Source organism: Acinetobacter sp. WU_MDCI_Abxb74 (genome assembly GCF_025513915.1).
In the GTDB taxonomy this organism is placed as follows: Bacteria; Pseudomonadota; Gammaproteobacteria; order Pseudomonadales; family Moraxellaceae; genus Acinetobacter; species Acinetobacter calcoaceticus_C.
Genome location: NZ_JAHPRP010000004.1, coordinates 57,672 through 115,342 on the forward strand (window position 1 = coordinate 57,672; position 57,671 = coordinate 115,342).

The window sequence follows — 57,671 nt, forward strand, 5'->3', positions numbered from 1 at the left end:
GGAGAGTTAAATCAGCATAATTTGCGGTATCTTTTGAAAGATAAAGAAGGTATTCCGTTTGCTCGTCATAAATATATTGCTTTTATGGCAAATGGGAAAAAGCTGGAAGGTATTACTGATGAGAATGGATATACTCAGTTAATTAAAACTGTACGTCCAGAAGAAATATCTGTCCACTTGTATAACAATGAAGAAATTAATATAGATTAGCCATGACAAAATTCTATCCATATGTTGTATTAAAAACAAATGTTAGTACTAAGTTATTAAAATATAATATTTATATATACAACACCGTACGCAACCAAGCTGAGACAACTATTCTTTTTAAAGATGCTGCTTTTAAGAAAATAGGTAATGAGCTTTATCAGACTAAATCGGTCGAAATCGATAGTTCAAAAATAGGGTTAGAAAGACTGAGGGATTGTGTCATTATTCTTAATTTATATCGACTAAGTGCTTCAGGGCAAGAAAGTTTAGTAATTAGCCGTTATATTATTCCAGATAAAATTGAATCTTATCCTTACCAAAATCATGAAAAGAATAAAAATATTCCCGTAACAAAATACGTTGAGTCAACGGCTGTCACTAAAGTTGTTAAAGGTGATGTTTCTAAAAATAATTTTGAACTTGCTTTAAATCGAAATCGAATTTTTCAGTGTATTGACCCAGGATGTAAACCAGGAGAGGAAAAGGATCCTTTTTCTAAGGCTCAAATTGAAGCTGGTTTACAGTCGAGATTGAATGAACCTCTTCCAGATCAAGATAGAACATCATTATGTGGGCCAGCAGCTTACTTTTTTTGCTTAATTAATTTAAGTCCGTCTAAATATAAATTAGCAGTAAAACAACTATGGGAAACAGGTCAAACTAAAATTGGAGAGCTTGAAATTAAGCCTTCAATAAGTGGATGTCGAAGAGTTCGAAATTTTTATAAAAAAACAAATGGTGAACCCAATATTCCTCCGATTGATTGGATCACATTTGCAAGCTTGCGTGAATCTGAGAATTTGGCTCTTAAACTTAATGATCCTGAACAAGAAGTTGCAGGAATTACGCCTTGGCCAGAATTGAGTAGCTGGTTTAAAAAAACAGGTTTTAAGGGATTAAAAACTTACCCCTTTTATCTGAACGGTTACAATCCTAGTTTAATAAGTGAAATTAACCGATACGCTGGTGAAGGCTATTATGTAATTACCCTAATATCAGCAAGCCTTCTTAGTAGTGGTAGTAGTTCAGGTACCCAAAGTTTTCCGGATCATTGGATTGTTTGGACTGATAAATTAAGAGATACAAAAGGGCAGCCGATTACAAGTTCTTCAGATCCTTATAAAACTGAAGTTCGACTGAAAATGTTTACATGGGGGGAAAACACCCAAAGACTCGGTACAGGCATATCTCTATATAATTTCGAAAAGAAGGTATTTTTTGCTTTAATTGTTAAAAAGGAGAAATTCTAATGAAAACTAAACTTATCGCTATTTTCTCAGTATTATTGATACTTACTGGTTGTGGTAAAAAATATACGATTACACCTGACGAATTACCAGTTGCTCATGTCAATCAGAAATATAATCAAGTGATTCATATTTCAGGTGGTAAAGTTGTTGATAAAGATCAGCCATTGAACACAAATATTCCTGAAGATTTAGGAATAACAGTTAAACCTGCTAATGATTTAGATGGTTATAATATTATTGAGGTCAAAGGGACACCTAAGTATAAAGGTACATTTACAATTCATATTTGGGCTGGTTTTTATGCAGGTGGTAGTAATGAGATCAATAAAACCTATACTTTTACAGTTCAGTAGGAATTTTAAATATTAAATTAATCCATATGTCTATTATTGAGCCAGATTATCGATTATCTACATATAAAAATAGTGTCGATCAAAGATGTTATTAGATTATTCTTTATTTCTTTGTGATAGGAAACATAAGGACGAATGGGTAAGGAAAAATACCCTAAGTGCGTACTTTCCTTACCTTTAAAATAAATTAAATCTGAGCTTAACTCAGATAAATCTTACTTCTTTTGTTTAAAACGGTATTTACATTTTAGGCAGCGATAATCCTGAAAAATGTTCTTATCGATCATCACGCCCGCTTTTTTACCAAAAATATTACCCACCACACCGCCAGTAATGCCTGCACTAATTGCACCGACAAAAGTTCCTACAGTTCCGCCAACAATCACACCTAACGGACCAGCAACGGTACCAATAGCTGCTCCAACAGTAGCGCCAGTTGCTGCACCACCCACAGTGCCTGCTGTTGTACCAGCAGCTGTTAGTAAAACACCACCAGTTGTTCTAAGTAATTTGTCATGGTCACGTGCTTCAACTTCTGTAGAACCACACTTAGGACATTGCAGAGCTTTTTCCATAAAATTTCCTGTCTTTCATCATTGAGTGACGTAGTTGATTGAGCTGAATCAAAGAGTGGGTAAATCAATACTTATAACTAAGCGCTTTGCCTGATCGGTGATTGCAACAATAAACTTGTCAGCTTTGATTTTAGCTGAACATGAGTGCAAATATTTATAGATCATGTAAACACTTGTACTTTAATAATTATCTCATTAAAAACCAATCTTTAGAATGATGAAGGGTTACATATCAATGTGTCTAGCAGAGAACTATTCAATAATGATGAATAAAATAAGAACGTTTTGTAGAGTAGATTTGCTGAAGTTAAAGAGATTGTGCGAGCTGTTAAATGATTAAAGGCTTATCCTGTTTGAATAAGCCTTTTTTGAATATTAGAGTGCTTTTTTCCAACTTAAAAATTTATATAACCCAAACATGAAAGTGATCCAGATCGGAAGTAAAATCACCGATTTATCAAATCCTTGAGTCCACATGATATATAAAATCATGCCAATGAAAATTAAAACAATATAGTTACTCAAAGGCGAAAATAGCGCAGGGAATTTGACAACTTTATTTTCAAGTTTCATCGCACGTTTAAACTTCAAATGGGTAAAGCTAATAATTGCCCAGTTTAAAACCAAAGCGGCCACAGCCATGTACATGAGATAGCTTAAAGCTTCTTCTGGTACGAAATAGTTAAGTAATACACAACCAAAAATCAGAATAGAAGAGAAGATAACAGCAGCTTTGGGAACACCTTGTTTGCTTACTTTTGCAAAAACTTTTGGGGCATGGCCCTGTACTGCAAGCCCATATAACATACGGCTGTTGGCATACATACCGCTGTTATAGACAGAAAGTGCCGCAGTCAAAATAATAAAGTTAAGTAAATGCGCGGCCCAACCAATTCCAAGTTGGCTAAAAATCATGACAAATGGACTTTTATCTAGACCACCAAGGTCAAGCTGATTCCACGGAATAAGAGACATGATGATTGCAAGTGAAGCCACATAAAAAACCAAGATTCGAAAGATGACTTGATTGATTGCTTGCGGAATACTTTTTTCTGGATTTTCGGCTTCGGCAGCTGTCATCCCAATCAGTTCAATGCCGCCAAAGGCAAACATTAAAAAGGCGAGCATATAAAACAAGCCTGAAAACCCATGCGGGAAAAATCCACCATGCTGCCATAGGTTTGAAAAGCTAGCTAATGAGTCGTTACCCGCTGTAAGCAATAAATATAGACCAAACACAATCATTGAAATGACCGCAGCAACTTTAATAATGGCTAACCAAAATTCAGATTCACCATAAAATTTAACATTGCCCAAGTTTAAACATGTGACTAGAACAAAGAAAAATAAGGCTGATATCCAAGCGGGAATATGGGGCCACCAGTAATGCACATATTTAGCAACTGCTGTCAGCTCGGTCATTGCGACCAGAATATAGACAACCCAATAGTTCCAGCCTGATAAAAAACCGGGGAATCTTCCCCAATATTTTTGTGCAAAGTAACTAAAGGAACCGACCACTGGTTCTTCTACGATCATTTCACCCATTTGGCGCATAATTAAAAATGCGACCAAACCGACAATGGCATAACCTAAAATGATTGAAGGGCCAGCGGACTGGATCACTTGTGCAGAACCTAAAAATAGTCCTGTGCCGACAGCACCACCCATAGCGATTAACTGGATATGGCGATTTTTAAGTCCACGTTTTAATTGGGAAGATGAGTTGCTCAAAATATATGCGCTGAATAAAAAAGCTGATGCTATTGTAATGGATTGCGCATCATTAGCCTAATCAGAAAAATGGTGATGAATTGCAAGTATAGAAAACTACGAATATTTGAAATGATTGAAGACAATTATTAGATATACAAATAAAATAGAAGTTGATGAGTGAAATGACAAAGTTCTACGTAAGTCTTTTAAGAGAGTGACGCTGTAAAAATGATTGTTAAAACTGAATATACTTTTATCCATGAAGTTTGGTGAGATAGTGTATTTCTAACAGTATTAACAAGAGAAATTTATATTCGTAAAAGAGTAAAGTTGAATAAGGGAATAAAGGTTGTAGAAAATGCATTATAAAGAACTATATAAATATGAACACCTTATAAACTCTAATTGTACCAAACTCATAGTTGGTGAGATTTTTGGTATTATATTCCTTCTATTTGGTATGTTTATATTGGGGCCTGCTCCTTTTGATTCGGATAAATGGGCAATAGATTTATTTGGTATTAGCATATCATTGGATTATTTATATCCTGTTGCTATGGCTATATTGGGGCTATTTTATTTATTTGGAAAATTTTTTAAGTATTATCGTTATACTATTTTTAGATTCTATTTCAAAAAAGATTATTTGATATTAGAAATTTGTGGAATAAAAACTGTTAAATTTAATAAGTTTAATATTATTGTTGATCAATATCGTATTGGTCACTGGAATGGTTTTAAAAAGGAATATTTTAATTGTATAGGTATTACTAGTGACAGAAAAGTATATCTAATTCCAGTAGCTGACGGTAAGCAAGATGAGCTTATAGAAGTGTTAATGAATCATGTTGATAAACAAGTTGAACCCTAAATAAACCTATTCCTATTTAACTAAGCCTAATTAATATCTAAAAAAGGACCCGCACAAAACTGTACGAATCCTTTTTTAGAAAAATAGGTTTTTTAAAGATTAGAAAGAAACCATTTTGCCGGGATTCAGCATTGCACCAATGCCATACATGCTTTTTGCGAGTGGAATGACAACGGGTGCAAGTGTGCGGCCAAATATAATATTTTGATGGTCAATTTTAGATAACATTTCAAAGTCGTTAGATTGCCCAACAAAATCACTTGCGATGGCTTTACCAATACGCACGGTCTGAGCAACGCCGTGACCGCTCCAGCCATGAACCGCGTAAATCGGGAATTTATTGCCGAACTTACGGCTATCGACTGCACCATTTACGGTTAAATCAGTCGTTCCACTCCAGACAAAATCCATCTCTAGATTTTTAATTTGAGGGAACACCGTATGAAATCGATGCTCTAGATAATTTAAGGTTTTCTCTGGACCCCAGCATGTTCCTGTGCCTTGTCCACCGAACAATAAACGGTTATTAAACACAGGACGGTAATAATCAATCTGGAACTGAGTGTCATAAACCGGATGCCCAAATGGCAGAAGCTCTTTTGTATCAAGCTCTAACGGAGCGGTGGTCGCTACATAGGTATAAAATGGAATAGTCGTATTGTTTTGTTCTGATAAAAGTTTAAACGAAGCATGGTGAACAGCTAAAACTACAGATTTTTTAGCTTTCACGACGGCATTGGCTGTTTGAACATAAATACCATCTGGTTTTTCTTCTATCGAAATAACTTCTGTTTGCTCATAAACAGAACCGCCGTTTTGGCAAAAACCATAAATTAAGCCACGGTTTAAAGCTAAAGGATGGATTTGTCCACCCAACTCATCAATTAAACCGCCCGTATAATAATCAGACTTAATATAGTCCATGAGTTCGTGTTTACCCACAATGCGAGTATGGTCTTCACCTAAATATTTTCGTGCATCAGCGCCTTGGGTTAGACCCACTAAATGTCCTTCATGAACGGCGGCAGTGATATGACCTTGTTTTCGATCAAAGTTGAGCTGATATTTTTCCGAGATGTCATCAATGAGTTGCATGGCTTCTGTAGAGGTAAAATGCCACAGTTTTTTTGCATCTTCATAACCTAAGCGATCGGCCATTTCTTGAGCTTCCCAGCGTGCCAAACCGGGGGTAAGTTGTCCGCCATTTCTACCAGAAGCTGCACTACCAATACGATTTTTTTCTAATAAAACGGTATCTACGCCTTGTTCAGCTAAATGTAAGGCTGTCGATGAACCTAATAAACCGCCACCAATAACAACCACATCACATTCAATATCAGCTTTTAAACTGTCAAATGTATGCCAATCAGAAAGTGAGCTTTCATAGTAGTTCGCTGGGTTATCTACCGATGCGCTTTCAACTGTTGTTTCATCAAATTTTGCATGTTTTGGATTTAACCAGCTCCATTCTTTACCCACTTGTAAAGATTGACTTGGTTTATATTCCACGTCTTTTAAAAACTGGGGTTTAGAAATAATATTCATGATGAAGTTCCTTAAAAATTAATAAGCATTACTAATAGCAATACTTTGTTTTTTAATCGTTTTATAGATAAATAAAAGAATGCCTAAAGATAACCAGAAACATCCGAAAGTCAGTGAAGATGAGTCAAGGTTAAGCCAGAGGCAAATAATGCTGATGACTGATATAAGTGGCAAAAATAGGTTTAAGAATTTATTTTTAAACCCTGAGCGCTGTTTATCTTTAATATAAAATTTCATAAAAACCGAGAAGTTTACGGCTGTAAAAGCGACTAGAGCACCAAAGCTGATGAGGCTTACGACTTGTGCTAAATCTAGAAAAACCGCGGACATCGAAATAAGACCAACAAATAAAACCGAGAAAAATGGTGTACCTAAGGAGATATGAATTGTCCCAAAATACTTTTTAGGAAAAATATTGTCAGTGCCCATTATATACAGTAAACGTGACGCGCTGGCATGTGAGGCTAGGCCAGAGGCAACGGTGTTCATAATTTGCCCGCATAAGAATATGGACTGGAAAAAAGCCCCGCCGACATAAAGCACAATTTCAGGAAGCGCTTCAGTAGGGTGCTGAAAGCGAAGATTGTTTGGAAAATAAAGCTGAATAAACCAAGCGGCCGTGAAGAAAATAAGCCCGCCAGCAAGTGTTGTTAACATGACTGCTCGTGGGATATTTTTGGTGGGTTGTTTGGTTTCATTTGAAAGCGTTGTGACTGCGTCGAAACCTAAAAATGAAAAGCACAAAACAGAAGCGCCAGCAACAAGCGGTAAGATGGATTGATGCTCATGCCAAAGTGGGGCTAAAGTAAGTACATGATCATAGCCTTGCGCAGAACCAATGCCATGAATCACTAAATAGACAAAGATAACCATGAGTATAATGGGTGCAAACACAAACAATAGGCTTAAATTGGCCAGTAATCGAATGCGGAAACAGTTCACTAAGGTGACTAAGCTCGCCGATACAATCACCCAAAACCAGTAAGGCAGACTTGGTATGAGGGCAGTGAGGTAGATTGCGGCAAGCAAAACATTAATGAGTGGTAATAACAGATAGTCGAGTAGGGAGCACCAACCGACAAAAAAGCCACTTTTAGGGCCTAAACTTTCGGCAGTATAACTATATGCTGAGCCTGATTTTTCTGAATTTTTGCTGAATCTTGCATAGCTCCAAGCAGTGAGTAACATGGCGCCAAGTGCGAGTAAATATGCCAGTGGCACGTGACCATTGGTAATTCCAGAGACAATGCCGAAAGTATCAAATACTGTCATTGGCGTCATGTAGGCAATACCAATAATCGTGACTTGCCAAAGAGACAGTTTTTTTAAGGAAGACGTTTTATTTTCCATGTCATTTCAACCTCAAATTTCGTTGTTTTGCTTTTCATCCGGAAAAGCGATGCTATTTTTAGGCCAAAACTTCCCCTAGACCTGAATGAGCAAGTCCGTTTGAAGAAAGTTTGAACAAAAGCCAGAGGCTTCAGGTGCTGTTTCGCTTTGGTGATGCCCCTAAAGCAAGGTCAAATATTTAGTATTTTTGACTTTGCTCTAGATAACGACCAATTGAAAAGATTGACACGGTCGTGAGAGAACCTGCTCGGGGCTTTGTCCTCTAAATAATGTGCCTGTCCTGATCGTAACGTCATTTGAAGTAATGACTCGAGAAGAATCGTTGATCACGATTGCTTTTTGTTTAATATTCTTAAGCTTCGGCATGAGAAGTTTTTCGAGTGAGGAAACTAAAATATCGGTGGCAATCACACCAATAAATTGATCACGAATCATGACTGGGTGGGCAAGGGTGATGGTGTATGCACCATTACAAATATAATCGACATAAGGTCCATGGATGCACGGACTTTTATTTTGAGCAGGTTTATGGAACCACTCAAAAGAGCGAAAATCTAAAAATCGCTGAGCATTTTGATAGTTTTCAAGTTTGGCTTGCTGGAGCTGATCTTCTTTTTTATACCACCATTCGAGTGTCCAATAATCTTGTTCTTCTTGCGTTGCTGGGCTATAACTTGCAAAGCCGATACCTTGACTGTAATGGCTTTCTTGTAACGCTTTTTTAATTTCTTTTTGCAAAGCTGAACGTTCTGAACCTGAAAGCTTAACGTCTTTTGTTTTTTCAGGTTCATGTTTTGAGAGAATTTTGCTCGCTTTAGTTGCAAGCTTTTCTGTAATGGCTGTCGTTTCCTCAACCACCGTCTTTAACAAATTTTGAAGCTCTTCGATATCTAAATGTTGGGTCATTCCTATAACTCCTAAAATTCCGTATTTCTCACTCGATATTTGATAAGTGCTCTACTTTATTGTTTTTATTCGATAGATAACTTATATCGAAGCATTTGGTCTGTTAGCATCGAAATAATTTTTCGTGCTTGAATAACAGCATCATCTTCATTGCCTTGAACAAAAGATGATAAAAGTTGGTGGTATTGAGCGACGACTGATTGATGAAAATGGTCATCTTGGTAAAGCACTGCGATGAGCGGAGCCCATTCGGCTTGTATGGTTAACTCTTGATTTGCCAGTCGAGCTGATTGGGCAAAAGAGGTGAGAGTAAGCAAGCAACGTAAATCAAGTTGGGCACGTGTGTCTGCTTCAACGGCTTGTTCAAATTGCTCAATCAACTCTTTTATTTTGTTCAGTTCATATTCAGTGGTTCTTTGTGCTGCCAAATAGGCACCATGGCTTAAAATTGCACTATGAAACTCGCCTAGATCAGCAAGATATTCATTTGAAGCTTGACGCAAAGGATGTTTGTTTAAGAGTAAATCAGAAGGCAACTCACAAACAAAACTTCCACCGTTTCGACCGCGTCGTGTATCAATCAGACCTTTTACCCGTAAAGTATTTAACGCTTCACGAACGGTAATCGGTGACACTCCCATTAAGCGAGCTAAATCCGCCTCGTTAGGAAGTTGTTCATTGCTTTTGAGCAATCCAGAGATAATTGCATTTTCCAAGCGTTCAACAACTTGTTCCGAGCGAGTTGCCTGAGCGATAGGTGCAAAAATTATCGTATATGCTGACATGGCGAATTCTCTAAAAGCTAAGTCAGTGACTTAGCTTAATGAAACGGATAAATGATTAAAACACGCCATATTGATGGACTGCCTGTTCATCTTCAGGCACAGCTGGTATTGCATCCCAAAGTTCAACAATTTTGCCATTATCTACACGCCACAATTCAAAATAGGCATGTCGATTTCCAGCAATATTTCCTTCGGAATGTGTCAATACAAATTGACCATCAGCAATGGAGCGATGAGTTTTGGAGTATACCAAACCTTGTCCTTCATTACGGATATTGTTCAAAAAATCAATCACTGCCTTAACGCCATCCCCAATATCTGGACTATGCTGAATGAACTGATCACCATGGGTGTATTCTTTAAATGCTTCGTAATTGCCATCAATTAATGACTTCTTAAAGAAAGAGGTCACAATCTCACGATTTTCCTCTGGGTCATGGTGAGTTACGATTTCGGTTGGACCATCTAATTGTGTTCTGCCACTCACATTCGGAGCTGCTTCTGCTACCAGTCCATCCCAATGCTCTACAATTTTTCCATCTTTAACGCGGTAAATATCAAAGCCAACTAACGGGTTTTCATCTAATCCCTGAAAGCGCCCATGAATTGCAACCAAGTCGCCATCTGCCAATACGCGTACAGCTTCATGTTGCATGTTGGGGCAGTCTTCTACCAGTTGACGCAATCCTGAAATACCGTTGGCAACCAGTGGAGAGTGCTCAATAAAGTCTTCAGAAAAATAACGGTCTAGAGCATTGGTGTCATGTAAATTAAATAACTCGTGGTGCGCCTTACTCACAAAGTCTTTCATTTCTTGTTTATTCATTTTGAACTCCTTTCAAATCTGATTTTTATTATTCATTTGAACTCATTACATGTTTAACGCGAGTATATTCTTCAAAACCGTAACCTGATAAATCTTTACCATAACCTGATTTTTTGAAGCCGCCATGTGGCATTTCTGCGGTGAGTGGAATATGGGTGTTAATCCAAACCGTACCGAAATCGAGTTCACGAGACAGGCGAGTTGCACGTGCATGATCTTTGGTCCAGACACTTGAAGCCAAGCCATATTCAATATCGTTGGCTTTTTCAATGGCATCATTTTCATCTGTAAATTTTTGAACAGTAATCACTGGCCCAAAAATTTCATTTTGAATTGCTTCGTCATGTTGTTTTAAACCACTAATCACAGTCGGTTCAAAATAGAATCCTGGACGATCGGCTTGTTTGCCACCCGTTTCGACTTTGGCGTGAGCAGGTAAGTTGTCAATAAAGGCTTTAACATTCTTTAATTGATTAGCGTTGTTGAGTGGACCATAAAGTGCATCTTGATCATCTGGTTCACCAAAGCGTGTACTTTTTGCCGCTTCAATTAATTTACCTAAAAATTCATCGTGAACTGCTTCAGCAACAATCACGCGTGTTGCAGCAGTACAGTCTTGTCCTGCATTGAAGTAACCCGTTAAAGCAATCATTTCAACAGCTTTATCAATGTCGGCATCTTCAAAAACAACAACAGGTGCTTTACCGCCAAGCTCAAGGTGGGCTTTGGCTAAATTTGCTGCCGCAGAAGCTGCAACTTGTAAGCCTGCACGAACCGAACCTGTAATAGAAACGAGCGCAGGTGTTTTATGCGATACAACTTTTGAACCCACTTGAGCTTGGCCTAACACCACGTTAAATGCACCTTTAGGAAAAAATGGTGCGGCAATTTCTGCCAGTAAAAGTGTACTTTCTGGTGTTGTGTCACTTGGTTTAAGTACCACAGTGTTACCAGCTGCTAAAGCAGGCGCAATTTTCCAAACAGCCATCATGAGTGGATAGTTCCAAGGTGTTACTTGACCCACTACACCGACTGGTTCGCGGCGAATAGAAGAGGTTAAACCTTCTAAATATTCACCTGAAGCTGTGCCATTGAGTAAGCGGGCAGCACCAGCAAAGAAACGAACCTGATCTGCCGATGCGCCCACTTCTTCAGATGCAATTAAGTGTTTTAACTGACCCGTATTACGGCTTTGAGCTTCAATTAAACGCTCTGCATTTGCTTCGATAGCATCTGCCAAATTCAATAATGCTTTTTGACGAGTCGAAGGTGTACTGCGTCCCCAAATTTTAAAGGCTTCTTTTGCAGCAGCGTAAGCTGCATCAACTTCGGCCTCGGTTGCATTAGGCGATTGACCGTAAACTTCGCCAGTCACTGGGCTTACCAAGTCAAAATAATCATTTCCTTTGCTAGCAACATATTCGCCGTTAATAAAGTGTTTTAGTTGAGTTTTAGCCATTTTTTATACCTTGTCCTTAGGTTTTAACATATAACATATAAGACTATATGTATTATGTTTTAAATTTTCTGTCAAATGCTTTGATGAGGGGAATGAGTGAAAAAAGTTGGAATTTAGATCAAATTAGATTTTAAGTTTTTGATTTGATTATTTAAAAAAATTAAAAAATTTATTGAAGATTTTTAGGAGAGGTTCATCATCGTAATAGTTTTGTTGATTTGACGAATGACAATAGAAGAATTTTACTAGAAGAGAGCAGCTTGATGAGCCAAACCTTATGCTTAGCTCATCAATTTTTTGTTCTTATTCTTTGAAATTAAACTGAAATATCAAGTCTTATGGCTCGCCAGCAGAATACTGGTTTCACTGTTATAAATACCTGAAATGTTCCTGATTCTTTCTAAAACTTTGTCGAAGTTTTCTAAGGTGTCAGAACGTAGCTCGACCAAAATGTCCCATTTGCCATTGGTTTTATGCAAACATTCGACCGCACTTTCTAGGCGTAGTTCTTTAATCACAGACTGCGCTTTAGTCCCTTCGACCATAATGCTCATCCATGCGCGGATGACATTTCGTTCTGCATTGGGTTTAAACCGTACAGTGTATCCGGTAATGATGCCCGAAGACTCCAAATACTCGATTCTCTTTTTTACCGTTGCTCTTGAAACGTGAACTTTTTCGGCTAACTCGGTAACAGACATCCGTGCGTTATCTTTAAGCAAACCTAAAATAATTTGATCAATGTTATCCATATTGTAATTGTCAATTATCAGATTGGTAAAAAATAATTCATTTTTTACTGAATTACAAATTTTGTGAATCAATTTGATTTTGAATAATAGGGGAATCAGTTAAGCCTAATAATTCAATTTAATGGACTAGATAAGATGAATAATTTTGCAGTTTCTCGTAATGACTTTAACGACTGGATGGTTCCAGTTTTTGCACCGGCAAATTTCATTCCGGTACGTGGCGAAGGTTCACGTATCTGGGATCAAGAAAATAAAGAATATATTGATTTTGCAGGCGGGATTGCAGTAAACGCATTAGGTCATGCGCATCCAGTGGCAGTAAATGCTTTAACAGAACAAGCAACAAAACTTTGGCATGTGGGCAATGGTTATACCAATGAACCTGTTCTACGCCTTGCAAAACAACTCACTGAAAATACATTTGCAGACAAGGTATTCTTCTGTAACTCAGGTGCAGAAGCCAATGAAGCTGCACTAAAACTTGCACGTAAAGTGGGTCTAGACAGCGGTGTTGCTGGTAAAAGTGGCATCGTGGCATTTAAAAATGCTTTCCACGGTCGTACCTTATTTACCGTTTCAGCAGGTGGTCAGCCTAAATATTCACAAGACTTTGCTCCGCTTCCAAACGGAATTAACCATGTTGCCTTTAATGATTTAGACGCAGCAAAAGCGGTAATTAATGAGCAAACATGTGCAGTTATTGTTGAGCCAATACAAGGTGAAGGCGGCGTTATTCCGGCTGACATTGAATTTTTAAAAGGTTTACGCGAGCTGTGTGATCAGTTTGGTGCCTTACTTATTTTTGATGAAGTACAAACTGGTGTCGGCCGTACAGGTGCACTTTATGCCTATATGAACACTGGGGTTATTCCAGATGTGTTAACAACTGCAAAAGCACTAGGTGGTGGTTTCCCTGTCGGTGCAATGTTAACAACAGATAAATTTGCTCCGCATTTTTCAGTGGGTACACACGGTACGACTTACGGTGGTAACCCATTAGCAAGTGCAGTTGCAGGTGCAGTATTTGAATTTATTAATACGCCTGAAGTGCTTAACGGGGTTAAAGCGCGCCATGATTACTATAAAAAAGCTTTAAATAAATTAAACGAAAAACATGAAATCTTTGAAACAATTCGTGGTCAAGGTTTACTCATTGGCTGCGTCTTAAAATCAGAGTTCGCTGGAAAAGCAAAAGATATTAACAACCTTGCGGGTGAAGAAGGATTACTTAGCCTTATTGCTGGTCCAAATGTTGTACGTTTCACACCATCTCTGATTATTCCATTTGCTGATATTGATGAAGGCTTAAAACGCTTTGAACGTGCGCTTGCTCGCTTCGTAGCATTTCAAAAGGATGAACAAGCGGCATGATGATTATTCGCTACATCGAACCTAAAGATGTTAATGACCTTTACCTCTTGGCTCAAAAAGCAGGTTTTGGCTTGACGTCTTTACAGCCCAATATAGAAAAATTGGCAGCGCGCATCGACCGAGCTTGCAAGACAGTTGCAGGTGAGTTGCCAAAGGCAGATCAGGTTTATTTATTTGTTCTAGAAGATACTGAACTCAACAAAGTAGTAGGGGTCTGTGGTATTGAAGTCGCACTTGGTTTAAAAGAGCCTTGGTACAATTTTCATGTAGGGACCCAAGTTCATGCGTCAGAACCTCTAAGTGTTTATAAAGCTTTACCAACACTATATTTGAGTAATGACCACACCAACTGTAGTGAGCTTTGTACTTTATTTTTAGATCCGGACTATCGCTTAAATAAAAATGGCAAATTTTTATCTAAAGTTCGCTTCTTGTTTCTGTCGGCATTTCGCCAATATTTTGAAGAAACCATTGTGGCAGAAATGCGTGGTTATTCCGATGCAAATGGGCAATCACCATTTTGGAATGCAGTAGGTCATAAGTTTTTTGATATTGAATTTACCAAGGCCGATTATTTAAGTGGAGTGGGGCAGAAGGCTTTTATTGCTGAGCTGATGCCAAGACATCCACTCTATGTTGATATGTTGCCTGACGATGCTAAAGCCGCGATTGGCATTGTTCACCCAAACACTCGACCCGCCTACAATCTCTTACTCGAAGAAGGGCTGCGCTATAAAGGATATGTCGATATTTTTGATGGTGGGGCGACATTGCAAGCCGATATTGAAAATTTACGGGCGATTAAAGAAAGTCAATCTGTAGTGGTCCAAATTGAACAACCTGAAAATATTGCGGTAGCGGATGAACTTTACATTGTAGCCAATGATGACTATGAAAATTATCGCGCCATTCTTGTGTACAGCAAACCTTATCGAGAAAAGCTGCAATTAACTAAAGAACAGGCAGAACAATTGAATGCCGAAAATGGTTGTTTAGTTCGTGTGCTAAGTGTTCAAGCTAAACACGTTTCCAATTCAAAAGCGGTAAACAAACTCAAAGAGACTGATCATTTGCGAATGGCTGTTAATTAAGCAGAAATACTATACATTTCACCAAATTTAAGAAGGAATACTATATTATCGCTAACGCAAGATTGGTACATGGATAAACACAATCTTGCTCGCTGAGCTGGAATTCATTAGCCTGCCGCTATTCTATAAAAGACAGATAATTAAAATATTTAATTCATTCATATATTTTAATTATCTACCGAAATTATATTGATAGAGGTCAGGCTAATATAATAATGAAGGAAAGGGTTTATGATTAATTTTTATTGTTATAAGTAATAGCTTTTAAAAAGGAATTTATAAGGTTTTAAATGATTTAATAATATTATTAACATGATTTAATGGACTAAATTAATAATCATATAATTTATTTATTATTAAAGCATTTACGACGGTTGCTATAAATTGGAGTAAATATTACATGAGTAAGAATAACGGAAAGCAATTCCTGGAAGGAGATCTTCTTGGTAGTCAACACATGACTGGGCAAGAAGAAGAGAAATTGCAACGCTCATTAACCAATCGTCATATTCAGATGATTGCGATTGGCGGTGCAATCGGGACTGGATTATTTATGGGTTCCGGTAAAACATTAAGCATTTCAGGAACTTCAATTGTATTAACCTATTTAATTATTGGTTTCTTCTTTTTCTTCGTAATGCGAGCAATGGGCGAGTTGCTGCTGGCGAATACTAATTTTAAAACATTCGCAGATTTTGCAACGGCTTATTTAGGTCCGTGGGCAGGTTTTTTTCTGGGCTGGTCCTATTGGTGTAACTGGATTATTACTGCTATTGCAGACGTGATTGTGATCGGAGGGTACATGCAGTTTTGGTATCCCGATTTACCCGTCTGGATTCCTGCATTTACTTCATTGGCAATCTTAACCATACTCAATTTTGTGGCCGTTCGGCTATTTGGTGAACTCGAGTTTTGGTTTTCACTCATCAAAATTACAGCCATTATTCTGTTTATTCTTGCGGGTATCTATTTAATTAGTACTGGCTTTACTTCTCCTAATGGTGTTAAGGCATCGGTTAGCCATTTGTTTGAAACACAATCTATGTTTCCTTATGGTGTAACAGGTTTCTTAGCAGGCTTCCAAATTGCCATATTTGCGTTTGTGGGTATTGAGCTTGTGGGTACAACTGCTGCTGAGACCAAAGACCCGCATAAATCACTTCCAAAAGCCATTAACTCTATTCCTTTACGTATTTTATTATTCTATGTGGGTGCATTGGTTTGTATTATTGCGGTCACATCTTGGGCAAAAGTTTCACCAGAAAAAAGCCCATTTGTAGAAATGTTTACTTTGGTTGGATTGCCAATTGCGGCGGGTTTAATCAACTTTGTTGTAGCAACTTCAGCGCTATCTTCGGCCAATAGTGGAATCTTTGCGACCAGCCGTATGTTATATGGCCTAGCATTGGACAACGATGCACCTAAAAGCTTTAGCAAATTATCGAAAAGTAAGGTTCCAATTAGAGGGCTTGTGTTTTCTATGGCTTGTGTGACGGCGGGAACATCTATTTTATTTATTGTTCCAAATGTTATGACTGCGTTTACAATTATTTCAGCACTCACTTCAATTTTATGTATTTTTACATTCATGCTGATTGTGCTTTCTTATATTTCCTATCGTAAAAAATTCCCTGAATTACATATTCAATCTCAATATAAAATGCCGGGTGGATTATTTATGGCATGGTTTACGATGCTGTTTTTAGTTTTCACTATCGTAATTTTAGCTTTAGATCATGACACTTTAATTGCACTTGAGTGTTCACCAATCTGGTTTATTGGTTTGTTTATTGCCTATAAATATAAAAAGAAAAAAATGATGCAGCTTGATATCTTAAAAGCACAAAAGGTTGATTATATTTAAATTGAGTGTGGTAATCTTTATATCGAAGCTAGGGAGACCTAGCTTTTTATTTTTAAAATAATAACTTATAATTTTTTGTTCAAGATAATTTGATTAGGGTTACAAATTCTAATAATAAACTTACTCAGAAAATTTTTATAAGGACTGAAATGCATTTCAGGATTTTAAATATAGGCATAGATATTAAAATGAATTAAATTGATTTTAAAACTAAAGATTACAAAGTAAAAGGAATAGTAAACCCATGATACTTAAGTGTAACGATAGTAATTTGTACGATTTTACTATTGGGAATAGATACATCTGTTTTGGGGTGCAATTTAATGAATATCGAAATGAAACAAAGGTATCTGTTCGCCGTGATTCGGACGGTACCCCTGTTATTGTAGAAATTTCTAAATTTGAAATAATTAATCCTAGTATACCTGAAGGTTGGGAAATTTCATTTTATAAACAGGAAGATACCATAACTACTGCTATTGAACCTAAAGAATTTAGTGGAGTATTTTGGGATGACTATCATAATGGAAATCCTAAAATGGAAAAGTTATTTGAAGATACTTATATAAAGATCTGTAAATTTCATAATTTTCTATTACGTCCCATTGATTAAGTAAAACCTAATAAAAAAGCCTCATAACGAGGCTTTTTTTGAATCCTTATTTAATATTTGGATCGCCTTTTTTCAAGAAAAAGCGGATTGCTAATTTTTGTAGGAATGTTCCATAAGGAGGGTGGAAAAGCTGCGTCGGGAAAAACCGATGTCGTATAAAAACAGTTTTGGCATGAGAAAGTTCACGGAAACCTTCTTCACCATGATATGACCCCATGCCCGAGTTGCCGATACCGCCGAAAGGAGCATCATGGTTAACTACATGCCAGCCCCAATCATTGATGGTCACACCACCCGAATGAGTTTCACGTAAAATCCGGTCGCGTTCTACTGAGCTATGCGTAAAGCAATAAAGCGCTAAAGGTCGTTCGTCCGATTTCACATAGGTAATCGCATCATCTAAAGAATCGTATGCAACCACAGGTAAAATAGGGCCAAAGAGTTCTTCTTTCATAATGCGCATATCTGGTGTGCAATTCAGCACAATCTGTACAGGCATTCTACGACCTTGTTGGTCAAAGCTGTAAGTGTCACAAGGAATAATCCGTGCACCTTTTTCTTGTGCGTCGGTCAAAATATCTTGAATACGTTTTAAATGACGGTCATTCACAATAGATGTGTAATTCTCATTGTTTGTGATGTTTTGACCAAACATTTTTATAAAGCTTGCTTTAGAGGCTTCAACAAATTCATCAATACTTTCTTTAGGAACCAACGCATAGTCAGGCGCTACACAGATTTGCCCACTGTTTGTCGCTTTACCATGTGTAATACGTTTGGCGGCATCGGCAAGCGGGTAGTTTCGGCCCACAATTGCTGGCGATTTACCGCCTAATTCAAGTGTAACTGGCGTTAGATTTTCAGCCGCTGCTCGCATGACCACTTTGCCAATAGCTGGAGAGCCAGTAAAGACAATGTGGTTAAACGGCAAAGAGGTAAATCTTGCTGGATCTGTAATTTCTTCACCAAACACGGCCACTTCATCTTCATTAAAGACTTCGGCGAGCATGCGTCTTAGCATTGCATTGGTGTTCGGTGTAATTTCAGATAGCTTAATCATGACTCGGTTGCCTGCAGCTAACGCGGCAATGAGCGGACCAAGTGCTAAATAAACAGGGAAGTTCCATGGCACAATCACACCAACCACGCCTTTAGGTTGGTATTGCACACTTAAACGATTTGATAAAAATAAAAGCTCGGTACGGCGTTTACTTGGACGCATCCAGCGGCGTAAATGATGAATCGCGTGATCGGCTTCCAACACTGAACCAAGCAGATCAAGTAACTTAGATTCATCAAGTGATCTTGAACTAAAATCAGAATTAATCGCAGCAGCTAAAGCATCTTGATAACGAATAATTTGTTTTTTGAGTTGATGCAGTTTTGTACGGCGTGTTTCAAGGCTTGGGTAAGGGTCCGCCTCAAAATTGGCACGTTGTTTGGAAAAGATAAGTTCCATATGTTCAGTGGCAGAGCCGCTATATTCTTTTAAAGTGGAGCGTTCCATTATTGTTCCTTCCATACTTTTGCTTATCATACTTTATGCTTGAAGCGTCGTATGGTCGATGTTAAATTGAGACAACAAGAGGTAATTTAGTGCCATTATGCACGTCACTCTAGGGATGGTGTAAGTTAAATGCCTAATAATCTTTATAAAAATGAAAATAGTATTATCGAAGGAAATTATGATAATACATCCTTAGGTTCTAATACATATTTGCTGGGATTGAGCAGTTTATTTGATGAAATGGGTTCACAAGGTCATTCAATGCCAGATGTTCTATCTGGTACAAATATTTCACCAGACACCATGAATCAATCCTCTTTATATATTTCTCAACTTCAAAAAATTCAGTTATTTCAAAATATTCAACGTTTATCTCACGATCCCTTAATTGGACTACGTGCAGGACAAAAGCAGCGGCTGTCAGATTTCGGGGTATATAGTTATGCACTCTATTCTTCGCGCAATTTTAGACAAGCAGTAGAGCTTGGAATTCGGCATATTAAGCTTGCAGGCCCTATTTTAAAGAAGTCTTTTTATATTCGAGATGACGCTGCTGTTTTTGAAGGGCAGGACATTATTGCACTGGGCAAGCTTCTGCCTTTGGTGTGCGAATTTTGGTTTAGCTCAATGCAAACCTTAATTGAACGTGTGCTTGAAGGGCCATTTCAAGCAAAGAAGCTTTTATTGCCTTATCCAGCACCTGATTACGCAGAAGAGTACGAAAAAGTTTTTCATTGTCCCGTTCAGTTTAATGCAGGAGTGATGCAATGGCACTTTGATTTAAAGTGGCTAGATGTGCCTTGTCCAAATGCCAACCCGATTACCGCAGATATGTGTAAGTCTTTTTGTGAGCGGATGTTAGGCACTACTGCACCTGAAGAGCCTGAGTTGGTGAAAACAATTCGTTTAATACTATTGGATGGAACGGGGCTTTTTCCATCAGCTCAAGAAATGGCTGAGCGGTTGCATATTTCAAAACGTACTTTACATCGGCGCTTGGCAGGTTTTAGTTTGACTTATCAAGAGTTGTTAGATGAAACTCGGCGCCGTCTTGCGGATGAATATTTGCGAGAGACGACTTTATCTATAGATGAAATTGCTGAGAGAATTGGCTTTTCAGATACCTCTAATTTTAGAAAAGCCTATCGGCACTGGACAGGCATTTCACCGAATGAGTATCGAATACAGCAAATGAATTAAATGAGCTAAGTCCGTTACTTAAATCGAGTTAATAATTTTTTCTGTAAAAATGGATTACAGAGCAAAATGGCAAATAAAATAATAAATATGCCGATCATACTAAACAGATCCGGTAATTCATGCCAAAAAATAAATCCCCAAATTCCTGCAAAAACAATTGCGATGTAGTTCATTGGGCCAATTTGTCCTGCTGGCGCTAAGCTGTACGCATAAGACATAAAAAGCTGACTAATGTTTGCTAAAAGTCCAGCGGCAACCAGTAATGCCAGTTCGTGCCAAGTGAAAATGCGCCAATGCCAGAACATTGGAATTGATGAAATTAAGCTACCAAAAATACAGAAATAAAAAACAATACGCTCAGGTGGTTCTGTACTGGTTAAAGCCCTGACAGTTACAAAGGCCATGGCTGATAAAAAACATGCGCCTAAACCAATAAAGGACAATGCATTGAGTAGGCCTTGATCGGGTTTAGCAACAAATAAAACTCCAGCGAGTCCAATCACAGCAGCAAAAATCATCGATTTTGTGATTTTTTCTTTTAAGAAAAGCCATGCAATGAGTGGAATAAAGATTGGGGATGAGTAGCTAAAAACCATCGCATTCGATAGTTTTAAGTTCGCAATGGCATAGAAAAAACCATACATTGCAGCGAGCCCCACGACACTTCGCCAAGTGTGCATCCAAAGCTTATCGGTCTTAACAAAGTCCAGTCCTTGCCTAAAGAGCATCGGAATAAAAATAAATAAACCCACTGCATTTCTAAAAAACACGACTGTGGCATTGTCTACCGTTTGTGAAGCAAAACGAATGCATACTCCCATAATGGAAAATAATAATGCCGATGTCATGAGACAAAGCAATGCTTTTCCAAGTTGAGTTGAGGGGAGTGTTGGAGCAGTCTTGTTTTGCATATAGAAATAAGGTTCTTAATTTTCAGTGTTATTTTAGCAGCGATGGTAAGTTTTGGTGAAATGTGTCGTAATTAATAACTAAAATGTGAAAAAGATGAGGGGTATCCTCATCTTTTAAAGCTTGTTAGGTCACAGGTGCGGGGTTAAATACAGCGAGTGAGTTATGAATACCCCAACGGTCCGACCACGTTTGTTGTTCGCCACTAGCCACTTGTAAAATCAGTTCAAAAAGCTCCCAGCCCACTTCCTCAATGGTTTTTTTACCAATAGCGATATCGCCTGCACTGATATCAATCAGGTCGTACCAACGGTTTGCAATATTATTTCGGCTTGCCATTTTAATCACGGGCACGGCAGCTAAACCATAAGGTGTACCACGGCCTGTGGTAAAGACTTGGACCGTAATTCCCGATGCCATTTGCTGGGTACCACAGATAAAGTCACTTGAAGGCGTCGCCGCAAAAATTAATCCTTTTTTAGTCGGTCTTTGCCCAGGTGAGAGAACTTCTACAATTGGCGAACGACCAGATTTAGCAATCGATCCCATCGCTTTTTCTACAATGTTGTTGAGTCCACCTTTTTTATTGCCCGGTGTGGTGTTGGCACTTCGGTCTACTTGACCTGCTGCTAAATAGTCGTCGTACCATTTCATTTCCCGAATTAAGTCTTTGGCAACTTGTTCATTTGCTGCACGTGGGGTGAGTAGGTGAATACCATCACGTACTTCTGTAACTTCGGAAAACATGACTGTGCCACCACATTGCACAATCAGGTCGGCTGCAAAACCAACGGCAGGGTTTGAAGTTACTCCAGAAAATGCATCACTCCCACCACATTGCATTCCTACAACTAAGTTAGATGCTGGAACTTCTTCACGTGTACGCTGGTTTAATTTTTCCAGATGTTGTTCTGCTACGGCTAAAATATGGTTCACCATACTTTCAAATCCGTTATGGCGTTCATCTTGCAACTGAATAATGTCTTCATTTGCTAGGGGAATATATTTGTTTTCTTTTGGAATATTTAAGAGTCGTTCTGGTTGCATTTTTTCGCAGCCCAGACTTACAACCATAATCTCTCCACCAAAATTAGGGTTGAGTGCAAGGTTATGGATGGTACGAATAGGCACAATTGCAGCAGGTGCATCAATGGCCACACCACATCCATATAAATGATTTAAACCGACGACACCATCTACGTTTGGATATTTAGGTAATAGATCTTTTTCAATAATTTTGACGACATAATCGACAATACCTTCTACGCAGTTAACACTTGTGGTAATGCCTAAAATATTCTTTGTGCCTACGCTGCCATCTTTATTTTTATAGCCTTTAAATGTATATCCGCTAAGAGCAGGAAGCTTCGGATCTGGGCGAGTTGCGAGTTCTAAATCATCGAGTTCAGGTGCTTGGGGCATTTCGGTCACATTTTCATTTACCCATGAGCCTGCGGGTAAGTCTTTGTTGGCATAGCCAATCGTTTCGCCATAACGAATAATTGCTTCGCCCTGTTTTAATTCTTCTAATAAAACTTTATGCCCTTGTGGTACATGATCAACCAAGGTCAATTGATATTCTTCAATATGTGTCGATTGTGGCAACCCGCCATCATTCACCACAATGGCGACATTATCAAGAGGACTAATTTTTATCAGGATAGGCTTGGGCATGATCATTCCTTGTATACATTTGAAGAGGGCTATAACGCTTAATTTTTTCAAGCGTTATAGCACTAAAGTTTTAAGATGTTGGTTTTAACTCGAAGCGTTGGATCTTGCCGACAATAACGGTGTAGCAAATGACAGCTGCAATTGCATGCACGCCTACATAAGTCAATGCAAGGTTAAAAGAACCAGTACTGGCCAAGACATATCCGATCACAATTGGGGTGACGATTCCTGCCGTATTACCAAATGCATTCATCATTCCACCAGATAGTCCGACCATTTCTTTTGGTGCAACGTCAGACATAACCGCCCAACCTAAAGAACCTACGCCTTTACCAAAGAAAGATAACGACATAAAGAACACGATGGCTGCTTGTGAATCAACGTAATTACACATAATGATCGAGGTTGAAACCAAGAATCCGACCACGATAGGAAGTTTTCTTGAAAAGCTTAAGCTGTAATTCATGCGAATTAATTTATCCGAAATTAACCCACCTAAAATCCCACCTACAAAGCCGCAGAGTGCAGGTGCCACTGCTGCAAAACCAGCTTCTAAAATGCTGAGATGTCTTTCTTTTACAAGATAAACAGGAAACCAAGTCAAGAAAAAATAAGTGAGCGTATTTACACAATATTGTCCAATAAAAATACCGAGCATCATGCGTGAAGAAAGTAATTGCTTGACCTTACTCCATGTGATTTTTTCTCTTTTAGTATTTTGGCTGTTTTCACCCATGTCGAGTAATGCACCTTCTGAAGCAATATATTTCACTTCTTCTGGGTTAACCGTTGGATGGGTAGTCGGGCTATAAATAACTTTTAGCCAGATAAAGGAAAGTAGAATTCCTAAACCACCCATGACCCAGAAAATAGATTGCCAATGTACGGTTGCAACAAGCCAACCCATGAGGGGGGCGAAAAGTACAGTGGAAAAATAAGAAGATGAGTTAAAAATGGCAGCAGCCGTTCCACGTTCTTTGGTAGGAAACCATGCAGCAGCAATTTTACTATTACCCGGGAAAGCTGGTGATTCAGATAATCCAACTAAAAATCTTAAAATAAATAGAGATGTAATGATGGTTGCTGTATCACCCAAAATATTGGTAAAGCCAATTAAGACTGTGAATAAAGACCACAAAAACAAGCTCCAGAAATATACACGGCGAGCACCGAACTTATCGAGTAACCAACCACCTGGAATTTGACCAATAACATAGGCCCATGCAAAGGCCGAGAAGATATATCCCATGGTAACCGAGTCGATGCCCAGTTCATGAGACATTGGTGTTGCAGCCATTGAAAGGGTTGCACGATCACCGTAATTAAAGGCCGTTACCAAAAAAATCATCGCTAAAATGTAATAGCGAGTTTTCGTATGTTTGGCTCTTTGCTGAGTCACTACAGCGATATTTGTTTGCAAATTATCCATATACAAACTCTTTTAATAATCGACCTATTTGCATATCCGTGAAATAGGTGACGTCATGTCAAATTCATCGATAGAATAGATGAGAAAACGGAATTTTGTATCTACTCTATAGTCCTAGTTCTAAAACCGCGTCTTTAGATGTATGACATCATATGATTAAAAATATTATTTTGGCAAGTAGCCCCGAAAAATAATTTTTATGCGAGTTTATATTGACAAGTCATATGATGTCTTATAAGTTTTATTTGTGAAAAATATATCAGTATGCCAAGGAGTATTTTAATGGCGACCTCTACACCTATCGTTAAATCAATTCGAGCAATTCCTGTTGCTGGACATGACAGCATGCTGCTCAATTTGAGTGGTGCTCATGGACCTTATTTCACTCGTAACATACTTATTATCGAAGATAACTCTGGAAATATTGGTGTTGGAGAAATTCCGGGTGGAGAAAAAATTCTAGCCACGTTAAATGATGCAAAAGCGTTGGTGGAAGGGCAACCTATTGGGGAATATAAGAATTTACTCAAAAAAATCCAGCAGACTTTTGCTGATCGCGATAGTGGTGGACGAGGGAACCAAACCTTTGATTTACGTACCACAATTCATGTAGTGACTGCCTATGAGTCAGCATTACTTGATCTGCTCGGTAAGCATTTAAATGTGAATGTTGCAAGTTTACTGGGTGAAGGGCAGCAACGTAGTGAAGTTGAGGTTTTAGGGTATTTATTCTTTATTGGCGACCAAAAACAGACTTCTTTGGACTATGCGACAACACCTCAGCATAGCCATGACTGGTACAAAGTTCGTCACGAAAAAGCATTAACACCCGATGCTGTACAGCGTTTAGCTGAAGCATCTTATGACCGATATGGCTTTAAAGACTTTAAGCTCAAAGGTGGGGTGTTGAGCGGCGAACAAGAAGCTGAAGCCGTCACTGCAATTGCACGCCGTTTTCCAGATGCCCGTGTGACGCTTGATCCAAATGGGGCATGGTTTTTAGATGAAGCTATTGCTTTAGGTAAACATCTTAAAGGTGTATTAGCTTATGCAGAAGATCCGTGTGGCGCAGAACAAGGTTATTCAAGCCGTGAAATTATGGCTGAATTTAAACGCGCTACAGGTTTGCCCACCGCTACCAATATGATTGCTACAGACTGGCGAGAAATGTCGCATAGCATTCAGTTGCAAGCGGTTGATATTCCTTTGGCTGATCCACATTTTTGGACTTTGGAAGGTTCGGTTCGAGTTTCTCAACTCTGTAATATGTACAACTTAACGTGGGGCTCTCATTCAAATAATCACTTTGATATTTCACTCGCCATGTTTACACACGTTGCAGCAGCAGCGGTAGGCAAAGTCACCGCAATTGATACACATTGGATTTGGCAAGAAGGTACAGATCAGCTGACTAAAGCATCCCTTGAAATTAAAGACGGTAAAATTCAAGTACCTACTGTACCAGGGCTTGGTGTTGAACTTGATTGGGACCGAATTAACCAAGCGCATGAACTCTATAAATTAAAAGGTTTAGGTGCGCGTAATGATGCTGATGCCATGCAATTTTTAATTCCAAACTGGTCCTTTAATAATAAAAAGCCGTGTCTGGTTCGTTAGATTTAAATAAAACTTGTTTTTATTTTATGGCTGCTCTTATGGGCAGCTTTTTTATGCGTGTGCATAAATTTTAGATAATTTTTAACTTTTAAATATAAAACAAAGCTTTAGGTCTAATTTAATTTAGTTTTTATAGAAAAGTTTTATCTCTTTAAAAATTTTCAGTTTTCATCGAGAAAATATATTGATTAAAATAAAATTTATGATGTAAGATGTCTGACAACATAAACATGTATGGATATTTTCTAATGGATGCTCTTGAGTTAAAAAACATTGTTTCTGATGGTCTTCTTTCTTTTCCGGTGACTGACTTTGACCAAAATGGGGACTTCAATAAATCTTCTTATGCAAAACGTCTTGAGTGGTTAGCGCCTTATGGTGCAAGTGCTTTATTTGCTGCGGGTGGTACAGGCGAGTTTTTCTCGTTAACTGGAAATGAATACTCTGACGTGATTAAGACCGCTGTAGACACTTGTAAAGGCAGCGTACCGATTATTGCTGGGGCAGGTGGTCCGACACGTCAGGCGATTGAACAGGCAAAAGAAGCAGAGCGCTTAGGTGCACACGGTATTTTATTAATGCCGCATTACCTCACTGAAGCAAGCCAAGAAGGATTAATCGAACACGTTAAGCAAGTATGTAACTCAGTAGACTTTGGCGTAATTTTTTATAACCGTAGCGTTTCAAAATTAAATCTCGATTCAATTCAAAAATTAACTGAGATGTGCCCGAACTTAATTGGTTTTAAAGATAGTTCTGGTCAAATCGACATGATGACTGCAGTAACGCAAACCATTGGTGATCGTTTGTCATATTTAGGTGGTTTGCCAACAGCAGAAGTTTTTGCAGCGCCTTATAAAGCTTTGGGTTGTCCAGTTTATTCATCAGCTGTATTTAACTTCATTCCAAAAACTGCCATGGAATTTTATAACGCACTTCGTAGTGATGACTTTGAAACAACAAATCGTTTGATCAAAGATTTCTTCTTGCCGCTTATTAAAATTCGTGATCGTAAATCAGGATATGCGGTAAGCATGATTAAAGCAGGTGCCAAAATTGTTGGGCATGATGCAGGTCCTGTACGTCCACCATTGAGTGATTTAACTCAAGCAGACTATGACGATTTAGCTGCCCTAATCGCAACATTAGGTCCGCAATAATTTTATGTGTTCAGGCATTGGAGACGAAACATGAGTACAAATAATGGTCAGCAGTTTATTAATGGTCAACGTATTGCTGCAAATGCACCGAGCATAGAAAGTATTAATGCAAAAGACTATCAACCAACAGGTTATGTATTTAGTCAGGCAACGCTTGAAGAAGTGGATCAAGCTGCTCAAGCTGCGCATCATGCTTTTTTAGTTTATAGCCAAACATCTCAAGAGCAACGTGCTTCTTTTCTTGAAGAAATTGCTCGTCAAATTGAAGTATTAGGCACGAACTTACAAGAAGTTGCATCTTTAGAAACTGGCTTGCCACTTGCTCGACTCCAAGGTGAAACAGGTCGTGTTACTGGTCAATTAAGATTGTTTGCTGAACTTTTACGACGTGGTGATTTTTATGGTGCCCGCATAGATGTTGCGTTGCCAGAACGTAAACCTTTACCGCGTGTTGACCTTCGCCAGTACAAAGTTGGAGTCGGTCCGGTTGCTGTCTTTGGCGCAAGTAATTTCCCGCTTGCATTTTCAACCGCGGGTGGCGATACCGTAGCGGCTTTAGCAGCAGGTTGCCCAGTTGTGTTTAAAGCACACTCTGGCCATATGGCGACTGCCGAGCTTGTGGCAGAAGCGATTGAAAAAGCAATTGAAGTTTGCAGCATGCCTAAGGGTACATTCAACATGATTTTTGGATCTCGTGTTGGTGCAAACTTGGTGGAGCATCCATTGATTCAAGCAGCTGGTTTTACAGGTTCACTTGAAGGTGGAATGGCACTTTATAACCTTGCTCAGAGTCGCCCTCAGCCAATTCCATTTTTTGCTGAAATGTCGAGTGTTAATCCGGTTGTTGTGTTGCCACAGGCACTTGCATCACGTGGTGAACAAATCGCTCAAGAAACGGTTGCCTCATTTAATATGGGATGTGGCCAGTTCTGTACAAAACCAGGTTTAATTTTGGGTGTGAAAGGTCCTGAGTTTGATCGTTTTGTTGCAGCTTTAAGTGAAATGACTCAAAAAGCTGTGCCTCAAGTCATGTTGAATGAAGGTACTTTAAAAAGCTACCGTCAAGGGGTTGATGCATTAACTGGCGAATCTGGTTTTGAAGTGATTGCAACAGGGCAGGAACCTGAGCTTATTTCTCAAGCAAAAGCACACCTATTTAAAGCAGATCAATCGGTTTTATTATCGGGCAATCCAAAACTACAACATGAAGTGTTTGGACCGATGTCGATTGTGATTGCTGTAGAAGATGAGGCAACCTTATTAAAAGGAATTGACGCTTTAGGTGGACAGCTCACGGCAACCATTATTGGTGATGAAGCTGAATTATCTCAGGCTGGTACACTGCTTCATTTACTCACAGGCAAAGCCGGTCGTGTTCTGTTTAATGGCTTCCCGACAGGAGTTGAAGTGTCTGATGCCATGGTGCATGGTGGTCCGTTCCCTGCAACGAGTGATGCCCGTGGAACTTCGGTAGGCACAGGTGCAATTGAGCGTTTCTTGCGTCCTGTGTGTTTCCAAAATACACCACAAGTGTTATTACCCGATGCATTAAAAGACAGTAATCCATTGCAAATTACTCGTTTGGTCAATGGACAGCTGAGTCAGGCTACAATTTAATAAGACTGTGCAGCTCAATCAAAGGTATTGAGTTGCATATTATTTAAGCCATTTAGTTTGATGTAACTGTCTAAATAAGCACAAGTTACTCACTTTTTAAAATATATGCGTGAGATTAATGAACCATATAAAACAATTTAATTTTAAGAACTTAGGACGGTGAAAAGCGAATATGACTATCGTGTAAGATTATAGTAAAATGAATTTCCTAATTTTTTCAACATCTCATGAGTTCTTCAGATTATGTCTAGTGCAATTAAACCTAGATCAACAAAAAAACTAAGCCAGATTATTGTAGAACAACTGATCGAGAAAATTCAGTCTGGAGATTTTCAGGTTGGAGAGAAAATTCCAACAGAATTAGAATTAATTGAAACCTTTGAAGTTAGCCGCTCTGTCATTCGTGAAGCAATTACTGAATTGCGTTCTCTGGGCTTTGTTGAAACTCGTCACGGGATTGGTACTTTTGTAAAAGAGCAAACCATTGAGCAGAATTTTTTACTATCTAATGCCAGTCTAGAAACCATTAACGATATTGTCTCTTTACTGGAGCTTAGGATTAGCCTTGAGTCTGAAGCAGTCTTTTTAGCATCAGAGCGTCGTAAACAAATCCACATCGATAAAATGAAAGCTGCGCTTGAAGACTTTGAACGTCATATTTCATCAGATGCAAATGATGGTACGGTAAAAGCGGATTATGATTTTCATATTGCCATTGCCGAAGCTTCTGAAAACCAATATTTCGTTGATTTTTTAAAGTACCTTGGCGAAAAGATTATTCCGCGTGCACGACTTAAATCTATTGAGCAAAGTCCAGAAAACCGTGAAGAATATTTAAAAGCGGTTCATCATGATCATGTCAATATTTATAACGCGATTGTTGATCAAGATGGTTTATTGGCTCGACAAATGATGCGTGCTCATCTGTCTAAAAGTATTAAAAAGTTTAAGCAGTAAAGCTTGAGCTAAGATTAGGCAGAGTAAGATAAAAAGAGAGCTTATAGAAGCTCTCTTTTAATTTGATAGGGTTGTTATTTACAGCTAAAGTTTTCAGCTTTTTCGCTATCACCTTGACCATTGTAACGGGCAATCAGTGGGTAAGGGCAAAGTGGGCGGGTACGGTCTGGCGCCCAGTTTTGCGGAAGTTCAGTATTCACTTGACCACTTGGGTTACCTGCGCCGCGTGCAGTTGCAATGATTTTGTCAGGTGCTTGCCCATATTCGACCCAGTTAACTAAAGCAGTCAATGCATCAAACTGGTCGGTCGCAATACCATCACGGGTATGGTTCATGCCCGGAACTCTAAAGAAACGTGCAAATTCAGGCGCTGTACCTTTTGCATCATTTTTATAGTGTTGGAGTAGTTGATCATACCAATTTTGGGTGTCATCGACAGAGAAAACACCGTCAGCTGTGCCTTGTACCACAATCATTTTTCCACCGTGGTTGCGCAGTTTATCCAGATTAAGTTCATCGGGCGGCATCATAAAAGACATGGAGCTTTCGGTGTACAGCTCGTTGGTTGCCGATAGTTTTAGATAATCAGTATCAAAATTATAATTAAAGGCAAATTGTCTAGAGTTTTGAACTACAGTTGGATCTGGCGGAACCTGAAAAAGAATGCCGACTGCAACAGGGTCACGCGCTGTTCCAACCGAAGATTCAAATTTCCAGCTTGCCCAGTTACTGCCGACTAAACCTGGGTCGAAAGGCTGGGTTGCATACAGAGCTTGTCCAGCAGAGTTTACAGGGCCACGGTAAATGTTGGCTAGCACATCAATTTGTTCGGTACTTAGGCAGGTGCCATCTCTTGTACTTGAGCAAACAGGTACATGTTGGTGAATATTAAAAGCAGTACGGCAAGCCTCAACATCTTGAACGAGTCCATCTGCAACACCATCTAAGGCATCGCATCGATCTAAAATCGCTTTTGCTAATACTTTACGTTCTGGAAGGGTAAGGGCGGTACTTAAGTCATTTTCATCTGTTGCGACACGACGAAGCTGTTGTGCTGTATAAAGTTGTGCTGCGGCTGCTCGAGGCAAATGGAAACCCGGTGTGCTTGCTAAAATTCCATCATATTGGTCGCCCAAACGGGTTGCTGCAATCATGGCGTGGCGACCACCATTAGATGTACCACCGGCATAGGAGCGATCAGGCAATTTACCATAGGCCGTTTTGATCAGGTTTTTTGCCATAGGCGTGAGTTTGGTAATAGCACCATATCCATAGTCAACTCTGGCTTGAGGGTCTAAACCAAACATGGGGTTTTGTGAAGCGTTATGTCCAGCATCGGAAGAAATGACAGCAAAACCGTCATGTAGGGCATTGGTGAGCGGACCACCACTGCCAAGCTGTCCTGTTGCAGGCACTAGGTTACCATCGGTTCCACCATTGCCTTGATAGAGAAAACGGCCATTCCAGTTAACGGGTAAGCGCATTTCAAAACCAATTTGATAGGTTTGTCCATCAACAGGGCTTACACGTTGGTCCATATAGCCTTTAACTAAACAATGTGCACCAATCGGTTTGTTGGCTACAGTCAATATACCCGCCTCTTGAAGCGTGGATGAGCTAATTACAGTACTGTTATATTGAAATCCGGTCAGATCTGAACAGCTTCCATTTAATTTTGCACCAACCGCAGGAGTAAGTTGTGGAGGTGTTTGAGGTAATGAGGTTGTACTGTCATTGTCATTACCACAACCAGTCAATACTGCCGCAATCGCAAGCAATACGGTGGATTGTGTCCAAAGACGCTTTTTGTTTTCATTCATTTATAAATATCCTTATTTTATGAAGGTTGATGGATTTAATCTAAAACCAGAAAATTAGCTGTACTTCGTGCAATCATTTTGTTGTTTTGCCAAGCTTCGCTTTCAAGGTTCAGTACGGTTTTTCCTTGTTTAATAAAGCGGCATTTTGTAATGACTTCGCCCACAGCACAGGGCCTTAAAAAGTCCATGGTTAAATTAATGGTGGTAGCTGGTTTACGGTCATTTGCCAGAAACGCAAAAAGTCCCATCACATCGTCAAGCATCGCGCAAATCATGCCGCCTTCAACCGTACCGCGTGGGTTGGTAAAGCTTTCTAGCGCCGTGTAGTGGATGGTGAGTTCAGTGTTTTTTTCATTCCAATGAATATTGTGACCGCCTAAATGGTGATGAATTGGCGGTAAGTGTTCTAAAGTTTTTTGATCCATAATGAAGGGTCCATCCTTTTGTAAGTGTTATAAAAATTATTATTTCAGAGTATAGGCATCATAAATAACCGCTTTGCCCAAACGCATTGCACTACCTACAACAACGGTCTGATTGAGCCACGAATATTTTGGTGAACTGGTTTCAAACTGCATGGTAATTTTGAAATAGTAATTTTTCGGGTCAACATCTTTGCCTTGGGCGAGTTGTTTTAGCGTTTCTGCCGAACCATGTCGGTAACCTTTGGTTTGAAGATAAATGAGTGCACCGTCATCGGTTTCTAACAAATATCGCGTATCAATAATTGCCAGTCCTTTACTGTCGACAATTTGCCAATCTGCGCCATTATTTAAAATGCGGCCTTTAAGCGATTTTCCTTCAAATGTTCCACCTGTAATGGGAATAATTCGACGTTTACCTGCGTCACTGGTGGTGCCTAATTCCCAAACAGGCGCATTCAGATCCACACTAAATTTTGCTAAAGGCTCAAGCTGAATAGGTGGCGGGCTATATTGCGTCTCGGCGTGAGTTAGGGCAATGAAACTAAATCCGTAGAGTAGCGTTACAACTTTCTTCATGATGAATGTCCCGAAATAAAAAGAGGTTCTATGCACAGCAGAACCTCTTGTTTTGAATTATTTAAATTTCCATGTGTAATCGATGTTGATACGGGTTTCGTTTACAGGTTTGATGTTGGCAGTGGAGAGCATGTTGTTGTCATAGATTGCATAGCGCGCGCGGAGCCCTAAATTTTTTAACCAGCCACTTTGAACGGTATAGCCTAAATCAAAGTCTGTTTCGCGTTCTTTTAGATTGGTTCCACCTAAGTTGGGTGCATAAATATTCTGACCTGTGGTGTAACGGGTCATGAAACGTAAACCCGGAACATAATCTTTAAAGTCATATTCATAGCGGAAGCTGTAGGCTTTCTCTTTTGGATTTAAAAACTCACCCGGCCATGTATCAATGAGAAGTCCGGTTTCACCTCCAGTCAAATACGGAAAGGCGGTGTCGCCATGATGTTGGAAGGTTCCAAAAATAAACTTATGGTTTTGATGTTTGAGTTCGAAATGCGCATGATAAAGATCATTATCGACTAAACCTGCTTTTGCTTGACCGTCATCGCGGCTGCGGTAGTAGCGTAATTGCGAACTAAGATTAGTAGTGTCATTAATTTTATGTTGATGTAAGGCACCAACCATGGTTTGGTTATAAAGATCATCAACATCCATATAGAACGCTGTGAGCTTGATTGCTGGATCAAGCTGATAGTTTCCACCTAAATAATAGAGCCCGTCAGTTTCGGCACCTTTAAATCGCCCATTTACGCCTGAAATTTTAATTTTTTCATAGTTGGTCGAATCACGATGATTCACTTTATCAAGATAGGCTGCCTGTATGTCAAAATCTTTAATATCTTTACTGGTCAGTGAAATTCCTCGATAAGTTTGAGGTAACAAGCGAGCAGGTGAAGCCACTAAAACTGGGTTCATCGGCATTAGCGTACCTATGCGCAGTTCGGTCTGGCTCATTTTAGCTTTTGCTGTGACCCCAATTTCCCCATAAGAGTCGGCAGGTTCATTGGTACGCGTGTCTCTGGGTAAGTTTCCTGTACCTCCGTGCTCGGCATCGGCATCAAGTTTAAAACCCGCAGTTGCAAGTACATCCAGCCCAAAACCGACAGTCCCTTCGGTATAACCTGAATTGGCTTTGAGAATAAACCCTTGTGTCCAGTCCTTGGCGGCAGGGTAAGCGGATTGCTCTTGGTAGTCGCGGTCAAAATAGAAATTTCGCGTGGTGAGTTCTACTGAACTGTTGTCAATAAAACTGCCCGCGCAGACTGAACCAGAGAGCATGAGGGTAGAGTACATCCATAATTTCGACATAGCATTTCTTCCTGAAATATCATTTCTTGTTTTCAACAAGGCATAGTTGTTGTGTCTGCCTTATTTGGTTTTTAAATCGAATTATTTTCCGAGCAGTTCTCGGGCGACGATTTCTTTCATAATTTCATTGGTTCCCCCATAAATTTTTTGTACCCGTGCATCCACAAAAAAGCGTGAAATCGGGTATTCCTGCATGTAACCGTAGCCACCAAAAAGCTGAAGTAATTGATCAATTACTTCACATTGAACATCGGTGATAAAGCATTTCAGTGCGGCAACTTGAGTGACGCTTAATTGGTGTTGTTGATACAGCGCTGCACATTGATCTACAAAAGCTTGGGCGGCTTTCGCTTTGATTTGTGCATCTGCGAGCACAAACCGCGTGTTTTGCATTTGGCTTAAGGGTTGCCCGAAAGCTTTACGCTCCATCACATAGTCTTTGGTCAGTTCGATGGCTCCTAAAATTGACCCCAAAGCCATCATTGAAATGCTCAAGCGTTCGCGAGGTAACTCTTGCATTAAATAGGCAAAGCCTTGTCCTTCTTCACCTAAACGCTGAGTTGCAGGCACACAAACATCATCAAAAAATAGTTCAGCTGTATCTTGGGCGTGTAGCCCAATTTTTTGTAAGGAACGTCCTTTTTTAACGCCGTCTAAAGCAGCATCAACTAAAAAAATCGAAATACCTTTTGCTTTAGCTGGAGGATCAGTTTTCGCTACCAAAACGATCAGGTCGGCATGTAATCCATTTGAGATAAATGTTTTTGAACCATTCACACGATAGTGGTCATTTTCTAAAATGGCTTGAGTGCGTATGGCCTGTAAGTCTGAACCAGCATTCGCTTCGGTCATCGCAATTGCGGTGACCACTTCACCTGTCACCATTTTGGGTAACCAATAACGTTTTTGCTCTTCAGTTCCAATATTTTGCAAGTAAGGGGAAACAAGCTCATTTTGTCCCCCAATGGCAACAGCTAAAGATGCAAAGCCAGCTTGAGCAGTTTCTTGAACCAGCATGAGAGAGTAATGAACAGGAGCGCCATAGCCGCCATATTCTTCGGGCACATCTACGCACAAAAAGCCATTTTCTCCAAGACGAAGCCATAGCTCACGTGGGATGAGGCCATCGTGTTCCCACTGTTCATAATACGGAGCAACCTGTTCTTTTAAGAACCTGCGGTAACTGTCCCGAAATAGTTCAAATTCTGTATCGTGTGGCATGTTGAACCTTTTTTAGGCAAAAGTGAGGCTAAGGCCCAAACCGAAGTTTGAGCTTCCTTTTTTAATTCAATTGCTTATTGCTTTAAGGTGGGTACCCGAATAATCAGCGGATTTTCGGCCTGCTTTTGATAAAGTTCATCAATTAAGGCAGCACGACGCTTAGTAATATTGCTTTGATTGAGGTTGCCTTTATCGGTCACTTCGCCTGCATCGAGTTGAGGTGGTTCGGTCATTAAATAAAGCATGGAAACTGTATTTGAACTGCCAGTCGCATCTTTATTAAAAGTCGTTAAAAATTGGCGGAACCATTGCTGAACTTTAGGGTGCTGTAATATCTCTACTGACGAATGCTCACCAAGTTTAAGACCTGCATATTGAGCACAAGCATCCATTTTTGGAAAAATCAGAAAGCCTACGGCATTCAGGTTTGAACCTGTAATACAGACATCTTGAACCAGTAAATTACCTTGAATGAGCACTTTGTTGCGAATCGTGCCGACATTGACGAAAGTACCCGTATTGAGTTTAAAGTCTTCGGCAATGCGTCCGTCGTACATCAGGCCTTTAGTCGGATCATTGATATCGACCAAACGAACAGCATCACCTGTGTGGAAAAAGCCTTCATCGTCAAAAACAGTGCTTTGCTGGTCTGCTTTTAAACGCCAATAACCTTTCATGACATGTTTGCCACGAACACAAAACTCAAGTTTGTCACCACATGGAACCAGTTTGATTTCACACCCCGGTGCAGGGTAACCAATAAAGCCAGCCATCACGCGTGGGCCAGTGGTAAAAGCGCAAGATGGTGCAGTTTCAGTCATGCCTAATCCACTCATAATGCGAATTTTTTCTCCGCAATGTTGCTGAGCAATTTTATCGAGTCTGTTCCAGCCAGCTTCTGAAAGTGCTGCGCCTGCAAAGAATAAAATTTTTACTTTGGCAAAAAAGCGGTCTCTTAGCTCTTCATCTTGTTCTAAAGCTTCGGTGAGTTCTTCCCAACCTTTTGGTACATTTAAATAAACTGTTGGAGAAATTTCTTTGAGATTACGAATGGTTTCGTCAAATTTTCCTGCAACGGGTTTGCCATCATCAATGTAAATCGTACCGCCGTTATAGAGCGCGATGCCGACATTGTGACTGCCTCCAAACGTGTGGTGCCAAGACAGCCAGTCGAGTAGGACAGGTGGTGTTTCTTCAAACTCAGGGAAAGTCTGCAATAGCATTTGCTGATTAACACACAACATTAAATGCGTGGTCGGCACAGCTTTAGGTAGTTTGGTTGAACCTGATGTAAACAAGAATTTGGCAATTTGGTTTTCATCAAGGGTTTGATAAAACTCTTGAACATTTGAAACAGGCGTATCTAACAGCGACTGAAAAGATGTGCAGATCTGATTGCCCACAAGACCTTTGTTGGTCACCACTTCAATGTCTGAGGTAATACAGGCCTGAATCCCTTTGGCAAATGCTTGACCGTCGCTAGCATAGACCATGCCTGGGGTGAGCACTTCAAACACATGTTTGAGTTTGCCAAAATCTTGAGAAATAAGAGAATAGGCTGGTGAAATTGCTGAAAAAGGTACACCTGCCAGCATTGCACCCATAGAGAGTGTTAAATGTTCAAGATCATTACCACTTAAAATGACGAGTGGTCTTTCTTGGCTTAAGTTACGTTCATGTAAAGCCTGAGCAATATGCCATGCGCGTTGTAAAACTTCTGAATAACTCAGTTTGACCCACTCACCTTGAGCATTGCGTTTGGCTGCAAAAATATGGTCTGGTTTGGTCTGTGCAAAATGAATTAACCGATCTGTCAGTTTTTGTGGATACGGTTTTAATTGCTCTTTTGGGCTGATATAGAGCGTGTCATCTTTATGGTGATAATGAATATCATGTTGCCCTAATTTTACGAACCGTTCACGGTCTTGTGATTGAGTGGCATTCATTTGCATTTCTTTCACTCCATGGAAAGCGCATCACTGCGCTTTATCTTTTTGCATCATGCAATTTTTATTTAATATGTCGTTATCTATATTAGCCGACTAAATCGGGTAATGACGCGATTGAGTTTGAATGGTGATCCAACGCAGTTCGGTAAATTCACCAATAGAGGCTTTACTACCAAATCGTCCGTAACCACTCGATTTTGTTCCACCAAATGGCATTTGAGCTTCGTCATGCACGGTTGCACCGTTAATGTGACAAATACCCGAATCAATCTGTTTAGCCACTTCCAATGCCTGCGAAATATTCTGGCTAAACACTGCCGAAGAAAGACCGAACTCGCTGTCATTTGCCAGTGCTACGCCTTCTTCAACGGTTGCAAAACGTTGAACCGTGCAGACAGGCCCAAACGATTCTTCGCGGTAAAGCAGCATGTCAGGTTTAATATTGAGCACCAGTGTTGGTTGCATGGTGGTGTCTTCAATATGAATGCCTAAAGGTAAGTCGGCACCTTTGTTTTGGGCATCTTCAAGCAAATGCTGAATGCGATTTGCAGCGCGGCGACTTTCTAAAACGCCGAGAGCATTGTCTTTTGAAGTCGGATTACCCGCCTGAATGGAACGTGTTTTCTCAATCAGTTTTTCAATAAACTGGTCGGCAATTTTGTCTTGAACCAAAACACGTTCGGTCGACATACAGATTTGCCCCTGATTAAAGAACGCTCCAAAAGCGACTGCATTTACGGCTTCATTAATGTCTGCTTCATTTAAAACCACAACAGGGGCTTTACCACCCAATTCGAGTAAAACAGGTTTTAAATATTGAGCAGCAGTTTCAGCAATAATTTTTCCGACTTTGGTTGAACCCGTAAAATTAATACGTTTTACAGCTGGATGAGACACTAAACGTTCAACAATTTGTGGTGCATCTTCGGCGGCATGGGTAATCACATTCACCACACCTTCGCCAAGACCCGCTTCGTGTAACACTTCACCAATTAGACGATGCGTTGCAGGGCAGGCTTCAGATGCTTTTAATACCACCGTGTTGCCACAAGCCAATGGCATGGCAAGCGCACGTGTTGCCAAAATGACAGGCGCGTTCCAAGGTGCTATCCCAACAATAACACCGCAAGGAACACGTACACCCATCGCAACATTACCGGGTACATCTGATGGAATTAAGCTTCCGTCAATTTGTGTGGTCATTGCCGCTGCTTCACGTAACATGTTGGCAGCAAGGTGAACGTTAAACCCATACCATGTGGCAGTTGAACCTGTCTCTTGCATTCCAGTTTCAATGAATTGCTCAGTCTTTTGGTCCATTAAATCGGCTGCTTTTAACAAACGTAAACGGCGTTCGGTAGGCGAGAGCTTCGACCATACTTTAAAAGCTTGTTGCGCCGATTCGATTGCACGATCAACATCTTCCAAGGTTGCAGCAGCAGCTTTGCTCGCCACTGATCCATCAATGGGGCTAATTCGCTCAAAAGTTGCCTGATTTGATGCATCAACAGATTGACCGTGAATAAGTAACTGTACATTTTGCATGGGTTGTGTCCTTACATTGCCATTAAAGAATCAAAAGTTAACCAGTACGTTTATAGCTCTGTAAACCCGGTTTAATTGATTTTTCATCTAAAAATTGTTTCAAACCTTCTTGGCGACCATTTTCTGTATCACGATGGATACATTGATCTAACTTGGCATATAAGTAATCTTCGTTTTGGTCCCAAGTGAGTTCGCGGCAACGCTTAAAGCCATTTTTAGCGGTACGAAGCACTACAGGGTTTTTCTCAAGTAGGCAATTTGCAAGCTCAGTTACTTCTGCTTTTAGCTGTTCAAGTGGTACGCTTTTATTTACCAGTCCCATAGTTTCGGCTTCTTTACCACTAAAGGTTTTACCCGTCATGATGTAGTACAAAGCTGCACGGTGGCCCACAGTATCGGCCATTGCTTTACTTACAAGGTTACCAGGTGGGATACCCCAGTTAATTTCAGATAAACCGAAAGTTGCTTCATCTGCTGCAATCGCAAGATCACACGCCACTAATGGTGAGAAACCGCCTCCGAAACACCAGCCGTTAACCATTGCAATGGTTGGTTTTGAATACATACGAAGAAGTTGCCACTGCCAACGACATGAGTCACGGCGAATACGTTCTTGATAAATTTCAGGTTGAGTGTCGACTTCGCGGAAATATTCTTTCAAGTCCATGCCAGCTGTCCAAGAGTCACCCGCACCAGTTAGTACTAAAACACGTGCATCTTGATCAAGTTCTATGGCTTCAAGTACATCAATCATTTCACGATTGAGTGTAGGGCTCATGGCATTTTTCTTTTCTGGGCGGTTTAGTGTAACCCAGGCAATTCCATCTTCAACTTTAACATCTACGGTTTCCCAGCGATTTTCATAAGTCATCTTCATACTCCTTGAATGATTTTGTGATGTTCTGGGATTTAATTTAATATCAGTTAAACTTACATTCAAGTCTTTTTTCTAAAATTTAATAATTATTTTATAAATATATGTAATTTAAATAAAAATTAATTTAATAAACAATTTAACATAAAAATATGTTGATTTTTTAGTAAGTTTAACTGATATTTTTGGTGTGTTTAAACAACAATACACAAAGGGCTAAATGGAACGACTAGTCAATAAAGGACAACACAATGGAAAAGATATTAGGACAGTCTGCAAGGGCAAAGATTACGTTACTACTTTGTTTTGCAATCGCAATTTTTGAAGGTTTTGATCTTCAATCAATGGGGGTAGCCGCTCCACGAATGCGGGCTGAGTTTATGTTGGATAATGGCCAGATGGCATGGGCATTTAGTGCTGCAATTTTAGGAACACTACCGGGTGCCATATTAGGCGGCAGGTTTGCAGATATTATTGGGCGTAAGAAAATTCTGATTTTTAGTATTCTGCTTTTTGGAATTATGTCTTTGCTAACGGCTTATGCTGCCAACTTTAGTTTGTTATTGCTCATTCGTTTTTGTACTGGTTTGGGAATGGGCGGGGCACTTCCGATGATGATTACTCTTGCCTCTGAAGCTGTACCTGACCAGCACAAGGGCAAAGCGGTAAGTGTCATGTATAGCGGCATTCCTTTCGGTGGCTTGCTGACTTCTGTGGTTGCCATGTCGTTGGCAGGCGATGCAGAGTGGCGTCATATTTTCTATATTGGTGGTATTGCGCCTATTTTGTTAATTCCACTCATCATGCGCTTTTTACCTGAGTCAAATGATTACCTGCAACGTAAAGTTCAAGCGCAAAAAACCACACCATTCTTTGAAGTTCTATTTGCCAAAGAACGTCGTATGTCGACTATTCAGCTTTGGGTGAGTTTTTTCTGTACCTTAGTGGTGCTGTATTTCTTGTTGAACTGGTTACCGTTACTCATGGGTGCGCAAGGCTTATCGAAATTACAGGCAAACTATGTGCAGATGGGCTACAACGTTGGCGGAATTTTAGGTTCAATCTTAATGGGTGTATTGCTTGATAAAATACGCATGAGTTTTGTGATTAAGCTGATTTATCTAGGCATTTTATTCTCACTTTGTTGCTTGGCAATTTCTCCAACCGTTGCATTGCTGGCACTTTCGGCAGTCGGCTGTGGTTTATTCATTGTGGGTGGACAATCGGCATTGTACGGTTTAGCCGCAATGTATTATCCGACCGAAATGCGTGGAACCGGAGTGGGCGCGGCGGTTGCAATTGGGCGTATTGGTTCTTTTGCAGGACCGTTAATGGCTGGTTTTTTACTCTCACTTGGACAAAGCTCGACCATTGTGATTGGTTCAAGCATTCCTGTGATCTTAATTGCAGCGATCTCTGCATTACTTCTTGTCAAAAAACCTAAACAGCCTGTACATTTAGTACAAAGCTCAGGTGCTCGCTAAGTTTTAACGAAAGTATGGGGTGATTACCTCATACTTTCATTACAGATTTTCTTATGATGAATGAAAGGTTATGGTACGTTCAAATTTAGTTCAGAAAAAAATAGAAGATGAGCCTAAGTTAAGTTACATGATTGCTCGTGTTGACCGAATTATTAGTAAACATTTAACCGAACATTTAAAAGAGCTTGAAATTACCTTGCCGCAATTTACGGCACTTTCTGTTTTAGCTTCAAAAAGTAACGTATCTAATGCCAAGCTTGCTGAACGCTCTTTCATAAAGCCACAATCTGCCAATAAAATTTTGCAAGATTTACTGGTTAATGGCTGGATTGAAAAGAAACCTGACCCAACCCATGGCCGCCGTATTTTAATTACACTCACCGAAAGTGGTGTTGAAAAACTCAATAAATGCAATGAAGTTGTATCCAAAGTTGAAGAGAAAATGCTTGAAGGCATTGATATCAATTTGGCTTATTTAATTCGTAATAATCTCGATATTATGGTGAATAATCTTAAAGGCCTTTGATCGAATGGAGTTTGCAATCTAATCGTTTAAAGTCTATAGAAATGCTTAAGCACTGATTCACACAGAAAATTTATTTCATTTTGCAAATGAACTTGCTAGCATCGAAGTGACGTTTTTGGTGATGTGTGGCAGCAAATGTCTTCAGGACAACAAGTTTTACTTAAATTAAGAAAAATGATTATTTCAGGGGAACTTGAGGGTGGTGCCAGAATTGCCGAGATTCCCACTGCCGAGTTACTTGGAGTTTCGAGGCAGCCTGTTCGTATTGCATTTAGGTTGCTTGAACAAGAAGGTCTTCTCCTTAAAAACCCAACTCGTGGCTACACCGTCCGTGAAATTTCAGAACAACTGGTTCATGACGCACTCGAAGTTCGAGGCGTACTTGAAGGATTGGCTGCAAAGACTCTGGCAGAACAAGGCTTAAGTGAAGAGCAGAAAAAGACCCTTCAACATTGCATTCAAGAAACCGAAAAACTCTTTAATGAAAAAGACGAGTTTGGTGATGTTGAACTGGAACGTTATCACCATTTTAACGTCATTTTTCATGACACGATTATTGAGGGCGCGCAAAATGTTGCGCTCATACAAGCTTTAGCAAAAAACAATCAATTGCCGATGGCTTCAGCCCAAGCCATTACCTATGATGAGAAGCAAGCTTTGTCGGAATATCGCCGTTTGCACTATGCACATTTACAGCATTGTTCAATTTTTGATGCGTTGGTACATCGACAGGCAGGGCGAGCTGAAACCTTAATGCGTGAGCACAGTAGTGTTGTAATTTTAGGTGAAACCCTAAAAAGTGTTTTAAACGCTTAAATGGAATAAGTTCCTTTATTTTTGAATAAAGGAACTTAACTATTAAAGCTCAATCACAAGATTTTTGGTTTTTGCACGAGAACAGCAGGGCGTAAACTGATCGTTCAGCGCATGTTCATCTTCAGTCATAAACATATCGCGATGATCTGGTGTGCCTTCTACAACGCGGGTAATACACGTACCGCAAATACCTTGCTCACACGAAACAGGAATATCAAAGCCATTTGCAATTAATGCTTCAGTAGCAGTTTGTTCTGGCAATACTTCAATTCTGCGGCCCGTACCTTTAACTTCAATAGTAAATACTTCGTTGTTTGAAGTATCTGCTTTTTGAGCGACAAAGTGCTCTTGATGTAATTGCTCGCTATGCCAATTCGCTTGCTCGGCCGAGTTCATCACAAATTGCATGAAACCTGTAGGGCCACACACATAGAGGTGTTTTTCAGGTGAAGCTTGGCTTAAAACCTTTGCCATATTACATTCGGTGTCTGGCTGATCTTGAATATGAAAATGGACATGATCACCAAAGTGCTCAGTTAAATTGCCATAGAAGGCAATCATTTCATGGCTACGAACAAAGTAATGTAATTCAAAAGGGATATTGGCCGATTTAAGGCGATAGGCCATCGATAAAATGGGGGTAATGCCAATACCACCAGCAAATAAAACCGCCTGCTTTGTTTGAGAATGAATTTCAAATAAATTACGTGGTTCACCAATTTTTAAATAGTCGCCTTCACGATATTCAGTATGGATACAGCGTGACCCACCACGTGAATTGGCATCATGTAAAACACCAATCACATAACGATGTTTTTCACTACAACAGTTTGAAATTGAATATTGACGGGTTAGACCGTTTTTAAGATGCACATCAATATGGGCACCTGCTTCAAAACTCGGTAGCTCTGTACCATTTGTTGCAACTAATTCAAAGGCACGAATGGTCGGGGTGAGCTGGTGAATTTTATCAATAATAACGTCCATGTTCATGCTCCTTTAAATAATCCGAATGTTTGGAAACTTCTGTGCGGATGTTTCAGGAGGCGTTTTATTTTCTTCGGCAAGTAGTCGGTCAATCACCTTGCGTGACTGTACACCGCCTGCATCGATGTTAAGCATCAGTAACTTGCGATGTGGATTATTCAAAATGTTTTGCTGCTGTTGCTCCAGCATTTCTAAATCTTCAGTAAAGATTTTGCCTTGGCCTTCACGAATTTGATCGGTGAGTTCAGCATTGTTTGGCTGGAAGTTGCGTGCCATTCCCCAGAAATACCAATGTGAGGTTTCAGTTTCTGGCGTAATAAAGTCAACAACAATTGAAGAAACTTTTTTGTCATTTGGCGCGTTATAACCGCCGTGTCCAGCATGTGCTACACCGACTTCAATATGCACATTGCTTGGGGCAAAAAAATGACAACGTTGCCAACGGTCAACAGGTACATCATCTGCCAAATGATTGCCGCGCAGGGCCATTTGCCAAAATGGTGGTGCGATCACATTTTCCATGTAACGCTCGGTAATGACGTGGTCACCATCTACTTTCGTCACTGGCAATGATTCATCAATCTCTTTTTGACCAATACTGCTTGAGTGAACATAGGTCTCGTGGGTTAAATCCATAAGGTTATCGACCATGAGGCGATAGTCGCATTGAATATGGAACAGGCCTCCGCCATAGCTCCATTCAGGATGATCTGCCCATTCTAAAGTTGGGAGTTTTGATTCATCTGCTAATGTTTTTTCACCCGGCCATATCCAAATAAAACCGAACTTTTCAACAACTGCATAGGCCTTATTGCAAGGAAAACCATTTGTACGTTGGGCTGGCATTGAAACAGTTTTTCCATCACAGCCCATCACTAAACCATGATAACCACACACGAGGTTGCCATCTTCTACATAGCCAAGTGAAAGTGGGGCACCGCGATGGGGGCAAAAATCTTCAACGGCTGCAACTTGATTTTCTTTACCACGGTAAAAAACAATTTTTTCACCACAGATGGTGCGACCTAGCGGTTTGTCTTGGATTTCTTCTGGGCGGCAGGCTACATACCAAGCATTTTTAATAAACATTTGTGACGACTCCTTATCACTTATTGGATCCAATTTATAATAAATAAAAATATTGGTCAATTGGTAAGCAGTATATTTTTAAAAAATATTGTTCTTCATGGTTGTTGTTTTTGTATATTTTTAAATAGTTTTAAAGATTTTTTGATTATTTTGAATTTTAGGGATGTACTTTTTGTTGGTTTTTAATTGGATCCATAATAGCTTCATTTAAAACCATTATGGATGGTGAAGATTTAAAAGTTAAACGTGTAATGAAGCATCATGCGCTGTTCATCCAGACTTTTACCGTGTTTAGTGTCGTAGTTAATATTTAAGAAAAGAAATTTAAGATTTTTAACCCAGGCATTCAGGTCATATTGAATCAACACATCACTTTCTTGCTCAAAATCATTTTGATTCATGGTTTGAAATGAATCACCATAAATATATTTATAGGTAATTTTTAAACCTTTGATGTAGTCTTTAAAGTCATACGAAGCAACGAAATGATAAGACTTTTCATCTGCTTTGGTAAACGCGCCTAAGGTCCAGTTCACCATATGGGGGATGGGTATATTGTCGAGTTTTGGAATGCCATCTTTGCCAAAGTTTTCTTGGTAGCCAATTCCAGTTGTAAAGTTTCCATATTTGATAAAATGCATGGCGCCCACAGATGTATTGTCATATTCACCAAGTTTTGACTTGCCGACATCGTCGTGGCGAAACACCCGTAATTTTGTGGTGTGCTGTTTTGTCCATTGATAATCAAAAGCAAAGTAGCTTTGATTAATCAGGTCGGTTAAGTAACCATTATAAAATTTCCAATGGTACCTAGGTGTTTTGCCATCCCATTGGAAAAAGTAAAGCCCATCGGATTCATTTTTCGAGATTGCGAGTTTGTGGTAGTCCTCCTCATTTTTTGGAGAATAACGGTTAATCAAACCCAACTCGAAATTTTGTTGCGGTGTCTTATATTTTAATTCCAAGCCTTTGTAGTTCACTCGTAATTGATGTGTGTCGACTTGTGGGGTAAGTGGTGAGTCGGGAATAATTTCACCTATATTTATCCGAAAGTTTTGATATTCAACTCCAGCTCCTAAGCCATATTTAACGTAGTCCTGCGCTTGTTTTTTAGTAGTGGTGTCAAAGGGTATGACCGTATCATTGGTGTGTTGATCGGTACTTAAGCGATAGGCATATTGAATGCTGGGGTTGAGGTGTAGCTGAACAGCATTGAGCTTGGTTGACCAGTCGCCTCGATAGATCACGCCTTGACTCAAGCTATGGGTGTCGGGACTAGTGTCATTCTCATAATGTCTTTCAAAGTTAAATGTTTTTAATGTAAGTGTATTTTGAAAATTAAAATCTTCTGCACTGTGAGCTAAACAGCAGGCAAGCGCTGTCCCTGAGAATAAAATCCCATAAATAGAAATATGCTTCATTTTTAAATCCGTTTAAAAGCGTTTTACTGTTCTAAATCCGACATGGCTGGTTGCTAGGTCGAGTTCCTGTGGGTGCCTCGCGGCAGCACGATAACGTGCGCAATAATTGGTCGCGCACAAATAAGACCCACCTTTAATGGTGTATTGCAAAATCTGTTCGTGACTTTGCCGATATTTTGAGGGATCTCCCATATGGTGATCTCTTGGACCTGTGTAGGGTGTTTGTGTCCATTCCCATACATTGCCAATCAAGTCATATAAACCAAATGGGTTTTTACTAAAACACCCAACAGGGGCAACATCCTTAAAACCATCTTCCTGAATGTTTTTATAAGGAAATTCACCCTGCCAGAAGTTGGCTACAATATGGCCTTCATGGGCCGGACCAATATCGGAATTTTGCTGGAAACCTTTGGCTGCATATTCCCATTCAAGTTCGGTCGGTAAGTCATGACCCAGCCAGTTTGCATAAGCATAGGCATCATTCCATGTCACCATGCGAACAGGTTCGTGAAGTGCGGGTTGTTTAGGGTTATTTAAGCCCCATGGGTGTTTCCAGTTGGCACCTTTTTCAAATCGCCACCATTGTAATTCTTCAACTGGATGATCTGGTTGTACAAACATAGCTGCGCCGCCTTGCTTCTCTGCATCGGTGACATAGTCCGTTTGTTTAACAAACTCTTGAAATTGAGCATTGGTGACTTCAGTCGCATCAATTAAAAAAGCGGGAACTGAAGTTGCCTGTAAGTTTAATGGGCGTTCATCTTCATAACCTTGTGTGGTGCCTAAAACAATTTTTCCTTGCGGAAGCTTGACCATACCTGCTTCTTTATTTTTAGGCCAACCCAAAGGAAGGCCCGAATAAGAATTACATTTAGCTTTGCTGCCTAAGTTGGGCAAGGTGGTCTGTTCTAGTTGAGGCGTGGTTTTTTGGCATGCACAAAGTAAGAGGAACGATGAAAGCATCATGATCTGTTTCATCTGGTTTTTCCTACTTTTTGTTATATTGCTCAAAATCCACCACACCATTTTCATCGGCGTATCTTAAATATTTGTCATTTAAGACTTTGACGATCTCTGGATGTTCTGCGTAAACATTATGTTGTTCATTAAAATCTCTTTTTAAATTGTAGAGTTCCCAGCCGTGGCTTTTAAATTTAGAAGGTGAGTTTTCGACAAGTTTCCATTCGTCAGTTTGGGCGTAGCGGCTGCCATGCAACTCTTTAAAGTCATAATAATTAACAGGTCGAATGCGGGCATTATTGTTTTTAAAAGCAGGAATCAAGCTAAAACCAGACGGTTTAATTTTTGTGCTTGTAGCTGGATAAATTTGATTATTTTGAATGCCAGCTAATTCCATGGCAGTTGGGAATATATCTCTGACTGTCGCAAAGTTATTGTTAATTCCGCGATCTTTAGAAATTTGAACAGGGGATTTAACAATAAAAGGAACGCGCACTCCGCCTTCTGAAGCGGCTGACTTCCAGTGGGTAAATGGTGTACTGCTCACTTCGGCCCAACGTGGTCCCATATAAACATATGAGCTTGCGTTTCCTATATTTTCATAACGGTTGTCGGCATCACCCATTGGGAAGTTATGATCACCGCCTTCAGCGCCGTTATCTGACATAAATACAATCAAAGTATTGTCATATAAATGATTCTTTTTTAGATATTGAATGACATCGCCAATTCGATCATCTAACTGAGTGACCATGCCGGCGTAAACTTCCATTTTACGCGCTTCATATTTGCGCTCTTGTGGAGTTAGTTCATTCCAGCTTTTGGTGCCTAGAGCTTGGTTGCCACGTTCGGTTGGATATTCTGCATTTAAAGGAATTAGGCCTAGTTTTTTTTGTCTTTTAAAGCGTTGTTTGCGAATTGCGTCGTAGCCTTGATCGTATTTACCTTTGTATAAGTCTCTATAGTGAGCAGGTGCCTGAATTGGCCAGTGTGGAGCGGTGTAGGCTAAATAAGCAAAAAATGGCTTTTGCGCTTTATTTTTATCTAAGTACTCAAACGCTTTTTGTGTGAAGAAATCTGTTGAGTAGTAGTTGTCAGGCAATGTGACCTTTTGACCGTTTTCAGTATATTGTGTATTGCGTGGATAATTTTTAGGTTGGTCTTTGAAATGTAAATCGAAGCCATCGAGCAGAGCAAAAGATTGGTCAAAACCACGAGCCTTAGGGTTTTGTTCGGGAGCATAGCCTAAGTGCCATTTACCGACCATGAAGGTGTAATAATCTTTTGTTTTTAAAATCTCGGCAAGTGTATAAGCATTTTGTGTTAAATGACCTGAATAGCCATCAATTTTGAGTAGTGCACGCGGGCTATCGGCTCCCACCAATGTTTCTTGTCGTTTTGAAGTTTCATACATGGCACCGAAACCGACCAAGTGGTTGTCTGCACCTGTCATAAGCTGTGCACGAGTAGGTGAACACATTGATGAGGCATGAAAATTAAAAAGCATTTTCCCTTGTTTTAACAGGCTATCAATATGAGGTGTTTTAATTTCACCGCCATACGCACCAATATCTGAAAATCCAAGATCATCGGCCAAAATAATCATGATGTTAGGCGGCTGCTGATTTTTTAGAGGGGCTGCTTGCGCTGTGTAAAACAATTGACTGGCAAAAAAAAGTCCCAGTGTAAGTTGGCCTACTCTTTTGAGTTTCATAACAACAATCCTTTTGTGTGTTTATGCATCATGCAATTAATTAAAACTTCTTAAATGAAATAATGTCAGTTAAGCTTATAAAAAAGTCAATAAAATAAAAATAATCTATTTTTAAATAATTGTTTTTGTAGTTAAAATAATTTATTTGAATAATTTTTTATAAGTTTAACTGTTATTTTGTTGGGGGTGGAAGTTAAATCTTTTCATTAAGTTGAATCCTTATTGGTAAATGGTTGATTTTGGCTAAAAAACACTCTGAGTTGATCATAATAGATTTTTTATTATGGATCCATAAAAATCTTAACTCATCTTAATTTTAGGTTTTTAATAATTTAATAGTGAGATAATTTATGTATTTATATAATTTTTAATAATAGGTTTTAAATTTTTGTTGATTTTTTGGATCCAAATATTCAGTATAGAAAAAGAGCAGGATGCTCAAAAAACAAATATTCCTCTAGGTCATTATGGATACGGATGTGCATAACCACTCAATCGCTCATATCAGCAGTGTCGTGTGTATGTCTTATCCACATTGGGAGATACACAAATGGAAAGAGACGTGCTGAGTGAGATCAATCAAAACAATATGAGCCGTTACCAATGGTTCGTCATTTTGATTTGTATCTGTCTCAATATTATTGATGGCTTTGATGTAATGGTGATGGCATTTACCGCTCCATCCGTGTCGGCAGAATGGGCACTTTCAGGCTCACAAATTGGCTTGCTACTTAGTTCAGGACTTTTCGGGATGGCTGCTGGTTCAATCTTTCTAGCACCTTTAGCCGATAAAGTTGGTCGCCGTTTACTCATCTTAGTTTGTCTTGTGATTGCTGGCCTTAGCATGTTGGCCTGTGCTTTTGTACAAAGCCACGGCATGTTAGCAGCACTTCGGTTTATTACAGGAATTGGGGTAGGTGGGATTCTTGCCAGCAGTAATGTTTTAGCAAGTGAATATGCCAATGCTCGCTGGCGCAGTCTTGCTGTTAGCTTAATGTCTACAGGTTATGGAATTGGCGCGACACTCGGCGGAGTATTATCACTGGCGTTGATTGAACATTTAGGCTGGCGGTCAATCTTTTTAGCGGGTGGAATCACCACCATTGCAATGTTGCTAATCAGCGCATGGTTATTGCCTGAATCTTTAGATTACTTACTCGCGAAACGACCAAAACAGGCTCTAGAACGAATTAATACAACTGTAAATCGTATGGGGCTTAACGAGTTACCAGTTCTGCCGCGCTATGAAAAAAATACGACACAAAATGGCAGTGAACTCAGTAAGTTATTTGCAGGGCAGCTGGGGTTGCAAACACTTTGTCTTTGGTTTGCGTTCTTTTTAGTGATGTTTGGTTTTTACTTCGTGATGAGCTGGACGCCAAAAATTCTTATTTCAATGGGAATGTCGCCTGAACAAGGGGTAAGTACTGGTATTTTAATTAGTATTGGCGGTATTTTTGGTGCAGCGATTATTGGTTTACTTGCCTCTCGCATGAAAATTTTCTATGCCTTAAGCCTATTTTTAGGGCTAACCTCTGCTTGTGTTTTTCTATTTGTCGCAGTCTCGTCCCAAGTGAGTGTTGCACTCATGGTGGGGTTATTACTTGGCACACTCATTAATGGCTGTGTAGCAGGTTTATATTCTATTTCACCAACAATTTATGATGCCGAAATCCGTAGTCGCGGCGTAGGTTATGCGATTGGTTTTGGTCGGATTGGGGCAATTTTATCGCCAACGGTGGCAGGGATTTTTCTGGATAAAGGCATCGCACCCGCAACGCTGTATGCCTATTACGGTGTGGTCTTTATTTTGGCTATTTTCCTGATTTTAAGTCTGGGTAGCGCTTTTTACCGAAGTAAAAAAGAGCAAAACTACTCTCTTAAAACAGCGCCGTAATCCATTAAAAATTAAATAGTTGAGATAAAAAATGAAAAAGACACCATTATGGGTGGGGGTATGCTTGTGCCCATTATTTAGTCAAATTGTGTATGCCGAGTTTATTTCAGACAGTAAAGCTGAGCTGACACTGCGTAATTTTTACTTTGACCGAGACTATAAAAAAGACCCATATCCCTATACCGCTGCCAGAGATTGGGCGCAGGGTTTAATTTTTAAAGGACAGTCTGGTTATACCGAGGGTACGGTTGGTTTCGGTGTTGATGTACTGGCAATGGCAGGCTTTAACCTGATGGGAAGTCGGGCCGATGACTATGCTCGGAGTGGCTTATTACAAGTCAATACCGATAACTCGCGTGACGATTATTATGGAAAAATCGGCATTACAGGTAAGGCCAAATTTAGAAAAAATGAGCTTTTTGTGGGGGATTTAGTTCCACAATTACCGACCATATTTTCATCGCCAGCACGTTTGTTCCCACAGACTTATCGCGGTATCCGCTTTGTTTCAAATGAAATCCCAAATCTTCAATTAGAGGGATTTTATGTTGACGAAGTGCGTCAACGCGATTCAATCCGCTTTACAGATGTTGGAACAGACAACATTAACCATCGTTTTGATAAGGCAGCAACGACTGATTCTTTTTACACGCTGGGAGGAAGTTATCAGTTAAAGGACTATCGTCTCCGTGCTTATCATGCCGAACTAAAAGACATTTACCAGCAACAATTTTTGGGTTTTAACGGAAAACAGCCTTTAAATGATCGGCTTAATTTTTTAAGTGACGTGCGTTTTTTTAATAGTGAAGAAACTGGAAGTAAAAAAATAGGAGAGGTCGATAACCGACATATGAGTGGCTTATTTGGTTTGAATTATAAAAACCATACGGTTTCTTTGGGCTATATGCAGTCGTTTGGCTCGACTGGTCTGCCATTTTTGTCGGGAACTGAAAGTCCAGTCGTGCTTGATTTTATGAGTTCTGACTACTCAAATAAAGACGAAAAAGTCTATTCGATTCGTTATGAATATGACTTTAAAAATGTGCAGTTAGGTGATGTTTCATTAAATGGGCTGCGCTTTATGACCCGCTATGCAAAAGGCGAAGATATTGATTTGCTGCAATATGGTGATCAGCGTTTCAAAGAAGAGTCGATGGAGTTTGATTTTGGCTATAAAATTCCTGAAGGAAAGTTAAAAGGCCTAGGCATGCGAGCCCGTTTTTCTCACTATCGCAACGATATGCCAAGCAATATGACATTTCACTCGGCAAATGAAACACGGTTGAATGTTGATTACACCTTTAAATTTTAATGCTCAATATTTAAGTAAATTAAAGACAAGTTAAAACATTGTGAGCATCAATGTTTTAACTTTAGTTATCAACTTCACAAAATCACTCTATAATACCGCCAATCTTATTAAAGCCAATTGAGTCGTTCATTAAACACATGGCTTTAATCTCTCATTTTTTAAGTCAATTTCTTCGCTGTGATTCGGCTTATATTTCAATATTTAGAATTTTATGTGTCTGTGCTGACACATAAAAATATTTAGGTGCCAGCATGGAAATCAAGGTTAATTATCTCGACAATCTTCGACAGGAAGCTAAGTTCGATGACTTTACGGTAATTGCCGATCAACCAATTCGCTACAAGGGTGACGGTTCGGCACCGGGCCCATTTGACTATTTTTTAGCATCTTCTGCATTGTGTGCCGCTTACTTTGTAAAAGTGTATTGTGCAGCTCGAGATATCCCAACCGATAATATTCGTTTATCGCAAAATAATATTGTTGATCCTGAAAACCGCTATAAGCAAACATTTAAAATTCAAATTGAATTACCAGCCGATATTTCAGAGAAAGATCGCCAAGGGATTTTACGTTCAATCGACCGTTGTACTGTTAAAAAAGTGATTCAAACTGGTCCCGAATTTATTATTGAAGAAGTTGAAAGCATTGATGCAGATGCGCAAGCATTGTTATTGCCAAGCTTAACTTCAGAAAGCCATACCTTTATTCAGGGTAAAGACCTGCCATTAGAAGAAACCATTGCCAATATGTCCGCTATTTTGGCCAACTTGGGCATGAAGATTGAAATTGCGTCTTGGCGTAATATTGTCCCGAATGTTTGGTCATTACATATCCGCGATGCGCAGTCTCCGATGTGTTTTACCAACGGTAAAGGTGCAACTAAAGAAAGTGCTTTAGCTTCTGCATTGGGCGAGTTCATTGAGCGCCTTAATTGTAACTTCTTCTATAACGACCAGTTCTGGGGTGAAGAGATTGCCAATGCTGAATTTGTGCATTATCCAGATGAAAAATGGTTTAAACCGGGTCCGAATGGTGAATTACCTAAAGAAATCTTAGATGAATATTGTCTTGAGATTTATAACCCAGATGATGAATTACTCGGTACGCATTTATATGACACCAATTCAGGCAACGTAGAGCGTGGCATTTGTTCGCTACCTTTTGTGCGCCAGTCTGACGATGAAGTTGTATATTTCCCATCAAATTTAATTGAAAACTTGTACTTAAGTAATGGTATGAGTGCAGGTAACACTTTGGCTGAAGCCCAAGTTCAATGCTTGTCAGAAATTTTTGAACGTGCTGTTAAACGTGAAATTTTGGAAGGTGAAATTGCACTTCCAGATGTACCTGAAGAAGTATTAGCGAAATACCCAAGTATTGTTGCTGGTATTAAAGGTTTAGAAGAGCAAGGCTTTCCTGTTTTAGTTAAAGATGCATCGTTAGGTGGCCAGTTCCCTGTAATGTGTGTGACTTTGATGAACCCGCGTACGGGTGGTGTTTTTGCATCGTTTGGCGCACATCCAAGTTTTGAAGTTGCTTTAGAGCGTAGTTTGACTGAGCTGCTTCAAGGTCGTAGTTTTGAAGGTTTAAATGATTTACCTCAACCGACTTTCCAAAGTAATGCGGTGACTGAGCCGAACAACTTTGTTGAGCACTTTATTGACTCAAGCGGTTTAGTGTCTTGGCGCTTCTTTAGTTCTAAATCTGACTATGACTTTGTTGAATGGGATTTTTCTGGAGAAGGTGAAGAGTCGAATACAGACGAAGCTGCAACATTGCTCGGTATTCTCGAAGAGATGGGCAAAGAAGTGTATATGGCAGTTTATGAGCACTTAGGTGCGACCGCTTGCCGTATTTTAGTACCGGATTATTCAGAAATTTATCTCGTTGAAGATTTGATTTGGGACAATACCAATAAAGCACTTTCATTCCGTGAAGATATTCTAAATCTGCATCGTTTGGATGATGAACAACTTGAGGCATTGGTTGAGCGCTTAGAAGAATGTGAGCTAGACGATTACACCGAAATCACCACACTCATTGGCATTGAATTTGATGACAATACAGTTTGGGGACAACTCACGATTTTAGAGTTGAAATTGTTGATTTACGTTGCTTTGCAGCAATTTGAAGAGGCAAAAGAGTTAGTCGAAACTTACCTGCAATATAACACCAACACCGTTGAGCGTGGCTTGTTCTATCAATGCATGAACGTTGTGCTTGAAGTCATGTTGGACGATGAACTAGAGCTTGAAGATTACCTTACTAATTTCCGCCGTATGTTTGGTGACACGCGAATGGATGCAGTATTAGGTTCTGTCGATGGTAGCGTTCGTTTCTATGGTTTAACACCAACCAGCATGAAACTAGAAGGGCTTGATCGCCATTTACGTCTGATCGATAGTTATAAAAAATTACATGCAGCTCGTGCTAAAGCCGTGACGATGTAATTTAAAAAGCGAATTAAAAAAGCCTATTTTTAAAATAGGCTTTTTTTATAAAACAAATCTATATTTTAAGCAGGCACTTTCGTGATCTCTAAGATTTCTGCCTCTGCTGTATCATCTTGATGTTCGCCTAAAGTGTTTTTAGCAGGAATATACGACATTGCACGTTCTGCTAGAGCTGTGATGGTTAAACTCGGGTTAACGCCCAAATTTGCACCTAACATTGAACCATCGACTACATATAAGTTTTTATAGTTAAACACACGGTTCTGCCCATCAACAACGCCTTGTTCGGGGCTTGAAGAAATGGCACAGCCACCCATGCAATGCGCTGTAAAGGGCACGTTGAACAAAATTTCTGTAATGGTCGTCATAGGATGCCCATTAAACATTTTGGCAACCTTTTCGGTAAAAGTATTGGCCTGCGGAATATAAACCGGTAGCTTTTGGCCCTCACTCGATAAAACCTTGCCAAAAGGCCAAAACCAGTTACGTTTCAAGCGCATGTTAATTGAGGCATCTGCTGTTTGCATGACCAAGAAAATTAAGGTTTGACGCGCAAAACCAACTGGATTACTCATGCGTAGAAAAATAAATGGATGGCAGATCAAAGCCCATAACCAAAAGAAAATACGTGTCCAACCCGGTTTGCCTTTTGCCATGTAGGTACACATGAGACCCATTGCATCGGAACCATTTCGGTATCGGGTGGCTTCAATATGCGTGTCATGGTCAATATAGATGCTTGAACCAATGGCAACGCCTTTACTCATGTCGACATCTTTACCAAAGAAACGAACCCCTAAAATAGACTCGGCATTGGTACGTACCCGATTACCCAAGTCATCAGAAATATTTGGCAGAGAACCAGACTGTTTTAAGCGAAACAACATCTCTTGAGTACCCAAAGACGATGCCGAGAAAATCACATTACGAACGCGCCAAGTGCGGCGCTGTTTGTTAAACCATGAACTTGAGCATTCGGTGGTGACTTCATAGCCATCACTGCCATCTGCTTTGCCATTGAGTGGTTTAACATCCACGACTTTTGTTTCTTCGTAAACCTTGGCGCCATTTTTTTCGGCAAAGTACAAATAGTTTTTATCTAACGTATTTTTTGCGTTGTGTTTACAACCTGTCATACAACCGCCGCATGCAGTACATGTACCGCGGTCTGGACCTTCGCCGTTAAAATATGGGTCTGGGTAGGTCTTTCCGCCTTGTTCACCTTCGGGTGGGAAAAAAGTCGCAACCCGAGTCGGTTTAAATGTGTGACCCACTCCGATAGCTTCCCCCATTTTCTTTAACATGTGATCGGCAGGGCCAAGAATTTTATTATCAGTTACCCCTAACATACGTTCTGCTTCAGCATAGTGCTGTGGCATTTCATTTTTCCAGTCAGCAGCATCTGCCCAAGTACCTTCATCCCAAATATGTTCAGGCGGAACAAGTAACGTATTGGCATAGGTAATTGAGCCGCCACCTACGGCGTTACCACAAATAATGGTGACATGGCGAAAAAAACGCATATTGAAATAGCCGAAAAGCTTCATGCCTGGACGCCAGATCCAACGGCGGGAGTTCCAGTTATTTTTAGCAAAATCTTCAGCTTTCCAGCGACGCCCCATTTCCATCACGGCAACTGAGTAACCTTTTTCGGTTAGGCGGCAGGCAGAAACACTACCGCCAAAGCCTGAACCAATAATGAGATAATCATAGTCATAATTGTTTGTTGTCATGCCGAGGACTCCTGTCTGGCGATACTTTTTATATTGACTGGGCATATTTATGAATAAATTGTCCAATGTGCTCAATTGAGTCATCAGATTCTTTTAGTATACCCGCGTGAAACTGAAAAACATGTCCGACTTGGTCATAAACTTTAAAGCTCATCGGAATACCATATTTTCCGGTTTGTTCAGCAAGGCGTTTTGCATCATCTAATAAGACTTCTTCGGTGCCGACATGAATCAGAACAGGGGGTAAACCTGTTAAGTCAGCATAAAGTGGCGAACAGCTTGGATCGGTGGCAGGTTTTTGTCCGCAATAGTTTTTTGCACACCAAGACAACCAGCTTTCAGACAGCATGGCATCTTGAGTCGCATGCGTTTTCATCGTTTTCCCAGACAGACTTAAATCTATCCACGGTGAAAGTAAAACCAATGCGGCAGGTAATGGTAAACCTGAGTCTCGAATAGCAATTGCAGTACTTAAACTCAGCCCACCACCAGCAGAATCTCCAGCAATTACGAGCTTTTTCGGATTTTGGCCTTGAGCAAGTAAAGCTTTATAGACTGAAATTACATCTTCAAGAGCAGCTGGGCTTGGGTGTTCTGGAGCTAGGCGATATTCTGGTAACCAGACTTGAGCTTGAGCTGCATGTCCAATTTGGGCGGCAAGTTTAGAATGACTTTTACTACTGCCCACGACATAGCCACCACCATGTAAATATAAAATTCCTAGTCCATTTTTGGTAGACTTGGGCAAAATATGAAGTGTGGGAACTTGGGCAATACTTTGTTTTTGAGTTTTATATCCGCGTGGCCCACGCACAATAGCACTAGCTGCATCACTACAAAAACGTTGTAGCTTCACCGGAATTTTAGGAGACAAAGCCGGACGTAATGTCGTCCGGATGGTCCATGCAAGAAGCTGCTTCATAATAAGAACTCATACTAGAGCTTGTCATTTATTGAATAAGCATCTCCTCAATTTAAGAGATGCTGATCAGTGATTTTTATTTTGCTGGTTTGTTAAGTAAACGAGTTTGCAAAGCAGTTGCTGTTGCAAAAATCTTTTGGTAACCCTGTGGAAGAATACGCTGAATTACGTCAACGACTTTCGCGTCAGCTCCAATCAGTAAACGGCGACGGTTTTTACGAACAGCCTCTAAAATTTGTTGAGCAGCCTCGTCAGCTGGGGTGCGAAGTAATTTATCGAAGGCATCCTGACTTTTAATAGGATCCATTCCTAAAGACTGGACGCTATTATTCATGCGAGCAGCTTTGGCAATATTGGTTCGAATACCACCCGGATGTACACAGGTCGCGCTAACCCCCGCATTTTGCATATCAAGTTCTTGACGCAGAGATTCAGTAAAACCACGAACGGCAAATTTACTGGCATTGTAAGCACTTTGGGTTGGTTGAGCTGTTAAACCGAACATGCTGGAAATATTAATAATGTGCCCATCACCACTTTGCTTTAAGAATGGTAAGAATTCTTTGGTGCCATAAACCACACCCCAAAAGTTAATACCAATCAACCATTCAAGATCTTCATAACTTATACCTTCGGCAGTGCTGCCCATTGCCACACCAGCATTATTAAAAATCAGGTTAACTTGTCCATGTTGATCTACAACAAATTTTGCCCAATCTGCAATTTCGGTACGATTGGCAACATCAACTTGTTGAGTGGTCACTTTGACTGGGTAGGTCGCCAATAGCTCGACAGTTTTGGCTAAACCCGCTTCGTTTACATCGGAAAGCGCTAGATGGCAGCCTTGTTTTGCTAGTTCAATTGCAAGTGCTTGTCCAATACCAGAACCTGCACCTGTAACAGCAGCGACTTTGTTCTTAAATGACTTCATAATTTTCTCCGTTTATTTTTCTGATTTCCTATCGTAAAGCTGATTAAGAAATAGCCGAAACCTGCGTGTAATTTTCAATATCAAAGCGGCGGGTGCGT

At 39.8% G+C, this 57,671-nt stretch carries 49 protein-coding genes (2 of these 49 cut by a window edge); 19 read left to right on the forward strand and 30 right to left on the reverse strand.

The features are described 5' to 3' along the window. The 3 genes in view from KTH84_RS09170 to KTH84_RS09180 are tightly spaced (at most 2 nt apart) and all read left to right on the forward strand, a layout consistent with a single transcriptional unit that may run on beyond the window. Window positions 1-210 carry the end of a type VI secretion system Vgr family protein gene (locus KTH84_RS09170; RefSeq protein WP_262472922.1) on the forward strand. The gene continues 2,556 nt to the left of window position 1, outside the view, so 210 of the gene's 2,766 nt are visible here — the last part of the coding sequence; the start codon falls outside the window, past its left edge; the stop codon is at window positions 208-210. Window positions 211-212: 2 nt separating this feature from the next. Next, window positions 213-1,460, forward strand: a complete 1,248-nt coding sequence (locus tag KTH84_RS09175) for a hypothetical protein (RefSeq protein WP_262472923.1) — start codon at window positions 213-215, stop codon at window positions 1,458-1,460. Next, entirely contained in the window at window positions 1,460-1,813 is a 354-nt protein-coding gene (locus KTH84_RS09180; protein ID WP_262472924.1) for a hypothetical protein, read from the forward strand. The genes KTH84_RS09175 and KTH84_RS09180 overlap by 1 nt, the downstream gene beginning before the upstream one ends. Window positions 1,814-2,028: 215 nt before the next feature. Here the strand turns inward: KTH84_RS09180 and KTH84_RS09185 are convergent, their stop codons facing one another. Further along, window positions 2,029-2,388 (reverse strand): hypothetical protein, encoded by a 360-nt coding sequence (locus KTH84_RS09185; protein WP_016138847.1) that lies wholly within the window; start codon window positions 2,386-2,388, stop codon window positions 2,029-2,031. 375 nt (window positions 2,389-2,763) lie between these two features. Continuing rightward, window positions 2,764-4,122 carry an amino acid permease gene (locus KTH84_RS09190; RefSeq protein ID WP_262472925.1) on the reverse strand — a complete coding sequence of 453 codons (1,359 nt, stop codon included), beginning with the start codon at window positions 4,120-4,122 and terminating at the stop codon, window positions 2,764-2,766. Between the two features lie 340 nt (window positions 4,123-4,462). Between KTH84_RS09190 and KTH84_RS09195 the strand changes: the two genes are divergently transcribed. Continuing rightward, on the forward strand, window positions 4,463-4,975 hold the full coding sequence (locus KTH84_RS09195; protein WP_262472926.1) for a hypothetical protein: 513 nt from the start codon (window positions 4,463-4,465) through the stop codon (window positions 4,973-4,975). Between the two features lie 99 nt (window positions 4,976-5,074). Here KTH84_RS09195 and KTH84_RS09200 read toward each other — a convergent pair whose 3' ends face one another. The 7 genes from KTH84_RS09200 to KTH84_RS09230 form a co-directional block, all read right to left on the reverse strand. Next, the gene (locus tag KTH84_RS09200; protein WP_262472927.1) at window positions 5,075-6,520 is read right to left on the reverse strand and encodes an NAD(P)/FAD-dependent oxidoreductase; all 1,446 of its coding nucleotides are present in this window, start codon (window positions 6,518-6,520) and stop codon (window positions 5,075-5,077) included. An 18-nt stretch (window positions 6,521-6,538) separates the two neighbouring features. Continuing rightward, window positions 6,539-7,870 (reverse strand): APC family permease, encoded by a 1,332-nt coding sequence (locus KTH84_RS09205; RefSeq protein WP_262472928.1) that lies wholly within the window; start codon window positions 7,868-7,870, stop codon window positions 6,539-6,541. A 198-nt stretch (window positions 7,871-8,068) separates the two neighbouring features. Next, on the reverse strand, window positions 8,069-8,776 hold the full coding sequence (locus KTH84_RS09210) for a cache domain-containing protein (protein WP_202742817.1): 708 nt from the start codon (window positions 8,774-8,776) through the stop codon (window positions 8,069-8,071). A gap of 65 nt (window positions 8,777-8,841) precedes the next feature. Next, complete coding sequence (locus KTH84_RS09215) at window positions 8,842-9,561, reverse strand: FadR/GntR family transcriptional regulator (RefSeq protein ID WP_262472929.1); 720 nt, start codon at window positions 9,559-9,561, stop codon at window positions 8,842-8,844. Window positions 9,562-9,616: 55 nt separating this feature from the next. Beyond that, complete coding sequence (locus tag KTH84_RS09220; protein ID WP_202742819.1) at window positions 9,617-10,387, reverse strand: nuclear transport factor 2 family protein; 771 nt, start codon at window positions 10,385-10,387, stop codon at window positions 9,617-9,619. A 28-nt stretch (window positions 10,388-10,415) separates the two neighbouring features. Next, window positions 10,416-11,846, reverse strand: coding sequence for a gamma-aminobutyraldehyde dehydrogenase (locus tag KTH84_RS09225; protein ID WP_262472930.1), 1,431 nt, complete (start codon window positions 11,844-11,846; stop codon window positions 10,416-10,418). Window positions 11,847-12,175: 329 nt separating this feature from the next. Further along, entirely contained in the window at window positions 12,176-12,598 is a 423-nt protein-coding gene (locus KTH84_RS09230) for an Lrp/AsnC family transcriptional regulator (RefSeq protein WP_002120489.1), read from the reverse strand. 135 nt (window positions 12,599-12,733) lie between these two features. Here KTH84_RS09230 and KTH84_RS09235 point away from each other — a divergent pair, with 135 nt between their 5' ends. From KTH84_RS09235 to KTH84_RS09250, 4 genes are all read left to right on the forward strand, one after another. Beyond that, the gene (locus tag KTH84_RS09235) at window positions 12,734-13,969 is read left to right on the forward strand and encodes an aspartate aminotransferase family protein (protein WP_262472931.1); all 1,236 of its coding nucleotides are present in this window, start codon (window positions 12,734-12,736) and stop codon (window positions 13,967-13,969) included. Then, window positions 13,966-15,060, forward strand: a complete 1,095-nt coding sequence (gene astA, locus KTH84_RS09240; RefSeq protein WP_262472932.1) for an arginine N-succinyltransferase — start codon at window positions 13,966-13,968, stop codon at window positions 15,058-15,060. The genes KTH84_RS09235 and astA overlap by 4 nt, the downstream gene beginning before the upstream one ends. A gap of 400 nt (window positions 15,061-15,460) precedes the next feature. Next, a complete protein-coding gene (locus tag KTH84_RS09245) occupies window positions 15,461-16,924 on the forward strand; it encodes an amino acid permease (protein WP_262472933.1) in 1,464 nt (487 codons plus the stop codon). Window positions 16,925-17,168: 244 nt separating this feature from the next. Beyond that, complete coding sequence (locus KTH84_RS09250) at window positions 17,169-17,537, forward strand: hypothetical protein (RefSeq protein WP_262472934.1); 369 nt, start codon at window positions 17,169-17,171, stop codon at window positions 17,535-17,537. 46 nt (window positions 17,538-17,583) lie between these two features. Here the strand turns inward: KTH84_RS09250 and KTH84_RS09255 are convergent, their stop codons facing one another. Continuing rightward, window positions 17,584-19,044: a coniferyl aldehyde dehydrogenase gene (locus KTH84_RS09255; protein WP_133974621.1), complete on the reverse strand. Its 1,461-nt coding sequence runs from the start codon at window positions 19,042-19,044 to the stop codon at window positions 17,584-17,586. A gap of 129 nt (window positions 19,045-19,173) precedes the next feature. On the opposite strand from KTH84_RS09255, the gene KTH84_RS09260 reads away from it, so the two are divergent. Then, window positions 19,174-20,244, forward strand: coding sequence for an AraC family transcriptional regulator (locus KTH84_RS09260; protein WP_133974620.1), 1,071 nt, complete (start codon window positions 19,174-19,176; stop codon window positions 20,242-20,244). 14 nt (window positions 20,245-20,258) lie between these two features. Here the strand turns inward: KTH84_RS09260 and KTH84_RS09265 are convergent, their stop codons facing one another. The 3 genes from KTH84_RS09265 to KTH84_RS09275 all read right to left on the reverse strand — a co-directional run bounded on the left by KTH84_RS09265 (window position 20,259) and on the right by KTH84_RS09275 (window position 24,256). Beyond that, window positions 20,259-21,155 (reverse strand): DMT family transporter, encoded by an 897-nt coding sequence (locus KTH84_RS09265; RefSeq protein WP_262472935.1) that lies wholly within the window; start codon window positions 21,153-21,155, stop codon window positions 20,259-20,261. 124 nt (window positions 21,156-21,279) lie between these two features. Then, the gene (garD, locus tag KTH84_RS09270) at window positions 21,280-22,827 is read right to left on the reverse strand and encodes a galactarate dehydratase (protein ID WP_133974616.1); all 1,548 of its coding nucleotides are present in this window, start codon (window positions 22,825-22,827) and stop codon (window positions 21,280-21,282) included. Window positions 22,828-22,897: 70 nt separating this feature from the next. Next, window positions 22,898-24,256, reverse strand: a complete 1,359-nt coding sequence (locus tag KTH84_RS09275; RefSeq protein ID WP_133974614.1) for an MFS transporter — start codon at window positions 24,254-24,256, stop codon at window positions 22,898-22,900. A gap of 282 nt (window positions 24,257-24,538) precedes the next feature. Between KTH84_RS09275 and gudD the strand changes: the two genes are divergently transcribed. The 4 genes from gudD to KTH84_RS09295 all read left to right on the forward strand — a co-directional run bounded on the left by gudD (window position 24,539) and on the right by KTH84_RS09295 (window position 29,607). Continuing rightward, entirely contained in the window at window positions 24,539-25,873 is a 1,335-nt protein-coding gene (gene gudD / locus KTH84_RS09280) for a glucarate dehydratase (protein ID WP_262472936.1), read from the forward strand. 248 nt (window positions 25,874-26,121) lie between these two features. Continuing rightward, window positions 26,122-27,033 (forward strand): 5-dehydro-4-deoxyglucarate dehydratase, encoded by a 912-nt coding sequence (gene kdgD, locus KTH84_RS09285; RefSeq protein WP_262472937.1) that lies wholly within the window; start codon window positions 26,122-26,124, stop codon window positions 27,031-27,033. 30 nt (window positions 27,034-27,063) lie between these two features. Next, the gene (locus KTH84_RS09290) at window positions 27,064-28,650 is read left to right on the forward strand and encodes an aldehyde dehydrogenase (NADP(+)) (protein ID WP_262472938.1); all 1,587 of its coding nucleotides are present in this window, start codon (window positions 27,064-27,066) and stop codon (window positions 28,648-28,650) included. Between the two features lie 243 nt (window positions 28,651-28,893). Continuing rightward, the gene (locus KTH84_RS09295; protein ID WP_009387748.1) at window positions 28,894-29,607 is read left to right on the forward strand and encodes a FadR/GntR family transcriptional regulator; all 714 of its coding nucleotides are present in this window, start codon (window positions 28,894-28,896) and stop codon (window positions 29,605-29,607) included. 74 nt (window positions 29,608-29,681) lie between these two features. Here the strand turns inward: KTH84_RS09295 and KTH84_RS09300 are convergent, their stop codons facing one another. The 8 genes from KTH84_RS09300 to KTH84_RS09335 all read right to left on the reverse strand — a co-directional run bounded on the left by KTH84_RS09300 (window position 29,682) and on the right by KTH84_RS09335 (window position 39,328). After that, complete coding sequence (locus KTH84_RS09300; RefSeq protein ID WP_262472939.1) at window positions 29,682-31,427, reverse strand: tannase/feruloyl esterase family alpha/beta hydrolase; 1,746 nt, start codon at window positions 31,425-31,427, stop codon at window positions 29,682-29,684. A gap of 35 nt (window positions 31,428-31,462) precedes the next feature. After that, on the reverse strand, window positions 31,463-31,852 hold the full coding sequence (locus tag KTH84_RS09305; protein ID WP_174730377.1) for a PaaI family thioesterase: 390 nt from the start codon (window positions 31,850-31,852) through the stop codon (window positions 31,463-31,465). A gap of 39 nt (window positions 31,853-31,891) precedes the next feature. Continuing rightward, entirely contained in the window at window positions 31,892-32,428 is a 537-nt protein-coding gene (locus KTH84_RS09310) for a DUF3237 domain-containing protein (protein WP_262472940.1), read from the reverse strand. Between the two features lie 57 nt (window positions 32,429-32,485). Continuing rightward, complete coding sequence (locus KTH84_RS09315) at window positions 32,486-33,736, reverse strand: OprD family porin (protein WP_262472941.1); 1,251 nt, start codon at window positions 33,734-33,736, stop codon at window positions 32,486-32,488. Window positions 33,737-33,817: 81 nt separating this feature from the next. After that, window positions 33,818-34,957, reverse strand: coding sequence for an acyl-CoA dehydrogenase family protein (locus KTH84_RS09320; protein ID WP_262472942.1), 1,140 nt, complete (start codon window positions 34,955-34,957; stop codon window positions 33,818-33,820). A gap of 74 nt (window positions 34,958-35,031) precedes the next feature. After that, on the reverse strand, window positions 35,032-36,918 hold the full coding sequence (locus KTH84_RS09325; RefSeq protein ID WP_262472943.1) for a feruloyl-CoA synthase: 1,887 nt from the start codon (window positions 36,916-36,918) through the stop codon (window positions 35,032-35,034). Window positions 36,919-36,999: 81 nt separating this feature from the next. Further along, window positions 37,000-38,451: an aldehyde dehydrogenase gene (locus tag KTH84_RS09330; RefSeq protein WP_262472944.1), complete on the reverse strand. Its 1,452-nt coding sequence runs from the start codon at window positions 38,449-38,451 to the stop codon at window positions 37,000-37,002. 37 nt (window positions 38,452-38,488) lie between these two features. Further along, a complete protein-coding gene (locus tag KTH84_RS09335) occupies window positions 38,489-39,328 on the reverse strand; it encodes a p-hydroxycinnamoyl CoA hydratase/lyase (RefSeq protein ID WP_171061955.1) in 840 nt (279 codons plus the stop codon). A gap of 248 nt (window positions 39,329-39,576) precedes the next feature. Between KTH84_RS09335 and mhpT the strand changes: the two genes are divergently transcribed. The 3 genes from mhpT (at window position 39,577) to KTH84_RS09350 (ending at window position 42,151) form a co-directional block, all read left to right on the forward strand. Further along, window positions 39,577-40,809 carry a 3-(3-hydroxy-phenyl)propionate transporter MhpT gene (mhpT, locus tag KTH84_RS09340; RefSeq protein WP_009387729.1) on the forward strand — a complete coding sequence of 411 codons (1,233 nt, stop codon included), beginning with the start codon at window positions 39,577-39,579 and terminating at the stop codon, window positions 40,807-40,809. 70 nt (window positions 40,810-40,879) lie between these two features. Beyond that, the gene (locus KTH84_RS09345; RefSeq protein ID WP_009387743.1) at window positions 40,880-41,335 is read left to right on the forward strand and encodes a MarR family winged helix-turn-helix transcriptional regulator; all 456 of its coding nucleotides are present in this window, start codon (window positions 40,880-40,882) and stop codon (window positions 41,333-41,335) included. Window positions 41,336-41,458: 123 nt separating this feature from the next. After that, window positions 41,459-42,151, forward strand: coding sequence for a GntR family transcriptional regulator (locus tag KTH84_RS09350; protein ID WP_128814486.1), 693 nt, complete (start codon window positions 41,459-41,461; stop codon window positions 42,149-42,151). A 42-nt stretch (window positions 42,152-42,193) separates the two neighbouring features. On the opposite strand, the gene KTH84_RS09355 is transcribed toward KTH84_RS09350, so the two are convergent. The 5 genes from KTH84_RS09355 to KTH84_RS09375 form a co-directional block, all read right to left on the reverse strand. Continuing rightward, window positions 42,194-43,138, reverse strand: a complete 945-nt coding sequence (locus KTH84_RS09355) for a PDR/VanB family oxidoreductase (RefSeq protein ID WP_262472945.1) — start codon at window positions 43,136-43,138, stop codon at window positions 42,194-42,196. A gap of 12 nt (window positions 43,139-43,150) precedes the next feature. Then, window positions 43,151-44,227, reverse strand: coding sequence for an aromatic ring-hydroxylating oxygenase subunit alpha (locus tag KTH84_RS09360; protein ID WP_262472946.1), 1,077 nt, complete (start codon window positions 44,225-44,227; stop codon window positions 43,151-43,153). A 233-nt stretch (window positions 44,228-44,460) separates the two neighbouring features. Beyond that, complete coding sequence (locus KTH84_RS09365) at window positions 44,461-45,648, reverse strand: OprD family porin (protein ID WP_262472947.1); 1,188 nt, start codon at window positions 45,646-45,648, stop codon at window positions 44,461-44,463. Window positions 45,649-45,660: 12 nt separating this feature from the next. Next, the gene (locus tag KTH84_RS09370; protein WP_262473025.1) at window positions 45,661-46,614 is read right to left on the reverse strand and encodes a formylglycine-generating enzyme family protein; all 954 of its coding nucleotides are present in this window, start codon (window positions 46,612-46,614) and stop codon (window positions 45,661-45,663) included. Between the two features lie 25 nt (window positions 46,615-46,639). Continuing rightward, window positions 46,640-48,325, reverse strand: coding sequence for an arylsulfatase (locus KTH84_RS09375; protein ID WP_262472948.1), 1,686 nt, complete (start codon window positions 48,323-48,325; stop codon window positions 46,640-46,642). Between the two features lie 550 nt (window positions 48,326-48,875). On the opposite strand from KTH84_RS09375, the gene KTH84_RS09380 reads away from it, so the two are divergent. From KTH84_RS09380 to KTH84_RS09390, 3 genes are all read left to right on the forward strand, one after another. Further along, window positions 48,876-50,222, forward strand: coding sequence for an MFS transporter (locus KTH84_RS09380; RefSeq protein WP_262472949.1), 1,347 nt, complete (start codon window positions 48,876-48,878; stop codon window positions 50,220-50,222). A 31-nt stretch (window positions 50,223-50,253) separates the two neighbouring features. Continuing rightward, complete coding sequence (locus KTH84_RS09385; RefSeq protein WP_262472950.1) at window positions 50,254-51,534, forward strand: OprD family porin; 1,281 nt, start codon at window positions 50,254-50,256, stop codon at window positions 51,532-51,534. 251 nt (window positions 51,535-51,785) lie between these two features. Further along, entirely contained in the window at window positions 51,786-53,984 is a 2,199-nt protein-coding gene (locus tag KTH84_RS09390; RefSeq protein WP_262472951.1) for an OsmC domain/YcaO domain-containing protein, read from the forward strand. Window positions 53,985-54,049: 65 nt separating this feature from the next. Here KTH84_RS09390 and KTH84_RS09395 read toward each other — a convergent pair whose 3' ends face one another. The 4 genes from KTH84_RS09395 to KTH84_RS09410 all read right to left on the reverse strand — a co-directional run. Further along, entirely contained in the window at window positions 54,050-55,720 is a 1,671-nt protein-coding gene (locus KTH84_RS09395) for a GMC family oxidoreductase (protein WP_262472952.1), read from the reverse strand. Between the two features lie 28 nt (window positions 55,721-55,748). Beyond that, window positions 55,749-56,642: an alpha/beta hydrolase gene (locus KTH84_RS09400; RefSeq protein ID WP_262472953.1), complete on the reverse strand. Its 894-nt coding sequence runs from the start codon at window positions 56,640-56,642 to the stop codon at window positions 55,749-55,751. A 76-nt stretch (window positions 56,643-56,718) separates the two neighbouring features. After that, window positions 56,719-57,573, reverse strand: coding sequence for an SDR family NAD(P)-dependent oxidoreductase (locus KTH84_RS09405; protein WP_262472954.1), 855 nt, complete (start codon window positions 57,571-57,573; stop codon window positions 56,719-56,721). 43 nt (window positions 57,574-57,616) lie between these two features. Then, window positions 57,617-57,671, reverse strand: the end of a protein-coding gene (locus KTH84_RS09410; protein WP_262472955.1) for a flavin-containing monooxygenase. 1,433 nt of this gene lie beyond the right edge of the window; 55 of the gene's 1,488 nt are visible here — the last part of the coding sequence; the start codon falls outside the window, past its right edge; the stop codon is at window positions 57,617-57,619.

Bases quoted from the DNA above. Each gene is read 5' to 3' on its own strand.
- KTH84_RS09345 (WP_009387743.1), top strand. From the start codon at position 40,880: ATGGTACGTTCAAATTTAGTTCAGAAAAAAATAGAAGATGAGCCTAAG.
- KTH84_RS09215 (WP_262472929.1), bottom strand. From the start codon at position 9,561: ATGTCAGCATATACGATAATTTTTGCACCTATCGCTCAGGCAACTCGC.
- KTH84_RS09180 (WP_262472924.1), top strand. From the start codon at position 1,460: ATGAAAACTAAACTTATCGCTATTTTCTCAGTATTATTGATACTTACT.
- KTH84_RS09395 (WP_262472952.1), bottom strand. From the start codon at position 55,720: ATGACAACAAACAATTATGACTATGATTATCTCATTATTGGTTCAGGC.
- KTH84_RS09290 (WP_262472938.1), top strand. From the start codon at position 27,064: ATGAGTACAAATAATGGTCAGCAGTTTATTAATGGTCAACGTATTGCT.
- KTH84_RS09220 (WP_202742819.1), bottom strand. From the start codon at position 10,387: ATGAATAAACAAGAAATGAAAGACTTTGTGAGTAAGGCGCACCACGAG.
- KTH84_RS09335 (WP_171061955.1), bottom strand. From the start codon at position 39,328: ATGAAGATGACTTATGAAAATCGCTGGGAAACCGTAGATGTTAAAGTT.
- KTH84_RS09200 (WP_262472927.1), bottom strand. From the start codon at position 6,520: ATGAATATTATTTCTAAACCCCAGTTTTTAAAAGACGTGGAATATAAA.
- KTH84_RS09375 (WP_262472948.1), bottom strand. From the start codon at position 48,325: ATGAAACTCAAAAGAGTAGGCCAACTTACACTGGGACTTTTTTTTGCC.
- KTH84_RS09295 (WP_009387748.1), top strand. From the start codon at position 28,894: ATGTCTAGTGCAATTAAACCTAGATCAACAAAAAAACTAAGCCAGATT.
- KTH84_RS09400 (WP_262472953.1), bottom strand. From the start codon at position 56,642: ATGAAGCAGCTTCTTGCATGGACCATCCGGACGACATTACGTCCGGCT.
- KTH84_RS09405 (WP_262472954.1), bottom strand. From the start codon at position 57,573: ATGAAGTCATTTAAGAACAAAGTCGCTGCTGTTACAGGTGCAGGTTCT.
- KTH84_RS09330 (WP_262472944.1), bottom strand. From the start codon at position 38,451: ATGCAAAATGTACAGTTACTTATTCACGGTCAATCTGTTGATGCATCA.
- garD (WP_133974616.1), bottom strand. From the start codon at position 22,827: ATGCCCAAGCCTATCCTGATAAAAATTAGTCCTCTTGATAATGTCGCC.
- KTH84_RS09225 (WP_262472930.1), bottom strand. From the start codon at position 11,846: ATGGCTAAAACTCAACTAAAACACTTTATTAACGGCGAATATGTTGCT.
- KTH84_RS09250 (WP_262472934.1), top strand. From the start codon at position 17,169: ATGATACTTAAGTGTAACGATAGTAATTTGTACGATTTTACTATTGGG.
- KTH84_RS09300 (WP_262472939.1), bottom strand. From the start codon at position 31,427: ATGAATGAAAACAAAAAGCGTCTTTGGACACAATCCACCGTATTGCTT.
- KTH84_RS09305 (WP_174730377.1), bottom strand. From the start codon at position 31,852: ATGGATCAAAAAACTTTAGAACACTTACCGCCAATTCATCACCATTTA.
- KTH84_RS09175 (WP_262472923.1), top strand. From the start codon at position 213: ATGACAAAATTCTATCCATATGTTGTATTAAAAACAAATGTTAGTACT.
- KTH84_RS09390 (WP_262472951.1), top strand. From the start codon at position 51,786: ATGGAAATCAAGGTTAATTATCTCGACAATCTTCGACAGGAAGCTAAG.
- KTH84_RS09310 (WP_262472940.1), bottom strand. From the start codon at position 32,428: ATGAAGAAAGTTGTAACGCTACTCTACGGATTTAGTTTCATTGCCCTA.
- KTH84_RS09210 (WP_202742817.1), bottom strand. From the start codon at position 8,776: ATGACCCAACATTTAGATATCGAAGAGCTTCAAAATTTGTTAAAGACG.
- KTH84_RS09260 (WP_133974620.1), top strand. From the start codon at position 19,174: ATGCCTAATAATCTTTATAAAAATGAAAATAGTATTATCGAAGGAAAT.
- KTH84_RS09275 (WP_133974614.1), bottom strand. From the start codon at position 24,256: ATGGATAATTTGCAAACAAATATCGCTGTAGTGACTCAGCAAAGAGCC.
- KTH84_RS09255 (WP_133974621.1), bottom strand. From the start codon at position 19,044: ATGGAACGCTCCACTTTAAAAGAATATAGCGGCTCTGCCACTGAACAT.
- KTH84_RS09235 (WP_262472931.1), top strand. From the start codon at position 12,734: ATGAATAATTTTGCAGTTTCTCGTAATGACTTTAACGACTGGATGGTT.
- KTH84_RS09205 (WP_262472928.1), bottom strand. From the start codon at position 7,870: ATGGAAAATAAAACGTCTTCCTTAAAAAAACTGTCTCTTTGGCAAGTC.
- KTH84_RS09195 (WP_262472926.1), top strand. From the start codon at position 4,463: ATGCATTATAAAGAACTATATAAATATGAACACCTTATAAACTCTAAT.
- KTH84_RS09385 (WP_262472950.1), top strand. From the start codon at position 50,254: ATGAAAAAGACACCATTATGGGTGGGGGTATGCTTGTGCCCATTATTT.
- KTH84_RS09355 (WP_262472945.1), bottom strand. From the start codon at position 43,138: ATGGACGTTATTATTGATAAAATTCACCAGCTCACCCCGACCATTCGT.
- KTH84_RS09370 (WP_262473025.1), bottom strand. From the start codon at position 46,614: ATGCTTTCATCGTTCCTCTTACTTTGTGCATGCCAAAAAACCACGCCT.
- KTH84_RS09265 (WP_262472935.1), bottom strand. From the start codon at position 21,155: ATGCAAAACAAGACTGCTCCAACACTCCCCTCAACTCAACTTGGAAAA.
- KTH84_RS09380 (WP_262472949.1), top strand. From the start codon at position 48,876: ATGGAAAGAGACGTGCTGAGTGAGATCAATCAAAACAATATGAGCCGT.
- KTH84_RS09230 (WP_002120489.1), bottom strand. From the start codon at position 12,598: ATGGATAACATTGATCAAATTATTTTAGGTTTGCTTAAAGATAACGCA.
- KTH84_RS09185 (WP_016138847.1), bottom strand. From the start codon at position 2,388: ATGGAAAAAGCTCTGCAATGTCCTAAGTGTGGTTCTACAGAAGTTGAA.
- KTH84_RS09315 (WP_262472941.1), bottom strand. From the start codon at position 33,736: ATGTCGAAATTATGGATGTACTCTACCCTCATGCTCTCTGGTTCAGTC.
- gudD (WP_262472936.1), top strand. From the start codon at position 24,539: ATGGCGACCTCTACACCTATCGTTAAATCAATTCGAGCAATTCCTGTT.
- astA (WP_262472932.1), top strand. From the start codon at position 13,966: ATGATGATTATTCGCTACATCGAACCTAAAGATGTTAATGACCTTTAC.
- KTH84_RS09360 (WP_262472946.1), bottom strand. From the start codon at position 44,227: ATGTTTATTAAAAATGCTTGGTATGTAGCCTGCCGCCCAGAAGAAATC.
- KTH84_RS09320 (WP_262472942.1), bottom strand. From the start codon at position 34,957: ATGCCACACGATACAGAATTTGAACTATTTCGGGACAGTTACCGCAGG.
- KTH84_RS09245 (WP_262472933.1), top strand. From the start codon at position 15,461: ATGAGTAAGAATAACGGAAAGCAATTCCTGGAAGGAGATCTTCTTGGT.
- kdgD (WP_262472937.1), top strand. From the start codon at position 26,122: ATGGATGCTCTTGAGTTAAAAAACATTGTTTCTGATGGTCTTCTTTCT.
- KTH84_RS09365 (WP_262472947.1), bottom strand. From the start codon at position 45,648: ATGAAGCATATTTCTATTTATGGGATTTTATTCTCAGGGACAGCGCTT.
- mhpT (WP_009387729.1), top strand. From the start codon at position 39,577: ATGGAAAAGATATTAGGACAGTCTGCAAGGGCAAAGATTACGTTACTA.